The organism is Paenibacillus sp. W2I17, from assembly GCF_030815985.1.
Taxonomy (GTDB): domain Bacteria; phylum Bacillota; class Bacilli; order Paenibacillales; family Paenibacillaceae; genus Paenibacillus.
On sequence record NZ_JAUSXM010000001.1, the window covers coordinates 6,858,746 to 6,916,416 of the forward strand.

Consider the following 57,671-nt stretch of genomic DNA (forward strand, 5'->3'; position numbering starts at 1 on the left):
GGCAAAATGAGCCGGTTCTATTTTTTAACGAACTCAGAAGGCCCTATTTCAATAATTCGCAGCGAGATGTCGAGGTTTTGACGGTGATTTTTTGAAATAAGTTTACTGAGATTCGTTAGAAGTTTATCTGCGCCTATTTTACGTAAATAAGCTCATTGCTGTTCGTTAAGTTACTAGTTGGTCACTGATTGAAAACGTTTGGGGGCTCAAAACTGCTTAAGGGTGATCTGCCGTAGGCTTAGATGCCGGGAGTTACTTAATCTGTCTTGGAAGTACTTGCGGATGGTCGAAAGGAAGTCGGTTAGGAGATGGTCTTTCCCAGTCTGCAGGGCTGTGTTATGATAGGACAAAAGTGCTCACGAATTGCTTGAATTAAAGGAGTGTACACCTTGAGCAAGTCTAACAATATTATTCTCATTGGTATGATGGGAACCGGCAAATCAACCGTCGCTGACATGCTTGCACGCGAGCTTGGTTATCGATTGATTGATGTAGACGCCGCGGTGGAAAAAGAGGAAGGCTGTACGATTCCAGAATTGTTCACTGGCAAGGGAGAGACGTATTTCCGTGATGCCGAGAGCCGTATGTTATGCTCGGTGCTGGAGAAGAAGTCACAGGTCATAGCGACCGGAGGTGGCGTGGTGCTGCGTTCGGATAATTGTGACGTGATGTTGAAAAATGGTTGGGTTGTTGCCTTGACTGCTGATCCGGCAGTGATTGTAGAGCGTGTTAGTGGCTGTGACAATCGCCCACTCCTCGCAGGTAATGCAGAGGAACGCATTCAGGCAATTATGGAAGAACGGAAAGACGCATACCGGTTCGCACATTATACGGTGGATACAACCGAGTTATCCGCTGCTGAAGTGACTCGTTTAATTTTAGTGCATTACCGCGTCTAAGCTTGTTATCATCGAAGTTTGATGGTTGATAGGTGGTGGCAGATATAACAAAACGGGCCATATAGGCCCGTTTCTAGAAGTGGAGCAGAGCTGAGGTCACAAGGTTACAAATGACTTCGCTTCTCTCCGGGTTTCTCTAGTCTTCCTGTTGCCACTGAAGCATACCGCCGACCATGTTTGTACAGCCTTCATATCCCAGTTGCTGCAGATATTCACATGCACGCTCACTGCGGTAACCGCTACGACAGATGATCACGATCTCGCCTGATTTCTCAATCTCAGACAGTCGGTCCGGAATCTGTCCAAGCGGAATATGCTTGGCTCCTTCGATCATGCCTTGCGCGACTTCATCGTCCTCGCGGACGTCTATCATCTGCAGCTTCTCTCCCGCCTGTAAACGGCGGCGCAGCTCAGACGTTTCAATTTCAGCTATTTGTGTCATATTCAGGTCCTCTTTTCTGTATGGACTTAACGCTATAATGATACCCAAGCGATGCACGGAATGTCAATTTGGCCACAATATAATCAATGAAGGAGAATTTCATCCATGGACGTTATTGTTAAACCAACCCCCACTCTGAACGGGGAAATCGGGGCTCTGTCCTCCAAAAACTACACTACCCGCTATTTGCTGGCTGCTGCGCTGGCAGAAGGCACAAGTACCATTCATTTCCCGGCACACAGTGAAGACAGTGACGCCATGCGCAGATGTATTCGCGATCTGGGGGCAGTACTTGAAGAAGACGATAGCAAGATTGTGATCCAGGGCTTTGGCAGTCATCCCCGTGATGTGCGTGAGTTGAATGTTGGGAATGCGGGTGCAGTACTTCGTTTCCTTATGGGCGTTACAGCGCTCTGCCCTGACGTTACATTTGTGAATACGTACCCGGATTCACTGGGCAAACGCCCCCATGATGACCTGATCGATGCGCTTGGCCAATTGGGTGTAGATGTACAGCATGAACAAGGACGCCTACCGATTACAATCAAGGGTGGCAATGCCAAGGGTGGACACATTCGTGTATCTGGCTCCGTCAGCTCCCAATATCTGAGTGCATTGTTGTTTGTTACGCCGTTGCTTGCAGAAGACAGCACCATCGAAGTACTGAATGACCTGAAGTCCAAGGTTGTTATCGGACAGACGCTGGAAGTGCTGGAGCAGGCAGGCATCGTTATCCATGCAAGTGATGATTACATGTCCTTCCGTGTACCAGGTGGACAGGCTTACCAGCCGACGACCTACACGGTTCAAGGAGACTACCCGGGCTCGGCAGCCGTTCTTGCCGCAGCAGCGGTTACACAGTCCGATGTGAAAATTCTGCGCCTGATGGAGCAGAGCAAACAGGGTGAACGTGCCATCGTTGACGTGCTGCGCATGATGGAAGTGCCATTGACACATGAGAACGATGTTGTACACGTTCAAGGTAATGGCAGACTGAAAGCGATCGAATTCGACGGGGATGCCGCAACGGACGCCGTTTTGGCTATGGTAGCCGCAGCTGTGTTTGCGGAAGGCACGTCACGGTTCTATAATGTAGAGAACCTGCGTTACAAGGAATGTGACCGAATCACCGATTATTTGAACGAACTCCGGAAGGCAGGAGCGAACGTTGAAGAGCGTCAAGCTGAGATTATCGTACACGGACGTCCGGAAGGCGTTGAAGGCGGCGTTGAGATTAACGCTCATTACGATCATCGCGTAATTATGGCGCTCACTGTCGTTGGTCTGCGTTCCAAGGAGCCGCTTCGTATTCGGGATGCACACCATGTAGCCAAGTCTTATCCGCAATATTTCGATCATTTGCAGGCGCTTGGCGCCTCGGTTCAATGGGTAAAAGAGTAAATAACTGAAAACCTGTTTTTTTGAACACGCACTTTAATTCAGAAAAGGATGGTGCTTGAACATGGAATTTAACAACCCTACTCGTGAAGAAATTGGACAACTTTTGCGCAAGGCAGGCAACATCGCAGTCGTCGGCTTATCAGACAAATCAGATCGCACTTCCTATATGGTGGCAGAAGCCATGCAGAGCAGAGGCTATCGCATTATCCCGGTTAATCCACAGGTGCAAGGTGAAATCCTGGGCGAGACGGTATATGCCACACTCGCGGATATTCCAGAGCCGGTAGACATTGTCAATGTGTTTCGTCGCGAAGAGTTTTGCGCGGATGTCGCTCGTGACGCCGCTGCCATCAAAGCAAATGTGCTGTGGCTGCAGCTTGGCATCCATAGTGATGAAGCGGTCCAGATTGCTGCAGAGAACGGCATGACAGCGGTAACGAATCGTTGTATCAAGGTAGAGGATTCCATCGTTCTGCGCGGCGCTGGACGCGGCTGAGAGGCTCGTTCACCTGTGATCGGATGATCTCCTGATCTGTCCCAATTGAATGAACATAGGATGAATCCCGTTAACTTGAAGTTGACGGGATTTTTTCTGTTCTATTTTTGCCGTTATTAATTACCAATTGGTTACTGTTTTGCTTTGACAAAACGTTGCGTAAAGCTTACCATCTAGGATAGAAAGGAGAGGTCGCCATGAATTGGCTCGGATCCTTGCAGCAGCTCGGACGAGCGGTAATGCTGCCTACAATGGTCCTGCCCGCCGCCGCAATTTTGCTCAGTGTTGGCAGTCTGCCTTGGGACGCCTGGGGATTGGATATTGTCGGTGAAGTGTCTACCGTGGCCGGACACGGTATTTTTTATTTCTTACCGTATTTGTTCGCTGTCGGTGTAGCACTGGGACTCTCCAACCAGGCCGGACAAGCGGGACTTGCTGCTCTGGCTGGTATCGTGATATATGATCAGGTGACTCGGAACTTCGGGGATGGCACCGTTCAGCCGGCTTCCTTAATCGGAATCATACTCGGCGCGCTTGCCGGTGGGATGCATAATCGGTTTAAAAGCATTAAACTGCCTGAAATTTTACAATTTTTTGGAGGTTCAAGGTTTGTTTTGCTCATCGTCGGACTCTGTTCGGCATTGTTCTCCTGTTTTATGTTATGGCTCGCTCCGATCCTACAGCATGGATTGAACGGCATTGCTACCTGGGAATACAGTCTCGGGGGGTTTGGACTGTTCATCTACGGAGTGTTATACAGGGTGCTGGTTGCTTTTGGGCTTCATCACCTGCTTAACAATGTGTTTTGGTTCCAGTTAGGGACGTTTGAAACGCCTGATGGTAACATTGTGCAAGGGGATTTGCCCCGATTTTTTGCAGGTGATCCAACAGCAGGATTCTTTATGGCGGGTTTGTTTCCCATCATGATGTTTGCCATTCCGGCAATAGCCTTTGCTATTATTCAGGAAGCCAGGGAAGATCTGAAACCAAAAATCAAGAAAACTTTTCTGACATCGGCACTCGTTTGTTTTCTAACCGGGGTATCGGAACAGATTGAGTTTGCTTTTTTGTTCGCGGCACCTTATCTGTTCATCGTGCATGCAGTGATGTCCGGCGTTGCCATGTGGATTAGTTACTGGCTTGATATCCGGCATGGATTTTCTTACTCCGCAGGTATTATTGATTACATACTCAATTTCCATCTATCGGAGAATGCTTGGAAGCTCATTCCGATTGGCATACTATATGGGCTGGTTTACTACTTCCTGTTCCGATGGGCGATTCGTACGTTCAAGATTCCAACACCAGGACGAGAAGAGGGCTCCATGCTGGAAGATTGGGTAGGTAACATTCCTTATCAGGCACCTTTAATCCTCGAGGCATTGGGTGGGAAGAGTAACATTGTACAGGTTGAAGCATGTATTACACGTCTTCGCCTCACTGTGCATGATGACCGGCTGATCGACACGGGTGCCATGAAGAGTATGGGGTCCGCTGGACTGATCAAGCTGGGTGGCGGTAACGTACAGGTGGTATTCGGGACCTACTCGGAATTGATTCGGGAAGAAATCGCGAAGCTGCTGGAAAGAGATCTGCAACAGGTTCTGTTCTGTGCCCCCGTTCAGGGCAAAATGCTTCCGATTGAAGAGGTGCCGGATCAGATTTTTGCAGCCAAGCTTGTCGGTGATGGTGTAGCCTTTGTTCCGGAAAAGGGAGAGCTGGTCTCACCCGTGTACGGAACGATTATGCACCTGTACCCGACCATGCATGCCTTGGGTATTTCTACCCGTGAGGGGCTTGAGGTGTTACTGCATATCGGCATCGATACCTCACAGTTGAAAGGCCATTTTGAAGCTTTTGTTCAGGAGGGCGATACGGTGGAGCCAGGGCAGTTGTTGATCAAGTTTGATCTGGCAGTACTCCGCGAGCAAGCGGCATCACTAACAACACCAATGGTAATTACGAATCCGGATCGTGTAAAATCATGGAGTTTTGCTCCATTTAAGCAAGTTAAGAAAGGTCAGGCATCCGTTATGTCCGTGGTGCTCTATGACAGGAACGTTGGAGGGGTAGAATGAAGATACAAGGCATCAACGGAGCTGCAGGCATAGCCATCGGCAAAGCATTTGTCCTGCCCAGTTGGGAATGGGATCTGCCGGATCAGAAGATGGATTCGGTGGATCTCGCCCAAGAGTTCGAACGGCTGTATGAGGGCATACGGACATCAAAGGATGAGATCGAATATATCAAAAATGAGTTCAAGGAAGTCGTTGGTCCAGAGGAGTCCAGTATCTTTGATGCACATCTGGCAATCCTGGAAGATCCGGTATTCATGAACGAAATTCGCGGTATTATTGAGCGTCAATATAAGGCAGCAGAAGTGGCTGTCAAAGAAGCCATAGACCATTTTGTCACGATGTTTGACTTGCTGGAAGACGAGTATATGAAGGAGCGAGCCATTGACATCAAGGATGTGGGTAACCGTCTGCTCAAGCATTTGCTCGGTGCACCGGAGATTACACTTCCTTCGGATACCCAGCCGTATGTACTCGTTGCCAAAGAACTGTCGCCATCTCAACTGGCGCATCTGAATCCGACCCATGTACTAGGCATTGTAACCTTGATTGGCGGGAAAACATCACATTCTGCGATTATGGCTCGTGCCCTTGGCATTCCTCTCGTTTCCGGTCTGGAAGCGAGTCTTGGCATGCCGGTAGAGACAGGGGATATGCTTGTGGTAGATGGTGACAATGGCTTGGTATTTACGGACCCGGATCGCAAGACGATTGAACGGTATACCATGCTTCGCAGCAAGCAACTGAAGAAAAAGGAACAACTTCAAGTCCTTGCTACAGTGGATGCTGTAACCAAAGATGGGGCTGTTTTGCACTTGGCTTCCAATATCAGTTCGGTGAAGGAATTGGACCTTGCTTTGAAACAAGGAGCCAAAGGTGTGGGCTTGTTCCGAACAGAATTCTTGTACATGGACCGTGCTACTTTCCCGGGTGAGCAAGAACAGTATGAGGTGTACCGTCTTGTGGCAGAGAAAACAGCAGGGCAATCCGTTGTTATTCGTACACTGGATATCGGTGGTGACAAGCAACTTGATTACTTTGAACTGCCGGAGGAAGACAACCCGTTTCTGGGTTACCGAGCTATTCGGATTAGTCTCGACCGCAAGGATCTGTTCAAAACACAGCTTACAGCCATTCTGCGTGCCAGCGCTGCTGGAAATGTCAAAATCATGTACCCGATGATCTCTTCGGTGGAAGAACTTCAGCAGGCCAATGAGATTCTCCGTGAGGCGATGTCTGATCTGGACGAGCGCGGATTATCATACGACCCTCACATTCAGGTGGGAATTATGATTGAAGTTCCTGCAGCGGTGATGATTGCTGATCTGCTCGCAGAGGAAGCTGATTTCTTCAGTATTGGTACGAACGACCTGGTTCAATATGTACTGGCAGTGGATCGAATGAATGAGCAGATCGCTCATATGTATCACCCCTATCATCCGGCTGTTCTGCGGATGCTTCGTGCAACAGCAGATGCGGCTCATACGGCTGGAATTGATGTCAGTGTGTGCGGAGAGATGGCAGGGGACGAACGTGCCATTCCGCTTTGGTTGGAGCTTGGCATTCGCCACTTGAGTATGTCTCCACAATCCCTGTTACGTGTGAAGCACAGAGTGCTGAACACAACAGCATCGGCCGCCAAAGAAGAAGCGCGAAAGTGCTTCGCCCTACGGACCAGCGGAGATATTGAGGAGCGACTGCAAGTTTTTAATGACTCTACGGGAAGTCCGGATGAACAAAGTGGTTCGAATGCATCATAATTGGGCGAACTGGATATAAATACCTTTAAGTTAATATATTTACATTTGTGATAATTATTTATTGGAAAACTTGTTATATAAAACAACCCCACTGTGCATGAGAGCACAATGGGGTTATTTTTATTTGTCAGCGAGTGCATCACAGAATGCCTTGCCATAAGGTGGAAGGTCGGGCGGACGACGTGCTGAGATGATATGTCCATCAACAACAACCGCTTCATCTTTCCAGATAGCACCTGCATTTTCCATGTCATCCCGAATGCCTGGTGTAGAGGTTACTGTAACTCCGTCCAGAATTTTGGCAGAAATCAGCACCCAGCCCGCATGACAGATCTGTCCAATCGGTTTCCGGTCTGCATTCATTTCCTTCACAAGCTCCAGTACTTTGGGATAACGACGCAGCTTGTCTGGCGCCCAGCCGCCTGGCACGAGAATGCCATCGTAATCTGAACTGTCGAGTTCATCGAAACTGTATTCGGCTTCAGCAGGCACACCGTATTTGCCAATATAGGTTTTTCCTTTTTTCTCTCCAGCAAGATGCACTTCCGCACCTTCTTCACGAACCCGATGTACAGGGTACCACAATTCTAAATCCTCGAATTCTTCATCGACCAGAGCGATGACTTTTTTACCGGTTAATCTCATGTCCATCTCTCCTTTTTGCGGTAATTAGGTCTGTTGCGTCTTTAATTGTAACAGATTCTCCAAGGGACTTCATGGAAGTGCATATTCCGTTTGGAGGAAGCGATTACAAGTCAGTAACTGCCTGCATTCGACAACCTTCAACTGGAGGGAGTGGTAATTTGTGCAACCTTTCGTTTATAGCAGGATTTGAGCCGAAATAGGTCGAATGGTACTTATATAGAGTATAGAACGAATGAGGTGATGGTGGTGCGCAAGTCGTGCAGATGTGGACATGTAATGGAATTGGAATTAAGAACAGTGGTATACGCCAAAAAAGTGGAGATTCGAAACGTACCCGTATTTGCGTGTACAGACTGTGTATCATACGAAGTGCTTCCGCCGGTCAAGCCGGACTTAACAGAGTGCATAAGCACATTGGGTGAACAACCCGTGAAGCAAGACGTATCTTTTGGTGAACGTAATGAACTGGCAGACCTGTTTCATGAGCAACTGCTGGCCTGGCCGGATGCGACCGATCGGGAGATGGAATATCGAATGCAGCAAGCAGTGGAGGAGCGTATCAATCTGCTGTTGGACATTATGGGTTACGCAACGAAGTCTAGTGATGCAACGTGGATTGAGACCACGGAGCGCAGATTAAGTCAATTATCCGGATTTGTGTGGCAGGAGTACTTCTCAAATGCTGTCTAATTTTGACGTGTAAAATGCTTGTTTTCATGAAAATTGGCTTTTTCGCGCACTTTTTGTTAAGATATCGAAGAGTGAAAACGCTCAACATAGCGGTATTCCTGGTAAAGGGGGATGTATATCTAATGGCTGACATGACTAAAATGACAAGTATTGAACAGCTAAACTCCGCAGTGGAGGCTACCAAGGATCAACCCTTGCTTCTGTTTAAGCACAGCACGCACTGTCCGATCAGCTCGAACGCTTATCAGGAGATGAACGATTATTTGCTTAACAATGCCAATGAACAAGTAAAATATGGCATCATCTATGTTGTGGAAGATCGCCCGGTATCCAATGAAGCAGCAGACAAGCTGGGTGTTAAGCACGAATCTCCACAGGCAATCCTGATCAAAAAGGGAATTCCTGTATGGCATACTTCCCATTCAGATATTACTAGAACCACACTTACGAATGTTTTGAGTGAGTCCTAAAGCCTATTTTAATTGATTAATGCAAAAATTTGTCGTAATATAAATCTTAATGAAAATGGTATGAAAATTTACTGGTAATGGAGAGAAGTACTGTGACGGTAACCATTTATGATGTGGCACGTGAAGCTGGAGTGTCTATGGCAACGGTATCACGGGTAGTTAATAATAACCCTAATGTCAAACCGCAAACGCGGAAAAAAGTATATGAAGCCATCGAACGGTTGGGATATCGTCCGAATGCGGTAGCCAGAGGTCTGGCAAGCAAGAAGACAACCACGGTCGGGGTTGTTATTCCAGATATTTCGAACTCAACCTTCGCGGAGATTGCCCGCGGAATTGAAGATATTGCGAATATGTATCACTACAATATTATTTTGTGTAATGCAGATAAGAAGAAAGAAAAAGAAATTCGTGTTATTAACACGTTGCTCGAAAAACAAGTAGACGGACTGCTCTTCATGGGCGGAACAGTAACGGACGAACACATTCAGGCGTTCCAGTCTGCGGCTGTGCCGATCGTACTTTGTGCAACGAGTGATGAGAAGGGCACATTCCCTTCGGTGGATATTGACCATGAGGCGGCTGCGTTTGATGCGGTAAACACTCTGATTCGTCATGGACACAAGGAAATTGCGATGATCAGTGGTACACTGCAAGATCCGGCGAATGGATATGCCCGTTTCCAAGGATACAAAAAAGCACTGGAAGCAGCAGGGATTGAATACCAGGAGGATCTTGTTCGAATCGGTAACTATCGATATGAATCCGGTGTGGAAGCAATGAAATATTTCCTTGGACTCAAGAAAAAACCATCAGCTATCTTTGCTGCTACAGATGAAATGGCCATTGGTGCCATTCACAGCATTCAGGATGACGGTCTGAAAGTACCGGATGACTTCTCCATTATTAGTGTGGATAACATCCGTATGGCTTCCATGGTGCGTCCTCAGTTGACAACAGTGGCTCAGCCAATGTATGACCTTGGCGCAGTAGCGATGCGTTTGCTGACCAAGTTGATGAAGAAAGAAAATGTGGAGAACCCACGGGTTATTTTGCCGCATGAAACGATTCTTCGTCTGTCTGTAAGTCACGCGGATGTAGTTTAATCGGGATTATATACAGTAAGGGAGAATTCATTCTCTCTACATAGTGGATATGCGAAAGCTCCGGAGACGGAGCTTTTGTGCTGAATGAAGTTAAAAGTGAAAACAGGAGGTATCAGAAGATGCGTGAAACGATTGGGATTATCGGAGCGATGGATGAGGAAGTCGAGCTTTTGCTGGCAGATATGAAGCAGCTTGAGACGGTCAAACAAACCGGCATTACATACGTTGCAGGCGAGTGGCTGGGCAAGCAAATTGTCGTGTGCAAATCCGGCGTAGGTAAAGTAAATGCAGCAGTTACGACGCAGATCTTGATTGATCGTTTTCAGGTTAATCGTATTATTTTCACAGGTGTTGCGGGTGCAGTTAACCCGGAGCTGAACATCGGAGATATGGTTATTTCGTCTGTATGTGTTCAGCACGATATGGATGTAACGCCACTGGGGTTCGCACGCGGGGTTATTCCTTACCAGGAGACATCTGCATTCCCTGCCGAGGCTTCGCTTATTACACTGGCTGAAGAAGCATGTAAAGCTCAGGGAGCCAATTACCTGATCGGTAAAGTGTTATCTGGAGACCAATTTATTGCGAATAAAGATACGGTTAACATGTTATATACTGAAATGGACGGTGCATGTGCCGAGATGGAAGGGGCTGCAGTCGCTCAGGTCTGTTACATGAATCGAGTACCATTTGTTGTCCTGCGTGGGATGTCAGATAAAGCGGATGGTTCGGCGCATGTTAACTTTGCTGAATTTACCGTGGAATCTTCGCAGCGTTCACATCGCATTGTGGAGCATATGTTAGAAAATATGTAATGGCAGTAACTTGAAAAACCGCCTTTTGATTAGCTGCTCCATGAAGTATGGAGTAGCGCTGCGAGAGGCGGTTTTTGTTATGTATATCGTTTTTCGAACAGATCATCGAATTAGTACATGAACCGATGGCGAAAGCGTACACGATCAAACTGTTCTTCTGATGTGATGGGCACCTGACTTCCGATACGTACCATCAAACAGTTCGCAGGATGTGAACAGATTTCAGGGTCGTCTGTTGCATACCAGGTCATGTCGATCGTTTCCATCAGCCTCTCCATCATTTTGCGATAATCCCATACGTTTAGTCCGCTGCCCTTCAGATCCCAATGCCAATAATATTCTGTGGTGAAAATAATGTAATTCTCCATGTATTTATCTTCCAAAGCGGTAAGCAACATCTCACGTCCAATGCCAAGCGAGCGATAGTCGTCCGCAACCTCGATTGCCCCAAGCTCAATCAGATCAGTCATATTACCCTCGGACCAGCGTTCACAATCATCCGCATAATGAAAGGTTACATAACCGATAATCGTTTCATTTTCGTGTGCAATGATAATTCGCCCTTCAGGTAATGCTGCGATCTCTGCGAGAGCTTCCTGCTGCTCCGTTGGGCGCCGAAAGGCATCCAGATCCGGATGGAAGGCAAGACGAGTTATCTCCTTGGCCTGCACGGGGCCTTCAACAGTAATTCGGTGGCCGGACTTGAAGATGGAACGCATATGATGTTCTTTGATATGTTCCATGATTCATGCTCCTCTCTCTCCTACTTATAGAGGTTGTTCCAAAAGTAAGCTATAGTAAAAATCCAAAAAATTGAAAAGCCATAGACGACAATTGAAAAGATTTGCTATAATTGCGTAGACAAAAAATGTTCACAATTCAATACAGTATAGTTAACATCTGTTTGGCCGAGCAAGTACATGATGAGAAGTTCTCTCTACTAATGTAAGCGCTAACTGGAAGTTCAGTCAACACAAAGGCAATGAGGATTGACCCCTAACGGGAATCGAAATGTCGAGTTGAAGGAGGCTGGCAAGCATGAGTCAAGCACATGGTGAGATGCTGCAAACGGTTGTGTCCGAATCTAACCTGGGCGATTACACGGAGGCGAGAAGCCGGTTCGATTGGGAATCGGTGGAAAGGCACTTTACGTGGCACGCCAGCGGAAAAGTAAACATGGCGCATGAAGCGATTGATCGTCATGTACTAGAAGGAAGGGGCGGAAAAACCGCTTTATTGTATAGCGATGCTTCACGTGAAGAGTCCTATACTTTCGCTGATCTGAGTGAACAGTCGAGTCGGTTCGGGAACGTTCTCCGCAAATATGGCATAGCCAAAGGGGAACGGGTGTTTATTTTTATGCCTCGAAGTCCTGAACTGTATTTTAGTCTTCTGGGCATATTGAAAGCTGGAGCCATCGCGGGTCCGTTGTTCGAAGCTTTTATGGAAACGGCTGTGAAGGATCGGCTGGAGGATAGCGGAGCAGTAGCGCTCGTCACCACTCCGGAATTGCTAAAACGCATCAAACGTTCCGAATTGCCCGAACTCAAACATATATTCATTGTGGGTGGGGGCGTGCAGACTGAAGAAGGACTCATCGATTTTGATGCAGAGATGTCTGCCGCTTCGGATGAGATGGAAGTAGAGTGGCTGAATCGTGAGGATGGTTTGCTTATTCATTATACCTCAGGCTCTACAGGTAAACCCAAAGGGGTGTACCATGTTCAAAATGCCATGATTCAGCACTATTATACAGGTAAGGTTGTTCTGGATTTACGTGAGGATGACGTGTACTGGTGCACTGCTGACCCTGGTTGGGTGACAGGGACCTCTTACGGTATCTTTGCTCCATGGCTCAACGGAGTGACCAATGTGATACGAGGCGGTCGTTTCAGTCCCCAAGATTGGTACAGCACCATCCAGAAGAACAAAGTCACGATCTGGTACAGTGCACCAACGGCCTTTCGTATGCTCATGGGAGCGGGAGAAGAGACCATCGCCCAGTTTGATCTGAGTAGTCTGCGTCATGTCATGTCTGTCGGTGAACCGCTAAATCCGGAGGTTGTTCGTTGGGGATGGAAAGCTTATGGTCAACGAATTCATGATACATGGTGGATGACGGAAACAGGCGCTCAGCTGATCTGTAACTATCCCGGAATGCCGATCAAGCCTGGCTCCATGGGACGTCCGTTGCCTGGAATTGAGGCAGCCATTATTGATGATCGCGGGCAGGAATTGCCGCCGTACAGTATGGGTAATCTGGCCATACGGGCACCTTGGCCATCCATGATGGCGAAGATCTGGAATAACCCTGTGAAATACGAGGAGTATTTTAGGCTTACGGGCTGGTATGTATCCGGTGACTCCGCTTATATGGATGAAGAAGGATATTTCTGGTTCCAGGGACGGATTGATGATGTGATTAATTCGTCAGGGGAGCGTATCGGCCCCTTTGAGGTGGAGAGCAAGCTCGTGGAGCATCCTGCGGTAGCAGAGGCGGGCGTAATCGGTAAGCCGGATGTGACACGTGGGGAGATCATCAAGGCCTTTGTGGCGCTTCGTGAAGGATATGAGGCGACACCGGAGCTGAAAGAAGAGATCTATCGTTTTGTCAAAGAGGGCCTGTCTGCCCACGCTGCTCCGCGTGAGATTGAGTTTAAGGATAAACTGCCCAAGACACGTTCCGGCAAGATCATGCGCCGTGTCTTGAAAGCCTGGGAGCTTGATCTGCCAACAGGAGATCTATCCACCATTGAAGACTAACGCGATAGTGCTAGGAGCATCAATGTGTTGGTATCGATGGTGATACATTGAGTAGTGGGAAGAAGTTAATATTCTGCGGTTCTGAATACAGTGACTCTACCCATTAAAATGGATTGTAAAAGCCTGCTGCACATACAAATAAAAAGCCGCACACTCAGATACAGTCTGAGGATGCGGCTTGTTTTGGAACGTTATGCCTGAATCAGGGTTGAAAATGTAGGGCTGCAGAAGGTTCGGATTCACCCGCACTGTTGCTGGCAGATACCTTGAACCATCCACTGGTCGATGCGGGTACTCCATAATCCATGGTATTTCCCGCTGTTGTTCCAATTTTGGTGTAAGGAGCCGAGCCTGTTTCACTGTAATATACAGTATAAGTATCTGCGTTTGGACTGGACGCCCATTGAATACGCAGTCCTTGAGTGAGGGCAGATACGCTGACTTGACCAGGTGTGCCTGGGGCTGTCGTTGTTGTATTATCGGTCTGCGTTTCTCCCGGCGTAATGACTGTACCTGGAACTTCAATCGGTTCATCAATCTCTTCTTCCACAGGGGGAGCTACACCAGCACTATTTACTGTAGCACTAGGAGCAGACTCTCTGCCGGCAACATCCACTGCCGTTACATAGAAGGCGAAGTTACCGCCTTGAGCTGCATATGCAGAGAATGATCTGGATTCACCAGTCAGGACAACCTGACCCTGGTTCTGGAATCCTCCACCGTTTACAGAACGGTACAGACGATAACCCACGACATCATTTTCAGGTGTGGCATTAAATGTAATGACAGCTCTCTCACCTGAGGTTGAAATGCGTACGTTGCCTGGTGCCTCAGGAGCTTTGCCGTTATCTGTCCTTGGATCAATCTGTGTTGGCATGTCTGCACCAGCATCTTCAGGAAGATAATAAGCAAGTGACTCATGTCGACTCATACGTGAGAACGCATTTTGCAATTCTTTGATGAGATCCGAGATTGGTTTTTTACGCTTGATTACTGTTTTTTCCTTCAACATGTCCGAAGGTGTTCCATCACGCGGAATATAGTTTACACCATTGTAAGTAATGTACCTGGCTTTGGCTACACCGTCATCGCTATCCTTCGGAACAAACTTGCTGTTGAAAATATCCGTAACAAATTTATCAGTCATGGATGTTGGCAACTTGCCACTATATGCAGACACCGTGCGCGTTTCGATGCCAGACGGTTTTTTGAACGAATCCGTAACGAACAGTTCTTTTTGCGTATCGATCACTTCGTTCAGGATTTTCGACCACAGTTGCTGCGCACGTTTTCTCTGTGATTTACTTTCCAGCGTATTCACGGGCTGTTTGTATCCAACCCACACGCCAAGTGTGACATCTGGTGTATAACCTTCAAACCAGACATCTGCGTAGTTTTGAGTGGAACCCGTTTTACCTACGATTGGCACACTCTTGGAATATTTGTAATTTTCACGTACTTTATCTGCCGTTCCTTCTGTAATAACGGTCCGCAGCATATCGGTCATCAGGTATGCTGTCTGCTCCGAGAAGGCTTGGACAGGTTCAGTATCATGTTTGTAAACGATGTTGCCTTTGGAATCTACAATTTTGCTAATCATGTAAGAATCGTTATATACACCCTTATTGGCGATAGCACCATAGGCACTGGTTAATTCTTCAACGGTTACACCGTATTGGAGACCTCCGAGAACACCGGTCTGAGCCTGATAGTCTTCCTTCTGAATGGTGGTAATCCCCAGTTTCTTGGCGAAGGTCCAAGCCTTCTCGATCCCCACTTCTTCATTAAACAACTTCAGAGCCGGTATATTAAGAGAATAATTCAGTGCTCTGCGGGCAGTGACCAGCCCCTGATACCGATTGTTGGCATTCTTGGCGATGTGGTAGCCGCTCGGACCATTTTTGAGAATGATCGGTGAGTCATCAATAATAGAAGCAGGTTGGACAAGACCCTCATCCAGAGCTGGCAGATAAGCTGCAATAGGTTTCATCGTTGAACCTGGCTGACGTATCATCTGCGTTGCATAGTTCATCTGTTCGTCCTGGAAATCCCGGCCCTCAATCATGCCCAGAATAGCACCGGTTTTGTGATTAATCAGCATGGCAGCAGTTTGCTCTTTTCCTTTGACAGGATCATCTGCTGAGAAATTGCTGTCATCTTCCGCAATGGTACGCATCGTTTTGTAAATACTTTTGTTGATGGTCGTGTATATCCGATATCCACCTGTCCGCAGTTGCGTCTGAGCTTCCTCCAATAATGCACTGCTTTCCTTCTGAGGTGTGGCTGCATCCGTAGCTTTGTCTGTAGATTCAGCTGTGTCGGAATTCAACTGTTTCATCAAAATCTGTGCAGCTTGTCGTTCCGTTTCCATCATAAGATATGGATAAGTGTTGTAAGCCTTGATGGTTTTCGGAGCGAGAGAGCTTTTGATATCAAAAGCAAGAGCTTTGTCATACTCGGACTGATTGATTTTGCCCAATTCAAGCATACGGCGCAGTACCAGATGCTGACGGTTGATTGCGCGGTCAAAATTCTCCTCTACAAAATCACCTTTACCGTTAAAAGCGGAGTAAGAGGAGGGGAGTTGTGGCAATCCAGCAAGATAAGCAGCTTGAGCGATGTTGATTTTTTCTAGATCGTTAATATTGAACAATCCTTTGGCGGCCGCTTTGATTCCGTAAACGTTGTATCCGCTGGAACCATTACCAAAAGGAACTTTGTTCAGATAGGCTGTCATGATCTCGTCTTTGGTCAGGAAACGTTCGAGTCGGAGTGAGAGCAAAATTTCTTTCACTTTCCGATCTTCCGTGCGATCCAGATTCAAAAATACACGACGCGCCAATTGCTGAGTCAGTGTACTACCGCCGGTCTGTACTGATTCTTTCAGCACTTTCTGTTTCACGGCACGTAGGGTTCCGCTCATGTCTACACCTTTATGTTCGTAAAAATGATTGTCTTCAATCGAAATGACAGCATCAATAACCTTCTGTGGGATCTGGTCTGTAGTGACCGGACGCCTGTCTTCTTCCGTACGTAATTGACCGATCGGACTGCCGTCGGCAAAGTAAGCAAAGCCTGTGATGGAGTTTTCGCTGACTTTTTGTTCAATCAGGGCCCTTGAACGGACAGGCTCGTCTTTCACAATGGAACTGACGTATCCCATCAAAGCACCGCCTACAAATAGTGCCCCCATAAATCCAAGGACAACCATCCATTTGACGAAACTTCCCAGTCTGCGGGCAAAGCTGCGTTTGCGTGCAGGCTGTTCATCGGGCTTTTTCTTATTAACATCAACCATTCAGTGTCTTCCTCCTTTTAACAGCACTTATTATAGCATAAAAAGGCGGGTTTGCATGCCTGAGAAATACAAGTAATGGTCGAAATTTGCCATTCTGCCATGCATTATGCTATATATCATGCGATATTGAAGCACATTTCATGAGTTGTAAGCCAAAATAAGCAGGCCACCTCCATGCTGAGGTGCATAGGGTGACCTGAATGATTAGTCGTATTGGAGCTTCTACATTAGGTTTTGAAGCGTTGAATCAGCTCTAATAATTCCTGGGTAAGATTAGCCAGTGAGGCAGACGCCGCCGTAATCTCTTCCATGGATGCGAGTTGTTCCTCAGAGGCAGAGGCAACACGAGTTGCATGATCTGCTGTCTCATGACCAATGGTTTTGAGTTGCACTAACGTGGCATCAACCTGTTGTGATCCAGCTGACATCTGCTGCGCAATGGCTGAGACATGTTCAATCTGCTCATTAACATCTGTAATCTGTGATGAAATGGAGAGGAATAGTTCACCACTTTCATGGATCACTTCCGCTATATGGCTCACCTCGGCATTCCCCTGTTCCATATTTTCAACGAGAGAAAGGACCTCTTGCTGAACGTTATGAATCAACGCTGCAATCTGCGCTGCTGATATTCTGGATTGTTCAGCCAGATTACGAATCTCGGAAGCAACAACACCAAACCCGCGCCCGTGTTCACCTGCTCGTGATGCTTCAATGGAAGCATTAAGGGCAAGTAGATTGGTTTGACGGCTAACTTCCGTGATCATGCCTGTAATATGTCCAATCTCTTCCGAACGTTGACGGAAATTCTCCAGTGCGGTCATGGACGTCTGCACAGAAGAGGTGGCGCTATCGACCATACGCATAGCGGACTGAATCTTATCAGTTCCGATGGTTGTTCGTTCGGCCACAGTTCGCGATGAATCGGATACATCGGATGCGGCCTTTGCAATTCTTCCGATCCCTGCAGATATTTCATTCATGGAACGGGAGGACTCTTGCAGCTCCTGCACCTGTTTACCTGATTTATCTGCAAGTTCGACTCCTGTTAATGCAATCAGTTCGGCGGCTTTACCTGTTTCTTCGGCACCTGCGGTCAACTGTTGGGAGGTGGAGCCGACAGATAAAGCATGTTCGGATATAACCGATATGGTATGTCGCAGGGTATCCATCATCTGATTCATATGACCCGCCATGATGCCAAATTCATCTTTGGATCGTACAGGTAACTTTTGTGTCAAATCCCCGCCAGCCAGCTGTCCAGCGACGATATTAACTTGATTCAATTGCCTTACAATGGAGACGATGGTGTAGGTAACCACACCTGCAAGCAGAAGTACTGCCAGTGCGGCAATCAGTATGGACCAGTTCAAACTGTCATAGAAGGGTTGAAGGATATGGCTCTTTGGCAGCGCCGATACAAGGTACCAGTTTGAATCTGTTCCTTGTAACTTGGCAGGCTCGGCAATAAACAGTTCTTCCCCTACTTGAGGGTCTGTAGCGTAAAACTGAGACTCGCCAGACTGTATACGCTGAATGACTGTCTTCATTTCAGATGGAATTACGGCACCTTCATTAGCCAGTTCCGGTTTGGAGCCGTGTGCAGCAATCTGTCCTTCACTAGTAATAAGCATGGCATAACCCTGATCCGGATTAAGTGATGCTATATTTTGTTGAAAACGATCAATGGCAAAGTCGGCCCCAACAATGCCTAGAAAATTTTTATTTTCATCTAATAGAGGGAGGACAATCGAAACGAGCAGTGTTTCTTTTCCGCCAACCGTGTAGGTAACAGGTTCGGACCAATAGATGGATTTGGTTTTCTTTGGCTGCTGATAGTAAGTACTAGTTTCACCGCTTCCCTCATAAGTAGGCATAGGCTCAAAATGCAGGGAGTTGCCATCACGTATAACGTATGGAACGAATCGACCCGTAGCATCATCATATTCTTTTTTGTTGATGTGCTCCGCATCTTTTCCATCAAAGGCATTTGGTTCCCAGCCCGTATAAAAGCCAAAAACTTTCTCGTCCTTCTTCAGATATTGTTCAAGGAGTCTGACGACTTCTTCACGGTTGAGTGATCCGTTCTGAGCGGCATCCAATAACGTGGTACTCATGGTGTCCAACGTGTTTTTCACCTGATTAATGTCAGTCATAAACTCATTTGTAGCCCGGTTTGCTGCCTGTCCAGCAACGGTTTCGCCGTACTGGAGGCTTTTGTCGTAAATGGATTTGGTATTAAATGCAATCAGGGCTCCAATACAACAGAGTAAAACGATCCCGAGTAAAAGTCCAAGCTTAACAGCGAGCTTGCGATTGCGAAAAAAATGCATGTTTTAATCCCCCTCGATGTCATTCTTGTGATGTATATATGGATGTGTGCTTCTCCTGAAGGGAGTCTATATTTTATATCGTTATTTACGTTCCTATAATGAAGATAATTAAAAAAAAGCATAGAAAAACAGCTGCCGAGAAAATCTCGACAGCTGTTTGGAGTGAAACTTTAATGTGATTGCAACGATTAACGGTTGTAGAACTCGACGATTTGTTTTTCATCGATGTCTTGGGACAATTCAGCACGCTCAGGCAAGCGGATGAATTTACCTTCTACAGCTGCTTCGTTGTATTCAACGTATGCTGGAAGATGCGAACGGCCTTCCAAAGCTTCTTTAATGGAAGAAAGAGCGCGGCTCTTCTCACGCAAGCCGATTACATCGCCAGTGCTTACTTGGTAAGAAGCGATATCGACTTTTTTGCCGTTTACAGTTACGTGACCGTGTGATACCAACTGACGCGCTCCAGCGCGGGAGTTAGCAAACCCAAGGCGGTAAACGAGGTTGTCAAGGCGGCACTCAAGCAAGAACATGAAGTTCTCACCGGCAATACCTTGCATTTTTTGAGCTTTAGAGAACAGTGTGCGGAATTGCTTCTCGCCCAAACCGTACATGTGGCGCAATTTTTGTTTTTCTTGCAATTGCATACCGTAGTTGCTCATTTTTCTGCGTTGGTTAGCTCCGTGCTGACCTGGAGGGAAAGGGCGTTTCAATTCTTTGCCTGTTCCGCTAAGGGAAATGCCGAGGCGACGGCTCAATTTAAATTTAGGACCAGTGTAACGTGCCATGTTTAAAGTAGCTCCTTTTTAGTTAAAGTTCATATTAGGGCTCTGTTTGCGCTCCAATTTGTTGATGCGGGCTTGGCCTCGCATAGAACGATCAGGAAAGTTCAGCCGCTGTCCTGAAAGCAACAAAAAGAATGAGGGTGACACAACCGGTAATGCCCAAATTTAAAGACCCATTAGTAGTCTTCATCAACAATTTATATTACAGTTTAAGAGAAACAAAGTCAAGCGTAGAATAAAAGCAAAAAAACGTCTAAATTTGTCGATAGGTCATTGGGCCTAAAATAATGGGACAATTTTCTGAAATATGGATGCAAAAAAGCTTTAAACAGAGTAAAATAGATTGTATCTTAACTTTAAATCATCTTTATGTAACAAGGTTATCGCAACGAATTTGCAGGTTTGCGATAACGTCTGCAGATTAATGCATCCTGGTGGATGCAAAAACGGTGCAAAGGAGCGCCTGACATGTTAGAACATCTAAGAAGTTTACCTGCCAGCTTGAATTCACGAAGTTCGGGCGATTCCGCATCTTTTGCCGCTCCTCATTCTCATGAAGAGCATGTGTTGTGGATGCAAAAAATGGATATCACACCTTTTGATTTTTCATATTTAGGTAGCTTGCTAGAGCAGGCATACAGTGACTGGAACTCCAAAGTGGGTTCAAGGCTGGCCAGAACATCAACCTTTTACAGCGTGTGGAACACGGAAGGTGATTGCATAGGATACGATAGCTATCATGAAGCTGATCCGGGCGTAAATGCACGCAGGCTGGTATTGGAATGTTTGGATAAGAGACAGGTCCTGTCCCTTAAAGGGACAAGCGAACACGGACAATATCTTATAATAACACATCCCTTATTCTCCAGAACTAACAAGGATATGTTTGCCGTATTCACCGCTGTGATCTATGAATCCAATGGATATGAAACGTCTGAAGCTGTGGTTCAATCTGAGGCATTGCATTATCACACCTGCTTTTACCGAAGATTCGAATACATATTTATGACGGACCTGTTACATGCTCATGAACAAACAGCTCGTGAGGAACACCGGAGGTCCATTCTCTTTCAGATTGTTCAGCGAATGCATGACAAAATGGATGTCGAGGCCATATTGGATGAGGTATTTGACAGTATGGACTACTTGTACCCGGCCACTTATATCAAATTGTATATGTCTCAGGATCAGAACAACTCTGATCCACGGATTAAACCGTTGCTTGTCCACGAACGAGGAGAAGATATTTGTGTGCGTTCATTTATGGAAGGTAAGCTGATCGTTGCTCGCTCACATGATGCAGAGAACCGCATTGTAGATGTAGGGATTCCCCTGAAAGGCAAACAAGGCATATACGGTGTGTTCCATATCGAAATGAATGAAGAGATTATGGAAGAATCGGACTTGCAATTGATTACGATGATGGTAGACACTGCAGGGACGGCCTTTGAGAACGCCAAGTTGCATGAACAATCCAATATGTTAATTCAGGAACTTCGTTTAATTAATGATCTTACACAGCGGTTAAACAAGAGTCTGCATCTTTCGGAGATTTATCAACTTTCCGAGCAAGAGTTAAAGGAAATATTCCAGGCTGAAACGTGTTGCATCCTTCAACTCAATGACAGTACCAATGACTTCGAAGTCATGTCATCTAACGTGAAAGATGTTTTTCACCAATCTTTTTCTGTAGACTACGGTATCGCAGGTTTGGTGTATCGAACAGAGGAACCACTTATTATAGCCAATTATGCGCAATTTGATAAAGTGTCCTCCTTTTTCATGGAAGATACGGGATCCATGTCACTGATTGCATCACCGATCAGAGTTAATGGTGAAGTGAAGGGTGCCATTTTGCTGGGACACAGTAGAGAGCACTACTTTTCATATGATAACTATAGGCTCTTGCAGATGTTATCCATTCATATCGGGCTTGCCCTGTCAAATGCCACGCTGCATGCCGAGGTTCGGCGCTTGGCTAATCTGGATATGTTGACAGGTCTGTACGTGAGGCATTATCTGGACAGTGTGATTCACGAGCGACAGGCTCATGAATTCTGTGGCTCCCTCATTGTGGTGGATATTGATCAGTTCAAACAGGTGAATGATACATTCGGACACCAGACGGGGGATCAAGTATTGAAGCAAGTGAGTGAGATCGTCACCAGCTCTGTTCGCTCGGAGGATGTCTGCGCCAGATGGGGTGGAGAAGAACTGGCGATCTATATGCCACAGGTGAGTGTAAGGCAGGCGTTAGATTATGCGGAAGTGATTCGAAAGAGAGTCGCAGAAGAGACCCGACCGCCCGTTACGGTATCCAGTGGCATCGCAGAGTGGAATTGGATGGATGAAAAGGTCAGTGTAGAGTCCTTGTTTTATCGGGCTGATATGGCTTTGTACAGCGCCAAGAATGGTGGTCGGAACAGAATCGTTGTAGAGGAACAGGATGTAACACGTTAAGAGAGAACAATTCCAATTGCGGAGTCGTTCTCTTTTTTTTTGTGCATCGCAGATCAAGATGTGTATAGAAGGAAGTATAAGCATATACGGGCGGGGCAATCTATGGAGAAAGTTCACGGAAGGGTGAAGATAGACATGTTTAATCGCCATTCGGTACGTACATTATGGTTATTTGTGAGCATCGTGATTATTGGTGTTCCGGGTTGTGGATTAATGCAGCGAGATCAAACGCCTGAGGAGGTTTTTTCCTTGGCTTTATCGGGGATAGCGGGAAAAGAGACGTTGAGTTTTGAAGGAGAGGCAGGACTTCGACGGGAGAATAGTGGGCTGTTCGAGAATCAGTTCAAGTTTGAAGGCAAGCTGGAGAATCATGATCGTCTGACCCTTCAGACCCGATTACCTGGAGAAGTAACTGCTGTGGGGACAGGCATTCAAACAACTGCCGTAAAAAATAATGGACAGCCCAGTGGGTTTAGCGCCTCTTTCGAGCGGAAACAAGGGCAATGGATGGCATTGTCAGCGCAGCATGAGCCGTTGCGCGGATCACTTTCTCGTTTTAATCCAATTGCCCAATTGGAGAAGATTGATGGGATGCACAAAACCATTCAATCGGAGTATGGCGCTGGTCGTCGAACCAGAACATTACGGATTGAACTTGCACCGGAAGACGCCAAATCATGGGCTGTAACCCAGCTAAACGACGAGATGAACGCCATTCGGGCAGAATATATGCATAAGGCAGCTACGGTGAAAGGGGCGCGTAAGGAGAAGCTTGAGAAGGATCTGGAGAAAGTTTGGAAACAGGGCGAAACAACGATGCAACAGATGATGAAACAAGCGAGCGTGCAGACGGTATATCATCTCACGGTAGATCGGAAGAGCAGTCTGCCTCTTCGTTTATCCTCTGAAAGTCAGATGAGTTACACGGACAACAACCGTAAAAGTAACAAAGAAGCCCTTGTCACCGATGTGAACTTCAAGTCATATCAATAAACGAAGTGAGGGACTGCCTACTGACGGGATGACTGTTCGCGTGCTACAATAGTATCGTAATTTACCGTTGTTCAATTCAAGTATGGCAGATGACAGGAGGATTTTACCAAGATGAAAGACCCAAGAATTCAAAAGCTTGCAGCAAACCTGGTGGGCTATTCAGTAGATGTACAGCCTGGTGAAAATGTATTGGTTGAGATGATTGGATCGGAACGTGATCTGATTAACGCCATTATTGAAGAGGTAGGAAAAAAAGGTGGTAACGTCTTTGTACAGTTGACCGATAAAACCGTACAGCGTGCGATGCTGAAAAATGCCACAGAAGAAATGATGAAAACATGGGCAGAGATTGATCTGAACCGTATGAAACAGATGGATTGTTATATCGGTATTCGTGCGGGAGAAAATGTGAATGATCTGTCCGATGTGCCGGAAGAAAAAATGAAAATGTACAATTCATTGTACTCCCACCCGGTACATAGTGAACAACGTGTCAAACATACGAAATGGGTTGTACTGCGTTACCCTAACGCAAGTATGGCGCAACTCGCCAATACAAGTACAGAAGCGTTCGAAGATTTCTACTTCGACGTATGTAACCTGGATTACGCCAAAATGGACAAAGCGCAGGACTCGCTTGCTAACCTGATGAAGCGGACGGATAAAGTTCGTATCACCGGACCAGGAACAGAGCTGAGCTTCTCCATTAAAGATATCGGTGCAGAGAAATGTTCTGGCCAAAAAAATATCCCGGATGGCGAAGTGTACAGTGCCCCTGTGCGTAATTCCGTGAACGGAACGATTAGTTATAACTCGCCAACCCTGTACAATGGAGTGACTTTTGAAAATATCAAGTTCACGTTCAAGGATGGCAAAATTGTTGAAGCGACAAGTAACGATACAGAGCGTTTGAATGAAATCCTGAATTCGGATGAGGGTGCTCGTCATATCGGTGAATTCGCGATTGGATTTAACCCGCATATTCTTCATCCGATGAAAGATATCCTGTTTGATGAAAAAATCGCAGGCAGCTTACACTTTACGCCAGGTCAGGCGTATGAAGAAACCGACAATGGCAACCGCTCGTCTATCCACTGGGATCTCGTATTGATCCAGCGTCCGGATTATGGCGGCGGAGAGATTTATTTTGACGATGTGCTGATTCGTAAAGACGGTATCTTTGTCATTCCTGAGCTGGAATGCTTGAATCCGGACCGTTTGAAGTAGGAACAGGATTTTGCTGTTGCTAGGAAAGCGGATTCACGGTATCATGTAGTGGTAATTAATAGATGATACCAATAGTAAAAAGACGGAGGGATTCCTATGTCGAGTAATAACGCGGCTGTAGTAGAAATTGCTCAAACAGCAGGCAAGTTTACTTCTTCAATCGTGCTTCATTCGGAGAACAAGTATATCGATGTGAAAAGTATTCTCGGATTGTTTACAACGCTGATCAGCACGCACAGCTATGAACTGCATGTTCATGGTCCAGATGCAGTTGAAGCGAAAGCAGCCATGTCAGAAGTATTTGCCAAGCATGGACTGAATGTAAGCATCGCATCTGAGTAATAGCTCTCAAGAAGCACCTTTGCCTTTTTTGGCAGGGGTGTTTTTTGGCATGGAATGATCTGAATACTCGTCTGGACGTGACTGAAACAGGTGGATTAAGCTTCAACAAAAGGCTTAACTTTGCGGTCTTATTTTGGTCAGGTTCTTGTATTAGCTCTTCATTTCGTCTAATATTAGAGGTAGAACGTCTTTACGCGATTTTTGGGACATAGGGGGGAAAAATGCATGACTTCATCTGATCTGCAGGACCAGCTGAATTTGAAAGCGATCAGTCTTCTTCAAGAAGATGCAGATAAAATACAGAAGCTTATTGAAGTACAGATGGAGAATCTGGCTACCCGCTACTGCCCTCTCTATGAGGAAGTATTGGATACACAGATGTATGGGTTCTCCAAAGAAGTTGATTTTGCTGTTCGTGCAGGGCTCCTTCCAGAAGGTGCAGGTAAGCAGCTGGTTAGCGCGCTTGAGCGGAATTTAGCAATTCTATATGAAGCCTTGAACAAGAAGAATGAGCAATAGCCTGCAGATGCGCGGGTCAGAATAGAAGGCATGCAGGCGTTTATGCATGCTTTTTTTGTGCGTCTGAACGGGATGGGGATGCAAGCCAGCCGGAAGGCTTATACAAGCAAAGAGACAGCACCGAATGTAAATTCGGGCTGCCTCTTTTGTTATATAAATTAAACTAAACATTTACACAAAACGGAGAGGACAGAAATAACCTGAAGAAGCGGAGCGTTCGCCTTTATCCCCGGATTTACCCCTTTATAAAAGGAATCAAAAAATCTGGGGATAACAGCGATCGGAAGGTTGTTCTGTCATCGGAGTGTCCAGTGTAAATATTCTTTAGTTCAACTTATATAGCTTGGTGAGGGCCTGGTTACACCAGGAAGAAGGATACACCGAGTATGATATATACCACGAGCAGGAGTAAACCTTCGTACCAATTCGTTGAACCATCTTGGGTAATGGACTTTGCAATAAATACGGATACGCCGATGGCGACCAGTTCAATCGTTGTAAATACGATATCCATGGTTCTGCCTGTGAAGTAGCTGACAAAAATCAGTACAGGAGCAACGAAGAGTGCGATCTGCAAACTGCTGCCGACTGCAATTTCAACGGCGGCTCCAATTTTATTTTTCATGGCAAGCATGATCGCTGCACTGTGTTCGGCCGCATTACCGATGATGGCGACAAGGAATGCACCGACAAACAGTTCGCTAAGTCCAAATTCCGAAGTGAAGACTTCGAGCGTGCCAACCAGCCATTCACTGACAAAGGCAACCATGACTGTTGCGAGCACCAGGTAGAGAATAGATTTTTTCTTGGACCACGCCGGAGCATGCTCATGAGGTAGCTCTTCATCGCGATCTTCAGTAACGTCTGCAAGGTAGTTCTTATGCGTCACCATGGAGAATAGCAACCAGGCAATATACGCGAGAATGAGCAATCCGGCCACGATGAGACTAAGTGTATTGGTGTCTTTCTGTGTAATGGAATGTGTATTGAGAAAGACTGCCGGAATAAACAGGGCAATGATGGCAACAATCATCAGGGAACCATTCAGACCTGCGAGTGAAACATTATAATTCTGAATTTTGAACTTGAGTCCCCCGGCAAAAATACTTAACCCGAGCACTAACAGCAGATTTCCGATGATGGAACCTGTCAGACTTGCTTTGACCATGTCGAACAGTCCCTCTTTGACGAGGAAAATGGCGATGATCAATTCGGCAGCATTGCCGAAGGTGGCATTCAAGAATCCACCTAGCCGCTGTCCGGCGTAGTGGGCCACATTTTCGGTGGCTTTGCCTAAAAAACCGGCCACAAAAATAACCGAAATGGCTGATATCACGAACTGTAGAATCGAATCCCATTTCAAGTAGTGGGCGATGGCACTGAGTGCAAAGAATGCAATCAGCAAAATGGATGAAATCCGGTTTCTCACAACAAACACCTCGGTTATAAATTATTTTGTTTTGAATTACATTGTAAATCGCTTATGAGATTATTTTCATATTTCAATATAACCAAATGGTGGTAGGTTGTAAACGCATCTTTTTGAGTTTAATTTGCTTTTTGGGGTGGAAAGGATTTAAAATACGAGTAACGAAGTGAAGGAGGATGTGGCATGGCAGAACAACTTCAACTGGAGAGCGGAAACATCCGGATTGCCGATGACGTGGTTGCAAAAATTGCCGGAATGGCTGCAATGGAAACACCCGGAATTGCCGCAATGTCTGGAGGATTGTCAGAGGGCTGGGCGAAGCGACTCAGCGGTAAAAACGTACAGAAAGGCGTGAGCGTTGAGGTCGGCCAGCTGGAAGCAGCCATTGACCTGCGCATCATCGTCCTGTACGAAACCCCGATTCATGAAGTTTCCCGTATGCTTCAGCAGAATGTAAGAGAAGCGGTAGAGACCATGACCGGATTACGCGTGGTTGAAGTCAATGTAAAGGTAGAAGGCGTATCTTTCAAAGGCGACGATCTGTAGAATTCGCAATCCGCAATGGAGGACAGAGCGATATTGACCTGTTCTTCATCTTGATAGACAGAATTGTACCGAGTACACAGAAAAAGGCTGCGCATCCATTGGGTGCACAGCCTTTTTTGAGTTGTTTTTTTATCGAATCCGACGGATGGACTCCCGTGAACGAAGAGCAGGAGAGGTACGAGTCTGTGTCTGTACAGTTACGGACTTGGTTTTCTCTTCCTTGATCACGTCCAGATTGTTGGTGCGTGAGATACTGAGCAGAATGCCCATGGCAACCATCATTACAAAGAGTGAGGTACCCCCATAACTGATAAACGGAAGCGTGACCCCCGTCACCGGAATGGTCTGAGTTACACCACCAATGTTGATAAATGCTTGAATCGCAATCAGTCCCATGATACCTATGCCGACCAATGTTCCGAATGGATCGGGACAGCGGAGAGAGACAATAATTCCGCGCCAGATGAAGTACAGGTAAACAAGCAGGAATAATGCACTTCCGATGAATCCGAGTTCTTCCCCAATTACGGAGAAAATAAAGTCATTATACGCATTTGGCAAATAGTGCAGCTTCATCGTACCTTGTCCAATCCCGGAACCTGTCATGCCGCCATCACCAATGGCAACAAGAGAACGGTAGAGGTTAAGACTTCCACCATTAATATCGGATAATGGATCAAGAAAAGCCTGAATACGTCCGATCTTGTAGTTCTGCTCCGCAGTCACTGCTGTTGTAGCAGTCGTTGTGTCGGAAGGAGACATGGAAGAAAACAGGGAATTCGCTCCAAACGCCAGTGCCCCACCGAGTACAACCAGGAGAATCGAACCCAGGATATGTTTCATACTGGCTCCACCGGCATAGATCAAGAGACCACAGGTGGACACCAGAATGAAGGTGGTACCGAAGTCTGGTTGCAGCATAATCAGCCCTGCGATGAATCCAACGATGAACAAGACGGGAACATAACCTGTCTTGAAAACCCTGAATTTCTCACCTTTTTTGGTAATAAGAGCAGAGAGATAGAGAATGATAGCAATTTTTGCGAATTCCGCAGGCTGAAGACTGAAACCAAAAATGTGAATCCAGCTTCGTGCGCCGTTTAATACCGCGCCTGTGACCAACACAATTACCAGCATGACCGTAGTAAGCAGGAAAAAGGGTGCATAGAGCTTTTTGTACTTGTTGAAGCGGATATTCATGGCAAAAAACATGCCAAATAGACCGATAATCGCCCACATAAGTTGTTTTTTCGTGAAGTAAAGGGCATCATTGTTAAATCTTTCGCTTGCGATTGCAATGCTGGAACTGGAGCTGAATACCATCACCAGTCCAAAGCCCACCAACAATAAAGTGAGGATTAGCAGTTGAAAATCCGGCGTGCCTCTCTTCGTTTTCGTTTGGGCCGTTTGTTGTTTCATCGTTTGGCCCAGCCTATGCTTCCAGCAGTTCTTTAAGCTGCTGTAATTTTTCGGCTGCCAGCTTCACGACTGGTTGCGGAACGGAAGAGTCATAATCCAGGCCGTGAGGGAAAGTGGCTTTGCCAAGGTACACTGCTTCAACAGCAAGAACGGTATCCGGTTTTTCCAATTTTCCTTCCACTGCGCGGGTATTAATGCGTACAAAGTATTCTGAGTTGGTTTGTTCATCTTCAATTTTGTAGTCATATGTAGCACGGTAATATTCCCATTGCCACCGGACAAATCCGACTTTCTCGGCGCTCTCATCCAGGTATGCCAAGTCGCTCTTCAAGCCATCCAAGCCTGTATTCTCAAAAATCATAAGCGTTTGATCCTCCTCATAAGCTTCCGAGTATAAATTCTCGAGTATTTCTCTAGTTCATGATAGTATGTTTCCCCTTCCCGTGCAAGCTTTCCCAAGGCGTTTCGTATCGGTTTTCTTCCAATTCTGCTACAATATATAGCAATAGGTTTGAAGAGGAAGGCTCGGGCTTGATATAAGTCCCGTTTCAAGATTGAAAGGGTGGAGAGACATGACTAATAATATATGGTGGGAAGATCTGCAGATCCACATGGTGGAATGGCGGCGTCACCTTCATCGCAATCCAGAGGTTTCCTTTCATGAGGAGAAGACATCCTCTTTTGTAGCGGATATGTTGGAGAGTTTTGGCGTTGAAGTGAGGCGTCATGTTGGTGGTCACGGGGTCATTGGTACAATCCGTGGGGACAAGCCGGGTCCTGTCGTCATGCTGCGAGCCGATATGGACGCACTGCCAATTCAGGATGAGAAGAATATCGAGTATGCTTCACAACAAGCAGGAGCGATGCATGCATGCGGTCACGATGGTCATATCTCAACCCTGCTCGGTACGGCATTGTATTTCAGCCGTCATAAGCAGGAGATCCGAGGCGAGATTCGCTTTTTGTTCCAGCCAGCAGAAGAATTGCTTCCGGGCGGTGCAGTCCAGGTCATTGAGGACGGTGCGCTTGAAGGTGTGGATGTCATATATGGCATTCATCTGTGGACCCCGCTGCCTGTAGGTGTTGTTGCCAGTAAAGCAGGACCGATGATGGCTGCGGCGGACGATTTTTACATTGAGATCAAAGGCAAAGGTGGACATGGCGGGATGCCACAATCCACGATAGATAGTCTTATCGCGGGTTCTGCGCTTGTGATGCAGCTTCAGACCGTTGTCAGTCGTTCGGTGGATCCATTACAACCGGCGGTGCTGACCATTGGTACAATGCAGGCAGGCTCGGCTCAGAATGTAATTGCAGAGCAATGCAAAATGAGCGGTACGGTAAGAACATTTGATGAAGAGACCCGAAACGGGATGAAAGAGCGCGTGCTTACCATGGTAGCCCAGACAGGGGCAGCCTATGGGGCAGAGACGCAAGTGAAATATATTATGGGATATCCGCCTGTGGTGAATGATGAACAAGAGACAGCACGTTTCTTCAGAGAGGCTACAGAATTATTTGGGGCAGAACGAGTGCAAGCATCCCCGATGCTGATGCCAGCGGAAGATTTCGCGTATTATCTGCAGAAGGTTCCAGGGTGCTTTATGTTTGTTGGAGCAGGCAACCCGGATAAAAATGCGATCTATCCGCATCATCATCCGATGTTTGATTTTGATGAAGACGCGATGCAGACGGCCGTGAAATTATTTATCGCCATGGCCAAAGGTTACACAGCAGAATGACTTTAGATGCAGTTGGGCATCCTGTTCATACCAAGGTATGGGCAGGATGTTTTTTTTGTGGATTTTATTAGAGGTTGTTCCAAAAGTCCACTTTTCGGTACTGAAAATCAGACTTTTTGAACTCGAAATTGTAGCGGTTCATTTTCGGAAGCTGCCGGAACTGGACTTTTTTGTGATAGGAGGAAGGCTCCAAATGGAAGGAACAGAACGTATGGTAAGAACGGATGCTTGTATCGTTCAGCGAGATTTTACAGTTTTGCTGGAAGTTGGCCACCCCGGATTCGAAAGAGCAAGAGAGCAGCTTGGGATGTATTCAGAACTGGTTAAGACACCAGCAGCGTTTCATACCTATCGAATCACTCCGTTATCGCTCTGGAATGCGGCTGCGCTGGGATGGAATGCAGATCAAGTCATCGCAAGTCTGGAGCTGGTATCCCGCTGGAACGTGCCTGCTGCACTCATACAGGATGTTCGGAGAATCATGGATCAGTATGGCAAATTAAAGCTGCATTCCGAAGCAGATCACACCAGAATGCGTCTTTACAGTGAGGATGAGCGGTTACTGGATGAATTAAGTGGATTGAAATCGATAGCTGCCTTTCGTATGGAACGTAAGGACGCTCATGAACTTTTGCTCCCAGGAGAACAGCGAGGGTTATTAAAAAGGGAATTAACACGTTTGGGATACCCCGTACTTGATTACGTGGGGTATCGAGAGGGGACCAAGCTTTCATTTGATTGGCGCTCTAATGATCCAGGGGACCACTCTGAGCGATTTGCGCTGCGTTCTTACCAGAGAGAGGCTGTGGATGCATTCGAAGGCAGTGAGGGCATGGGAGGAAGTGGTTTACTCGTACTTCCTTGTGGGGCAGGCAAAACGGTCATTGGCATGGCCGTTCTGGAGCGGCTTCAATGTGAATGCTTGATTTTGACGTCCAATACAACGTCTGTGCGACAGTGGATTCAGGAAATTCAAGACAAAACCACGATTACCAGCGAACAGATTGGTGAGTATTCAGGTCAGAAAAAACAGGTGAAACCTGTGACTGTAGCTACATATCAGATTCTTACACACCGGAAATCAAAGGATGCTGATTTTACACATATCAAACTGCTCAGTGAGCGGCAATGGGGGCTGATCATATATGATGAAGTACATTTGCTGCCAGCACCAGTGTTTCGTGCAACTGCGGATATTCAAGCTACGCGAAGGCTGGGATTAACCGCCACATTGGTTCGAGAGGATGGCTGTGAACAGGATGTGTTTTCGTTGATTGGTCCAAAGCTCTATGATATGCCGTGGAAACAACTGGAGCAGCAAGGGTGGATTGCCGATGTACAATGTCAGGAGATACGTATCCCGTTTTCCCCGGAACTAAGATCAAATTATCTGCAAGCCGAGGTTAAACATCAATTTCGATTGGCTGCCGAGAATCCGGCGAAGGTACATGTAGTTAAGCGTTTGCTGGAACGTCATCGGGATTTGCCTGCGCTAGTGATTGGACAATATCTGGATCAGTTAGAGTTGATTGCCCGGGAAATTGAAGCACCTCTGATCTCGGGAACCATGTCACAGCAAGAGCGAATCAAATGGTTTGCCGCTTTTCGACGAGGGGAGATTAAAACGATTGTTGTATCCAAAGTTGCCAATTTTGCTGTGGATCTGCCCGATGCTGCTGTTGCACTTGAGATATCCGGAAGTTTCGGGTCAAGACAGGAAGAGGCACAGCGTTTGGGGAGAATTCTGAGACCAAAAGCTGGAGAAAACAAAGCATATTTCTATGCACTGGTATCAGAGGACAGTAAGGAACAGGAGTTTGCATTAAATCGTCAGATGTTCTTGGTGGAGCAGGGATATGAATATGCCATCGTGCATGAGAACGAATAGTTCATTTATACTCGCGAAAAGAGGAGGGATTGGGATATGTCTTCATTTCAACCAATAGATGAGCCTGTGGTACTGAACCTTGATTCATGGTCAAAGCTTACTTTGGTGGAGCAAAAAGTGCTTGGTGCAATTTTTCACAAACATGCCGGTCAGCCTTTTTCCTCCCTCCTGCCCCGAGAACAGTGGGCCATCGAAGGACTAAGTGTCGCAGAAGCCAAATCTTCATTTTCCAACCTTAGGCAGCAAAGATGGATTGAATCTGTATATAAGAGTTGGGGAGAGCGACTATTCTATATTCCTGCTTCGTTGATGGACACATTGACGCTTGCTTACGCACAAAGAGTGGGTATAACCGTTAAACAGATGGCACAGCATGCTTATGTATTACAGGAAGGAAAGCCGGATATTGCTGCAGAGCTGCTTCATCTGATCGCGTGGATCGAAAGAGAAGGACTTCCTTTGACAGGGAAGGGCACTATACATAAGAAAAGTGTTCAAAAATTAAGTGTGATCACGGTGTTATCTTCGACAGACTTTGATGGTTTGGGCATCCGATATGAACATTCGGATTTATATCCGACCCACGTAGCAATCCTTCTGGATCTACTGCTCAGTCTGAATCTGGTCCAGAAGTCAGAAGGCCAAATTCAGATTGTAGATCATCGATTACAAACATGGTTGAAGCTCTCGTGGAGACAGATGCAGCGGGAAATATATCAAGCGTGTATGGAAAGATACGGAGAAGCTGAACCCGCGTTGCAGCATTTCCGTTATCAATTGGCATTGTTTGCTCCAGAAAAAAACATATGGTGCCATATAGAGAATTCGGAATTGAAACCACGGGTCAGGGGCTGGCTCTACGCACTGGCTGGCTGGGGTTATGGTGAAGTAGGAGAAGATCAGTCGGGAGCGCTGGCATTCCGTTGGCTGATTGAACCGCAGACCCTGTTATATCCAGAACGCGAGATTGTAAGTGAGTCGGAGCCATGTGGATTTTACATGCAGCCTGATTTCGAAATGTTGGTGCCGCCGGAAGCAGGGCCTGATGTAATCTGGATGCTGGAGCAATACGCAGAACGGGTGACGCGTGATCGAATGTCCATCTACCGTATGACAAGAGAACGATTCATTTCGGCCATAGCCAGTGGGTATGGACTACATGAAGTGATGGAGTTTCTGGATCAATATGCGCTGACAGGTATACCGGAGAATGTACGGATTGCGTTAGCAGATTGGGGCAAGGAGACGGATGCTGCACCATTGACTGTAGATAGAAGTATGGAGGTAATGGAGGAAAGTACAGGCTCCGCAGATGATCCGAAGTTATTAGAAAAGGATATGTTGAGCGGTGTATATTCTTCTTTCTACACTCCCGATAATCAAGGTCTGGTTGATGTTCCTGCATCTCTGCATGGGTTGGAGCGTGATCATTCTGTCATTGAGAAGAAGTTCTCTCTGTTGGGATTTGAGGAGATACCGGAGACCTGGTACAAGGAGTGGCGTCGATATCATAGTTCAACAGCCCGACAGATTGCTGCCAAAGCTATTGAGTGGCAGACCAAGCTGGGGATACAACAGGAAAATCGTACGCAATACCTCATTCCACATCAGGTAGAGGGTCATGAACAATGGACTTTAAGCGGTTGGTGCATGTTGGATTCAAGTGAAAATACATTAGAGACGGAATGGCGTACATTCTCCCCGTCAGAGTGGGATACAATGCGTCTTATCCTGCCAGATGATGTCATAACCTGACTATTTCACGTGAATATCAGGTTGAAAGGCGAATTTTCAAGTTCCCCCTATTTCTAATTGCAGGAAAAACTCTTCTTAACTATTCATGGATATGCTATGATGAGGTAGTCTACGTTAAGTAGAACTTTATATATAGATAGGATGAATATTTCATGAGCGTAGCGGAAATGAACACGGTCGATATGGCCCAAGTGTTAACGGGCGCATATGAACTGGGCGACATGATTAACCAATCTGCCGAAGTATCGGATTATTTATATTGGAAGCAGCAAGTCGAGACTACCCCTGAGATTCAGATGGGGATTCGGAAGCTGAATGCCAAGAAGGAATTGTTTGAAGAAACACAGCGTTTCGGTCATTTTCACCCGGATTATCATGCAGCAAAAGACCAGGTGAAGGCTCTGGAACAGGAGTTGGAAAATTTCGAGGCGGTAATCCGCTTCAAACAGGCAGAGAAGTCCCTGGATGATATGTTATTCCAGATGTCAGAGACCATTGCATTTGCAGTGTCAACGACCATTAAAGTACCGAGCAATGACCCGAATCCGAAGGGCGGCTGCGGTAGTGGCGGCAAGTGTGGTTGCAGTTAAGTAATCATTATAGAAGGGCGGGGAACGATGATGTTTGCGGAAAGGACAGGATTCATTATTTGGGTCAGTGATTTGAAGGCTGCCCGTAATCTCGAAAAATATGGCACCGTGCATTATATCTCCCGCCGTATGCATTATGTGGTCATGTATGTTAATGCAGAACGGGCAGATGATACGATGAAAAATGTGAAGCGACTTTCCTATGTGCGCAAGATCGAACGCTCGTATCGTAATGAGATCAAAACCGAGTATGCCAGCAAAACGATGGACAAAACGAGCTTTTACGGAATATAGACGAGAAACTGGAGGGACCCTTTGGGGTCGCTCTTTTCTTGAATTATACACAAATTGGCTATTGTGAAAAAAAGTTAAACTTACGCCTTGAGGTTGCGGGACTAATGTTGTAATATATTTGGTAATAAATAGATAGAAAGTCCTATCTGGTGGAGAGTGATTCCCATGCGTGATAAGGTGATGCAACGTTGGAGCACCTACGAGCCGTTTTTCGTGGCTCTTGGAGACAAGAAAGTGGCCGACATCGTCATTACCCATCATGCCAAGATGCGGTATGCAGACCGTATTGAGCCTGCACGTAGTGATGATGACCATATTGCGGCGTGGTTATGGGAGTGTCTGAAGCAGGACCGTATAACACCATACTACCGTAATGAACAGGACGTCTACCTGATTGATGAGGATCTGGTGGTGGTCGCCGAATTTTCCGAACTTGAAGGAGAATATGATATTGCGGGCAACCCGTTGCACAAAATGATTGTAGTTACGTTTCTGGGACGCATGTCGGAGACCATTGAGTTGAGGGACCTGAAATCATATTATTCATGGTTAAGACATTCAAGAAGGATGACTTTGGTCAAAAATAGCCGCAAGCATAAGTAAGTTGAGTAGATTCAATATGTTGAAATCATAGATTCAAGTATTATCGCATGCAGACAAGCTGCATGCTTTTTTTGTTGCCAAGCGGGAAATCGGCTACAATGTAGAGAGTGTAATCGAAGAGGGGCGAAGATATGAATTTTCACCAATTGCATATTTTTTATACGGTAGCAGAGAAGGGGAGTTTCTCGGCGGCTGCACAAGCATTACATATGACTCAACCGGCAGTAACGATGCAGATTCAATCATTGGAGGACTATTTTGGGACCAAATTATTGCATCGTTCCACCAAAAAAATAGAATTATCCGAGGCTGGCCGGACTTTATTACCTCATGCGAAACGGAGTGTAGAGCTGGTCAGACAGACGGACGAAGCGATGTCGGCGTTTACCCAGATGTTACAGGGCCGACTCCAGCTGGGAGCCAGCTTAACGATCGGGGAATATGTGCTTCCACGCATGCTCGGACCATTTGCACTTCAGTATCCCGATATTTCAATTGTCATGAAAGTGATGAATACAACGCAAATTATGGATGATATATTGAAGCACCAGCTTAATTTTGGTCTGATTGAAGCGCCAGTGCACCACCCGGACATGATTGTGGAGCCTGTCATGCAGGACGAGCTGAAACTGATTGTACCTGCCGGACATGATTTGGCTAAGCGTAGCAAAGTGAATATTGAGGATGTAATGAATTATCCTTTTGTGCTGCGTGAGAAGGGTTCGGGTACTCGTCAGGTGATGGAAGACCAATTGCAAAAGAAAAAGATTGATCCACAGGATATGAATGTTGTGATGGAACTTGGCAGTACAGGAGCGGTAAAATCGGCCGTAGAGGCAGGGGTAGGCATTACGATGTTATCTCCTTCTTCGGTGCAGCATGAACTGGCTCTGGGACTCGTTCATATTGTGGATATCCGCGGACTCGAATTCAAAAGGCAGTTCTATGCTATCCATCTAAAATCGTCCTTGTTGCCCCTGTCAGCAGTCGCTTTCCTGAATTATCTGCGCCAGCAGGAGCAGCCTAAGTCGGTACACAAGACAGGGAAGTCATAATAGCCGGAAACTCAATGATAGATGAGATTTAATCCAAAGGACTTACACAAAGGAGCTGTTGTACATGGATCAACGCCAAGGACGCTGTGATCTTCATACCCATAGTCAGGCCTCCGATGGAATGCAGCCACCTGCTGATAATGTGAAGCTTGCCAAACAAAAAGGGCTATCTGCGGTTGCCCTAACGGACCATGATACAGTAGCTGGTGTAGCGGAAGCACAGCAAGCGGGAAAAGAGTACGATATTGATGTTGTTGCCGGAGTGGAGATCAGCACTCGATCTGGTGGGAAAGATATTCATGTGCTCGGGTATTATGTGAATACAGAGGATGAGCTATTCCTGCAACGGTTGCGCGGATTACGAGAAGCGCGAGATGAGCGGAATCATCTGATTATCGCAAAGCTCCAAGAACTCGGGCTTGATATAAGCTGGCAGGAGGTACTGGATGAGCTAGGACGACCGTTAGAGCCGGATGAGAGTATTGGAAGACCTCATATGGCCGATGTGCTGGTGAAGAAGGGATACGTTGTTGACATGCGGGATGCATTCGATCGGTATCTTGCTGAGGGCAAGCCAGGCTTCGTATCTGTACCCCGCGTTGCACCAGAGGATGCGTGCGAGTGGATCAGAGCCGCAGGTGGAGCCGCTGTAATTGCCCATCCGGGTCTCTATAACGATGATGAATTGGTGCGACGTATCATCGAAGACTCTCATCCAGATGGCATTGAGGTGTTTCATTCGGACCATGGCCCGGAAGAGGAACGCAGGTATGGTGAGCTGGCCAAGGAATACGACCTCATTGAAACAGGTGGGTCTGATTATCATGGCAAACGGCAAGGTGTTGTTTTCCACGGAGATCTTGGTAGCAAGACCGTAATGGTTGATGTGTTGGAAAGGCTGAAGGCAGCTGCTTCACAGCAAAAGGGAGTATAACTAGACAGGTTAACATTTTATCTGGCTTTGAGGGTTTTTCTGCTTATTGAGTACATTTTAAGATTGTAGAAGTAAAGGACAGGGAAACAAGGTAGGGCTAGCCTTACCATGTTTCCCTGTCCTTTTTTTGTGTTAAAAAGAGTCTATGTAATCGAATAGTTTACCCAAGCGCCACGTGTAGCCCCAAGACGTTCGAATAATTGCTGTGCCCGCTCATTGGTCACTGCTGTGATCCAAGACATGTATGCACATCCATGGTCCCGCGTATATTGCTGACAGTGTGCAAATAATTTAGCTTCTGCTTCGCCCTCTCTGAACGTCTCCGTAACAAATAGGTCATTCATGATGGCGACACGTTCTGCTTTCATCGTGCTGTATGTAAAGAACAGGGTGGAAAATCCGATAAGCTTCCCGTCCTCTACTGCCACAAATTGAGCACCGATCTGCTGATTAAGCAGGTTGTTGATCAGAAGCTGGATGGATTGATCACCAGGCCAGGGGTTGTTGTAGAATCCCACCACATAGTCATGCATTAATGCCATCAGGGGTTTCAGATCATCAGGTTGAGTTTCTCTGATATGTATGGTCATGATACACTTCCTTTAACTATAAATTTTATTCATCACAATCGAATTATTATACATATAAATGAATTAATATTCAATGAGAAAGCTAAATAAGCTGAGCTTCACATATCATTCAAACAAGTAATGCAACCACAAAAATCCCCTGAACCGTTAATGGTCAGGGGATTCTGTCTTTGTTGCTTTTACATCTATATAAGTTGAACTAATCATTTACACGATAACGGAGAGGACAGAAAAAACCTGAAAAAGCGGAGCGTTCGCCTTTATCCCCGGATTTTCCCTTGAAAAAGGGGATCAAAAAAATCTGGGGATAACAGCGATTGGAAGGTTGTTCTGTCATCGTAGTGTCAGTGTAAATAATCTTTAGTTCAACTTATATAGCCTTATCCATTTTTAATGGTGGATGGCAGACTTTTGATCAATTCATCATTTGGCGTGACAAACAAGGTCTTCTGATGATCATAGATCACAAAACCTGGCTTCGCACCACTTGGTTTGCGCACATGACGGATAAACGTGTAATCCACAGGCACACTGCTGGACTCCTTGGCTTGGCTGAAATAGGCAGCAAGCTGAGCCGCTTCTTCCAATGTAGCTTCACCAAAGTCCGTACTGCGAATGACAACATGTGAACCTGGAATGTCTTTGGTATGCAGCCAGGTGTCGTTGGAAGAAGCGAGACGGTTGGTCACGTACTCATTCTGCAGGTTGTTTTTGCCCACAAGAATATCAATTCCCTCGGAGGAGGTGAACTGGTGTACAGTTGGACGGTCACTTTTCTTCTTCTTTTTACCCTTTTTATTGCGGTCACGAAGGTATCCTTGCTGCACAAGCTCGTCCCGTATTTCCTCAATATCGTTCATGGATGCAATGGACAGCTGCTGCAACAGGTTATCGAGATAGTCAATCTCGTCTTTGGTTTTACCAAGCTGTTCATGAATGACAGCCAGACTGTTCTTGTATTTGTTATACCGCTTGAAATAACGTTGTGCGTTGTCAGACGGTGTGAGCAGTGGATCAAGCTGAATGGTGATGCTGGCCTGGTCTTCATCGTAAAAGTTCACAAGTTCCACGCTCTTGTCCCCTTTGTGGACCTGATGCAGGGAGGCAAACAGCAACTCACCCCATAGTCTGAACTTGTCTGCATCGTCAGCTTCCAGCAGGTCCTTGTTCAGGTTGTCCAGCTTTTTGATATTTTTGCTTCGCTCATTCTGCAGAAAACGGAGCAGATCACTTACTCTCTGTTTTACCGTGTCCCGTTCAGCCTTGTCTCCGTAATAATCTTCCATGCACTTGCTCATCGTGTCATAGGTTTTCTCCAAATCCTGAATGCTCTGAAGATGAACGGCCGAGAAAATCATTTTGCCTTTGGCGTTTGTTCCGGTTACAGGCGTGTAGATATGATCTCTGACAGGTCCCATCACGGCTTCAAAAGCGTTCCAGAGTGCACCAGACTCAACTCGGCTTTCACCCTCAACCACATCTGGAGTGCTCACGGTGCCTTCAGCAGCAATCCCACGAGCAGCAATCTCTCCCGCAATTAACGGGCTAAGACCGCTAAAGGAGTTCACAAGCCAGCGTGATGCATCTTCTTCAGCTGCATGATAGCTGTCCTCGAATGCTGTACGACTCACTTCGAGCGGATTACTTTTATGTTGCTCGGGTGGGGCAGTATACGCGAATCCAGGCATGATTACCCGGTAGCTACTGATGGAAGGAGTCACATGATGAATGCCATCCAGAATCGTTCCTGTAACGGGATCAAGCAAAATAATGTTACTGTGACGCCCCATCAATTCAATAATGATCCGTTTAACGGATACATCCCCCAGTTCGTCACGCTGGCGCACATTGATGTGGATGATACGTTCCATGCCAATCTGACGGATCTCCTCGATGATTGCACCTTCACAGTGCTTGCGGAGCAGCATGCAGAACATGGGTGCTTCCGTAGGGTTAAGGAATGTCTTTTCCGTAAAATGCACACGGGGATAGGTTGGGCTTGCCGAAACAAGCAATTTACTATTTCCGCGCTGAGCACGCAGGGTCAGAACTACGTCATGGCCATTCGGCTGATGGATTTTGCTGATACGTCCACCAATGCAGCCTTGCAGTTCATGAACAATGGCCCGTGTTACAATGCCGTCCAATGCCATTTTTTCCACTTCCTCTCTCTATCGAGCATCTGCATTTATCATGCCAAATGCTTCATCTATATAACTGAAACGTGCAACCAGGTATGTAAAAAAACAAGGACTGGCTACAGATTCTTCGTTGCTTGCCTGTTGAACGCTGGAATTGGTACTGCGCAGAACATCGCAGACTTTTATTTTAGCCTATTCTGTCCATCAGGGAAAGGATTCACCTTCCGGGTGCTAATCACAGACCTGTCCGAATACATATAGAGCAGGTAGTTTGTCCGGCATAGTGTACAGCCTGTCGACCAGCGCGCCGGTGAGTCATGTGAGCTTATTTTGCAGATGAAATACAGACTGGGAGGGAAACTTGAAGCATGGAACATACCAAGTGGCATCAACTTAGTGATGAAGAGCTTCGTAACACTCTTGGCGTCAGCCCGCAGGAAGGATTGACGGATGAAGCTGTAGCAGAGAAGAGGAAAGTGGTCGGTTCGAATGAGCTGAGCGAGGGGAAACGCATTTCTCCAATTACATTGCTCTTGAATCAGTTCAAGGATTTTATGGTGCTGGTGTTGATGGGAGCAACGTTGGTATCCGGATTGCTGGGTGAGTATCTGGATGCGGTAACGATTGTGGCTATTATCGTACTGAATGCGATTCTGGGGTTTGTACAGGAATTCCGGGCTGAACGATCTCTTCGTGCTTTGAAACAGTTGTCTGCACCTCTTGCCAAAGTGCTTCGTTCAGGCCAAGAAGTACACCTTGCCGCCAAACAACTTGTCCCCGGGGATATTATCATGGTGGAGAGTGGGGACCGCATACCCGCTGATGTGCGCTGGCTGCAAACGAACAGTCTGGATGTCGAGGAGTCGGCCCTTACCGGGGAATCGGTTCCTGTAAGCAAACATTGCCTTCCGATTGCGGACGAGGACGTTCCGCTGGGTGATCAGAAGAATATTGGTTTTATGGGTACCATGGTCACTCGTGGCACAGCCAAAGGTGTGGTGATCCGTACGGGGATGGAAACCGAGATGGGCAAAATCGCCGATCTGATCCAAAATACGGAGGAGCAAGAAACACCTTTACAGCACAGGCTGGAGCAATTGGGCAAAATTCTGATTTTTGTCGCATTGGGATTAACCATTATGGTTGTCGTCGCAGGGATATTGCACGGACAACCAGCCGTTGGCATGTTTCTGGCTGGGGTCAGCCTCGCGGTGGCTGCCATACCAGAGGGTCTGCCGGCCATTGTAACCATTGCACTCGCACTAGGCGTACAGCGTATGATCAAACGTAAAGCCATTGTACGCAAACTGCCTTCTGTCGAAACTCTTGGTTGTGCATCTGTAATCTGTTCGGATAAGACAGGTACGCTCACCCAGAACAAGATGACGGTAACGGATGTGTGGTTGGAGGGACGTAACATCAAGGTTACCGGGGATGGTTATGCACCTGAAGGGCAGATGCTGGAGAACGGTCGCATGGTGGAACTGAAGAGTGACCAGTCCCTGCGCAGAATGCTTCAGATTAGTGCACTTTGCAACAATGCGAGTATTGTGGAAAGTGCTGCAAGCGAGGTGGGGAGCAAGAAAAAGGGCAAGGATACCAAAAAGGAAAGCAAGAAAAACACGAAAAAAGGTGACCTCCAAGAAGAAACCGTTCAACGAGATAATGTATTCTGGGAGCTGAAAGGCGATCCGACGGAAGGGGCACTCGTCACACTGGCCTCCAAAATGGGGCTTACTCCTGCCGGACTCAAAGAGTTGTATGCCCGCCAGCAGGAATTCCCGTTTGATTCGGAGCGAAAACGCATGTCGGTCCTGGTTCATCATCAGGGGGGCCGAATGATCTATACCAAAGGTGCACCGGATGTGTTGATCGGACACTGTAGTTATATTTTGTGGGAAGGCAAGGTTGTACCTTTCACTGGAACACTGCGCCAGAAAGTGATGGCAGCTAACGAGAGCATGGCCGGAGCGGCACTACGTGTCCTTGGAATGGCCTACCGTGAAGTGCGGCCGGAAGAAAAAGTGGCTGACGAACACGCCGCCGAAAGTCAACTTGTCTTCGTAGGACTTGCGGGTATGATTGATCCGCCGCGTCGTGAAGTGCGAGATGCGATTGCGACATGCCGCAAGGCGGGGATACGAACTGTCATGATCACAGGTGATCATGGAACAACGGCAGAAGCCATTGCTCATCAGTTGGGGATTCTTCCACGTGGAGGTGCCTCTTTAAGTGGTCAGCAACTGGCAGGCATGACAGACGAGCAACTGGATAAACAGGTAGAGGGCATATATGTGTTCTCAAGAGTGTCTCCTGAACACAAGCTTCGCATCGTAAAATCGTTACAGCGCAAAGGGCATGTCGTCGCCATGACGGGGGATGGAGTCAATGATGCTCCAGCCATTAAAGCCGCAGACATCGGAATCGCGATGGGCATTACAGGTACAGATGTCACGAAGGAGGCTTCGGCGCTCATTCTGAGTGATGATAACTTCTCAACCATTGTGGCTGCCATTGAAGAAGGCCGTAATATTTATGAGAACATTCGCAAGTTTATCCGTTATTTGCTGGCATCAAACGTGGGCGAAATATTGACAATGTTCTTTGCGATGATGATGGGCCTGCCGCTACCACTCGTACCTATTCAGATTCTGTGGGTTAACCTCGTAACAGATGGTTTGCCTGCAATGGCGCTCGGGGTAGATCAGCCGGAAAAAGATTTGATGGAACACAAACCCCGTGGAGCCAAGGAAAACATTTTTGCCCGCAGACTGGGTTGGAAAATCGTCAGCCGGGGTGTATTGATTGGATTATGTACACTTGGAGCGTTCTGGCTCACCCTTCAGGCTGCACCGGATAATCCGGGGCAACTGATCAAGGCACAGTCTGTGGCTTTTGCTACACTCGTTTTGGCACAGCTTATTCATGTCTTTGACTGCCGTAGTTCGCGGTCGATCTTCCACCGTAATCCGCTACAGAACAAATATCTGGTTCTTGCGGTTATTTCATCGGTTGTACTGATGCTGGTTGTGATGTACGTTGAACCGTTGCAGCCGATCTTCAAAACCGTACCGCTTGGTTTGCGTGAATGGGCGATCTGTATCGTTGCTGCGGGCATTCCAACGTTCCTTATGGGCGCAGGCAGTGTCTGGGGTGGTCGTCGTAACCGCCGTCGTATGGGTGGTTCTGGCCGCTTCGTACCGAAAAGTACAAAGTTTTCGGCATAAAATCAATACCTTTTCCTCACCTATTTCGTTATGCTATCCTCAAAATGATTCAAAGCGGCAGCTTTGGCATTTTGCAGGATAGCTTTTTTGTGTAAATGTTGAATATGAATTTCTATGGTAATCCTGTAGAAGAGCAAGAATATAGCTTTGGCAGCAGACTGCCAAAAGGAGTGGGCAAGATTATGGAATTTACGAAAATGCATGGACTTGGTAACGATTTTATCGTTGTATTTGGTGAAAAGGAGCTTCCGGCAGATGCAGCAGAACTGGCTGTGAAATGGTGCAACCGTTTCTTTGGCATCGGTGCGGACGGCCTGGTTTATATACTGCCTTCGGAGAAGGCAGACTTTCAGATGCGTATCATGAATTCGGACGGTTCGGAAGCAGAGCAGTGCGGTAATGCCATTCGCTGTGTATCCAAATATGTATACGATCACGGTCACGTGAACCAGGAGCAGATCACCATTGAAACGATTGGTGCAGGGGTACAACCTGTGAGTCTCAACATTCGTGATGGTAAAGTGGAAACGGTACGTGTCGACATGGGTGAGCCGATCCTGAACGGTCTTCAAGTGCCTACAACGGTGGATGCCAACCCAGTGGTTGATCACTACATTGAAGCAAATGGACATGCGTTCAAATTCACTGCTGTATCCATGGGTAACCCGCATGCGGTTATCTATGTAGATGACGCTGTGAATTTTGACCTCACAACTTGGGGCCCACTTCTTGAAGTACATCCGATGTTCCCGAAAAAAATCAATGTGGAATTCGCCACAGTTCGTGACCGTGGATATGTGGACATGCGTGTATGGGAACGCGGAGCGGGTCCAACACTTGCCTGCGGAACCGGAGCTTGTGCAACACTAGTATCCTCTGTCCTGAATGGACATACAGATCGTACAGCAGTCATCAGCCTCAAGGGTGGGGATCTCCACATTGAGTGGAATGAAGCTGACAATCATGTGTACATGACTGGACCTGCTGAAGTTGTTTTTAAAGGAATCACTTCATAAAAAGTGGAAGGTTTAACCAAAGGGGCCTGCGGGCCTCTTTTTTTGTCAAAAAGGACAGGGCGTGTCTCCTGTACAGAGACATATTGGGGGCTGTATGGCAAGAAAGTCCATATGAGCTGGATACTCATCAAAAACCTGTGTTTTTCTTCGTTTTTTAGCGTTTTTTGTGTTACATTAGTATGTAAATGATCACAGCTAGGCGGGGGGAAATGGGATGAAGGCGGATTTGCGCAAAGTTATGCAGGAACGGGTTCTCGTTGGAGATGGGGCCATGGGAACATTTCTGTACCAAATGGGGTTCCCAGTGGGGATTTCATATGAAGAATTGAACTTGATTTCACCTGAAGTAGTGGCGGATGTACATCGCCGTTATCGGGATGCAGGTACAGAAATATTTGAAACAAATACGTATTCTGCCAATTACGACAAGTTGTCCAAGTTCGGTCTGGAGTCCAAGGTGGAGGAAGTGAACCGTGCCGGCGTACGCATTGCCAAAGAGGTAGCTGGGGATACCGGTTATGTGCTTGGTGCAGTTGGTTCCATTCGAGGTGGCAAGCGGACGAACGTGTCAACGAGTGAACTGAAGCGCTTTTATCAACAACAGATCTCTGCACTGCTAGATGAAGGCGTGGATGGCATTTTGCTTGAGACCTTTTATGATATCGAGGAAATGGATATTGCCCTTTTGCAAGCGCGCAAGCTGAGTGATTTGCCTGTAATTGGACAGTTCGCTGTAGAGGATGTAGGACATACACTGGACGGATATACGATGCCTGAAGCCTTCCGGATTATGCGTGAGCAGGGCGCGGACGTCATTGGTTTTAACTGTCGCTCAGGTCCAAACGGGATTATGCGTGCCATGGAAACCGTCTCCGGACGTATTGGTATTCCAATGTCTGTTTATCCAAATGCGGGTGCAGCAGATTATGTAGATGGTCAGTTCCGTTATGGTGCGACTCCGGAGTACTTTGGTCAGACGGCAGTGCAATTTGCCGAACTGGGTGCTCGTATTATCGGCGGTTGCTGTGGTACGACACCTGATCATATTACCGCCATGAAAGAGGCGCTTGCTGACTATATACCTTCGCCTATTTTGGAGCCTGATCCGTCAGAATCCAAACCGCGTATTGTGTTGCATGAACATGTGGATGAGCGTTCCGGACGTGGAGGACAGCCTACAATCGTTGATCTGGTCAAGCAACGTCACACGGTCATTGTTGAACTTGACCCGCCGCGTGACTTGGACATTGCCAAGTTCATGAAAGGTGCCGAGACATTAAAAGCAGCAGGAGCCGATGCCCTGACACTAGCCGATAATTCACTCGCGGTTACACGGATGAGCAACATGGCGCTGGGTCACCTCGTTCAGGATCGCACGGGCCTTCGTCCACTTGTGCACATTGCCTGCCGTGACCGGAATCTGATTGGAACACAGTCCCACATGATGGGTTTTGATGCTCTGGGCATTAATCATGTATTGGCTGTAACAGGAGATCCTGCAAGATTTGGTGATCTGCCGGGTTCAAGCTCGGTATACGATCTGACTTCTTTCGAAATCATACGCATGATCAAACAGTTGAACGATGGAGTGGCTTTCTCAGGTAAACCGCTGAAGCAAAAAGCTGGTTTTGTCATCGGAGCAGCATTTAATCCCAATGTGAAATATTTGGAGAAAGCTGTACAACGTCTGGAGAAGAAAATTGCCTCTGGTGCAGATTACATCATGACACAACCGATCTATGATCCTGAGTTGATTGTAGCAATGCATGAAGCCACCAAACATCTGGATGTGCCCATTTTTGTAGGTGTAATGCCGCTGGCGAGTGGACGGAATGCAGAGTATCTGCACAACGAGGTTCCCGGAATTCAGCTTTCGGATGAAGTGCGTTCCCGTATGGCAGGTCTGGAAGGCGAAGAAGGCCGTGCAATGGGGGTAAAAATTGCCAAAGAATTGCTGGACGTAGCAACAGCGCATTTCAAAGGCATCTATCTTATGACACCGTTTATGTTCTATGGCATGACGGCCGAACTGACTCAATACGTATGGGAGAAGTCGGAGCATCAATGTCCTACTTGTTTCAACCCTAATAATCAATTACAATAGTAAAACGGATGTGATGCCGATGTCATTCAGTATGACCGGATACGGTCAATCCGCCTTTCATTTTGGCGGCTATAAGGTACAATTAGAGATCAAATCTGTTAATCATCGTTATTGCGAAGTGATGATGCGTCTGCCAAGAGAGTGGACGTATTATGAAGACGGTTTGAGGAAAATCGTACAGAGTCGTTTGAAACGTGGGCGGATTGATGTTTATGTAATGAAAGAAAAAGAGGAAGACCAGGCTCTTCCCGCTGTTCTGAATGAACAGACGGTCAGGGCCTATCTGCAGGCTGCAGAGCAACTGGAGACCCAATATGGAATGCAGGGCAAACCAAGTATTGTGGATATGCTTGGTCTGCCGGACGTCATGGTTCATTCGGATGGGACAAGTTCCATTCCCGAAGAGCAGAAGGACGAATGGGAGCGAGTTCTGCAGGAAGGATTGAAAGAGGCTCTGTCCAGCCTTGAACAGATGCGCGCTCGCGAGGGTCTTCATCTGGCCAGTGATCTGGAACGGCGGATTACCCGTCTGGAGTCACTGCATACCGAGATGCTTGATCTTGCACCGACTGTGGTAAGTGATTATCGCAACAAGCTAAGACAAAGGCTTACGGAAATGCAGGAAGAAGGCTCTTTCCCTTTTGATGAGCATAAATTGGGTATGGAAATTGCAATGTTTGCCGATCGTTCTAACATAGAAGAGGAGCTTACGCGTCTACAGAGTCACTTTGGACAGAGCAGGGAACTGCTGAAGAGTGATGAGCCCGTAGGTCGTAAGTTGGACTTTCTAATTCAAGAGATGAATCGGGAAGTCAATACGATTGGATCAAAAGCCAACCATTTGGCTCTGGTGAATCGTGTTGTCGAGATGAAGGCGGAGCTGGAGAAGATTCGTGAGCAAGCTGCGAATATCGAATGAACGGCCAAATTTCGGCAAAAGAGTCGCATGTATAGGGGGAAGAACCTGATTATGGCAATCAAACTCATTAACATTGGATTCGGTAACATCGTATCGGCGAACCGGATTATATCCATCGTGAGTCCGGAATCGGCGCCGATCAAGAGAATTATACAAGAGGCAAGAGATCGTCACATGCTGATTGATGCAACGTACGGAAGACGTACTCGTGCCGTAATTATTACGGATAGCGATCATGTCATTTTGTCTGCAGTTCAGCCTGAGACGGTCGCCCATCGTCTTTCTTCGAAAGATGATGATAACGACGAATAAAATGGAGTGTAATATGTCTAAGGGATTACTGGTAGTGTTGTCCGGCCCATCTGGGGTCGGGAAGGGTACTGTATGCAGCGCTTTGCGCAAACGGGTGCCGGAATTGATCTATTCCGTATCGGCAACAACCCGTCAGCCTCGTCTTGGTGAAGAACATGGTGTGAACTATTTCTTCAGAAGTCATGAAGAGTTCCAGAACATGATTGCTGAAGATCAATTGTTGGAACATGCGGAGTATGTTGGTAATTATTACGGAACACCGCGTGATTTTGTGGAGAAAACGATTAACGAAGGCCGCGACATCATTCTGGAGATTGAGGTTCAAGGCGCGTTAAAAGTGAAAGAGAAATTCCCGGAAGGGATCTTTGTTTTCCTGCTTCCTCCTTCATTGGACGAGCTGAAAGATCGCATTCAGGGCCGTGGTACCGAAAGCCAAGCGACCATTGATCACCGGATGTCTGTGGCGGTTGATGAGATCAGTCTGCTGGAGCAGTATGATTACGCTGTTGTTAATGATGAAATTGATTTGGCGTGCAAGAGAATAGAAAGCATCATAATCGCCGAACATTGTAAGATCAATAAATAATCCCTTTTGCCGCTGCAGAATGCGATATAAGTGGGGCAGTTGTCATATCATATACTGAAGCACTCCTTCTCGGAATGCCCGGGTGTGAAGACATGCCACATCAGTTCTGTCAGGCGGCAACTTGTGATTATACTAATGCGAAGAGGTGTTTGTTAATATGCTGTATCCTTCTATTGATGAAATGATGAACAAAGTCGACAGCAAGTATTCCCTTGTTGTTGCTGCTTCCCGCCGGGCTAGACAGCTACGTGAAGGTGAAAAATCGGATTTAAGAGGTGCGAGATCCCATAAACAAGTTGGCGTTGCACTGGAAGAAATCTATGGAGACCTGCTCGTTGTCATCAAAGGACAGGACGAAGAAGAAGAGTAAGCCGCCTGCGGCTGCTCTTCAACTGCATACGGCGCAAGCCGGATTAATTGACAACCGCGAGGTTGTTATTTTTTTACGAATAAGCATATTTTAACGGAATCTTACTTAGACGTCGTATAAATATCGGGGGAAATAAACATGTTGAACGGTAAAAAAATCGTGCTTGGTGTGACTGGCGGCATAGCCGCTTACAAAGCGGCAACATTATGCAGCAGACTGGTGCAAAAGGGAGCGGATGTTCATGTGATCATGACAGCTTCCGCTACACAGTTTATTACCGAATTGACGCTGCAAACGTTGACCCGAAACACCGTATATACCGATACATTTGATGAGCGTGAACCAGCAGTCGTATCTCATATTCATCTGGCCGATCTGGCTGATCTTGTTCTGGTTGCTCCGGCTACAGCCAATGTAATTGCCAAGATGGCGCATGGCATGGCAGACGATATGCTCTCAACAACTCTTCTTGCCACGACAGCCCCTGTCATGATTGCTCCAGCGATGAATGTACATATGTATGATCATCCAGCTGTAAAGCATAATATGAACCTGCTTGTTGAACGAGGCGCCATGATGATTGAACCGGGTGAAGGTCTGCTTGCGTGTGGATATGTGGGCAAGGGACGTCTGGAAGAACCGGAGAGCATTGTGGATGTGGTGGAACGTTTCTTTGAACAGCGGGAGTCTGCAGACATTAGCCGGCAGGGACAAGCTTCATTGTTACAAGGCAAGAAGGTTGTTGTTACGGCTGGAGGTACGATTGAGCGCATTGACCCAGTACGATACATTACGAACGATTCATCTGGCAAAATGGGATTTGCGATCGCCGCTGCTGCGCGTGATCTAGGGGCCAATGTTAAATTGGTTATGGGCAATACCCAAGCCAAGCCACCGGAGAACGTTGAGTTGATCCCTGTACAGTCTGCACAGGATATGTATGAAGCAGTAACACGCGAGTGGGACGATGCTGATATCGTGGTTAAGGCGGCAGCTGTTGCCGATTATCGTCCAAAGGAAGTTTACACCGAGAAGATCAAGAAGAAAGGCGACACGTTGTCGCTCGAACTTGTTAAAAATATAGATATTCTTGAAACGCTGGGCAAACAGAAGACCCATCAGTTTTTGATTGGTTTTGCTGCAGAGACTCAGTCGGTTGAGATGTATGCACGTGAGAAATTGGAACGGAAAAACTGTGATCTGATCGTAGCCAATGATGTAACCCATACGGGTGCAGGATTTGGAACAGACACCAACGCGGTACATATCTATGACCGGGAAGGTTTGGTGGAGGAGCTTCCAGTGATGGCCAAGGACGATGTGGCTCATCGGTTGCTCCGGATTGCGGCGGAGCGCATTGCCGGGAGGAATTAGGATATGGAGATTGCCAAGGTCATAGTCGATGTTCCCGTGAAGGAAACAGACCGGCCGTTTGATTACCTGGTACCTGAATCGATGAGGGAATGGATCGAGATTGGCAGCCGGGTGGGTGTACCTTTTGGTCATCGGACGGTGCAGGGATTCGTGATTGATCTTGTGCCGCGTACCGGAGAGGAATCATTCAAGCTTAAGCAGATTCAGGAGTTGCTGGACATTGTTCCCCCGTTGTCAAAGGATTTGGTTGAGTTGGCCGAATGGATGAGTGGACGTTACGCCAGTAACCGGATTTTGTCATTGCAGGTCATGGTGCCGACGGCATTGAAAGGGAAAGCAGAGCGATACATCTCGCTGGGAGATGCACTTGATGGACAGATGGCGGGTGCACAACCGGATGATGAGGTGTTATTTGTTTGGGGAGAAGAGTCTACGACCGAGAAAGTACAGCAGGATATCATCCGTTTTGTCAAAAGTCGGGGTCAGGTACCGCTGCAACAACTGAGTCGAAAATATCCCAATCATGCTGCACTAATTAAGAAATTATTGCTTGGTGGCGTGCTGCTGGAAAGTCAGGCCATCAAGGACAAGTTGAATAAAAAAACGATGAAGTCCGTTGATCTGGCTGTAGATATTGCTGCTGCTCAGGAAGCACTTGCTTCATTCCCGGCGAAAGCACAGCGTCAGAAGGAGATTCTGGCTTTTTTGCTGGAAATGAAAGAACTGCTACCCATGCCGATGAAAGAAGTGTTATCTACACTACAGGTATCGGCCGCAACGATTAAAGGGCTTGAGGAAAAGGGATTGATTGTCACTGAGGACGTTGAGGTCTTTCGTGACCCTTATCAAGGCAGGAAGTTCAAAGCGACTGAACCGTTGGTTCTGACCGATGAGCAAAAACTTGTATACGACAATATCAATGGCCGATTGCAGGAACAACGCCATGGGGTATTTTTGCTTCATGGTGTTACGGGAAGTGGAAAGACGGAAGTCTATCTTCAAACCATTCAACAATGCATCGAACAGGATCGGCAGGCTATCGTACTGGTGCCCGAGATTGCACTCACACCACAGATGGTAGAACGTTTTAAAGGGCGATTTGGGGACCAAGTTGCTGTTATGCACAGTCGTCTGTCTGGCGGTGAACGTTATGATGAATGGCGCAAGATTCGTGAGGGTCAGGTGAAGGTTGCGATTGGGGCGCGCTCAGCCGTATTTGCTCCATTCAGTCGGCTTGGGCTGATCATTATGGATGAAGAACACGAGACTTCCTACAAACAGGAGGAAACTCCGAAATATCATGCTCGTGATGTAGCGGTAAAAAGAGCACAGCAGCATCAGGCCGTGGTTGTTCTGGGTTCAGCGACACCTTCGCTGGAAAGTTATTATGCGGCACGCTCGCAGAGTAATGAGGATTTTGCACCACTCTTGCTGGAGATGCCAACACGAGCACTGGGTAACAAACTGCCTGAAGTGCGGATCGTAGATATGCGTGAAGAGTTGAAGGATGGTAACCGCTCCATGTTCAGCAGGGCTTTGCACAAAGGGTTGGAGGAGCGCTTGGAACGTGGTGAACAGACGGTGCTTCTGTTGAATCGCCGTGGATATTCGACCTTTGTCATGTGCCGAAGTTGTGGATATGTGGCAGGTTGTCCCGAATGTGATATTTCATTGACGTACCATCAGCGCTCGAATAATCTCCGTTGTCATTACTGCGGGTATGCGGAAGCGGCTCCGGAAGTGTGTCCGGACTGTGGAAGTGAGCATATTCGATACTTTGGTACAGGTACACAGCGAGTCGAGGAAGAGCTTGCCAAGCTCTTTCCGGGTATTCGGGTCATTCGGATGGATGTGGATACAACAACGGAAAAAGGGGCGCACGAGAAGCTGTTGAAACAGTTTCGTGAGAAAAAGGCGGATGTATTGCTAGGAACCCAGATGGTTGCGAAGGGACTTGATTTCCCGGATGTAACCCTGGTTGGCGTGATAACAGCGGATTCAGCGTTGAATTTACCTGATTTCCGTGCTGCGGAAAAAACGTTTCAGTTGCTAACACAGGTAGCTGGCCGAGCTGGTCGGCACCAATTGCCTGGTGAGGTGTTTGTTCAGTCCTATACGCCGGAACACTACTCCATTGGCCATGCGAGTCAGCATGACTACGTGTCGTTTGTACGTGAGGAATTGCTGCACCGTCGCAATTTGCAATATCCGCCATACTGTCGCCTGATTCTGGTGACCTTTTCGCATGAGCAACTTCCGGTATTGATTCGTCTTGCCGAGAACTATACGCGAATACTGAAAGAGAAGGCTAATGCGGCTGGATGGCTCGGCAGTCTGGATCGATTCAGCAATGATGCCTTTGATGTACTGGGGCCGGTAGCGTCTCCGATTCCTCGGATCAAGAATAGATACAGATTCCAATGTATGATAAAATGGCGGGGGGATGTAGACGCCATAGGACTCGCTCTGGCTACGGCCCGGCGCATGGACGATGATGTTCAGGCGCAAAAATTGCTTATTAGTCTGGATGTAGACCCGCAAATGTTAATGTAAGCATTTTGCAGCAATGCGGATGTAAACAAGCGGTATAAACATAGATTAAAATGAATACCCCAAAAATACAGATATCGTCCTGAAATTATGATGAGGATTAGGAAGGTGCTTACAACATGTCGATTCGCATTATCGTGCAAGAACCAGATGAGGTGCTCCACAAGAGAGCCAAAGAAGTAACCAAAATTACACCAAATGTACAAAAATTGCTGGATGATATGGCTGATACCATGTACGATGCAGAAGGTGTGGGGCTTGCTGCGCCGCAGGTTGGTATTTTGAAACGTCTGATTGTTATCGACGCCGGTGATGAGCAAGGGCTGATCAAGATGATTAACCCGGAGATCATTGCAAGTGAGGGAGAACAATTTGGACCGGAAGGTTGTCTGAGTATCCCTGGAATTAATGGTGATGTTCGCCGTTTCGAGACCGTTACGGTTAAAGGTCTGGATCGTGAAGGCAAAGAGCTGATTATTACGGGTAGTGGCTTGCTGTCCCGTGCATTCCAGCATGAGATTGATCATCTGGATGGCGTACTATTTACGGATGTCGCCGAGAAAGTGTACGAAATTGCAGCCGATCAAACGGGACCGCGTCGTAATTAAGGAGTGATCGATTTGAATATTGTTTTTATGGGAACACCTGAATTTGCAGTTCCTTCTCTCGATATGCTGATGGCAGAGGGATACAATGTGGTGGGTGTGGTGACTCAGCCTGATAAACCACAGGGACGCAAAAAAGTACTTACGCCAACACCGGTTAAGGCCGCGGCAGAACGCCACGGTCTGCCGGTGTTTCAACCTGTTAAATTGCGTGATCCGGAAGCCGTAGCCCGCTTGGCTGAATGGAAGCCGGATCTGATCGTGACCGCGGCCTTTGGACAGATTCTGCCCAAAGCCGTGCTGGATATGCCAGTTCGCGGTTGTGTGAACGTGCACGGCTCTCTTTTGCCGAAATATCGCGGAGGAGCCCCGATCCAACGTTCCATTATTAATGGGGAATCCGTGACAGGAGTCACATTGATGTATATGGCTGAAGGCCTGGATACCGGAGATATGATCTCTCGTGTGGAACTGCCAATTACGGATGAAGATACATCAGGATCGATGTTTGATAAATTAAGTGAGGCTGGTTCCAAACTGCTTCAGGCAGAAATGCCACGATTGATTGCAGGCGAGACAACGGCGGTCCCTCAAGATGATGCCGAAGCTTCGTATGCTCGCAATCTGACTCGGGATGACGAGAAAATGGACTGGAGTCGTACTTCACGCGAACTGTTCAATCAGATTCGTGGTCTTGTGCCGTTCTCTGGTGCATTTACGATGTGGGATGATCAGGTCTTCAAAGTCTGGGCAACGGCTAATCCCGATCAGATGGATCTGGCAACTTCTTCGGATGCTAGACAAGCAGAGCCGGGAACCGTGCTGCAATTGAACAAGGCAGGGATTGAAGTTCGCACTGGGGATGGGTCTCTGTGGTTGACTGAAGTGCAGCCTGCAGGCAAAAAGGTGATGCAGGCCGCTGACTTTGCTCGCGGTGGTACACTGAAACCTGGAACGGTGCTGCGATGAGTGGTAACATACCAGGTCGTTCGTCAGGAAAAGGCCAGAAAGCTGCTGGAAATTCATCCGGACGTGAAGGAAACCGTCGTCCGAATTCGGGTAAATCGGGTGGTGCATCTCGCTCCCAGAAACCCAAAACATCTGCTCGTGCATTGGCAGTCAAGGTTCTGAGTGCTGTGGAGCAAGATGGAGCATACAGTAATCTGGAGTTGAACCGTCGTCTGAAAGAGGCGGATCTAAGCCCCGCAGATGCTGGACTAGCTACCGAACTGGTGTATGGAACAATTGCCAGATTGAATACACTTGATTATTTTCTGGAACGTTACGTCGCCAAAGGAGTATCCAAACTGCAACCATGGGTTCGTAGCCTGCTGCGAATCAGCGTATATCAGATGATATACCTGGATCGTATTCCGGAGCATGCCGTGGTGAGCGAAGCGGTTAATCTGGCGAAGAAACTGGGCCATCAGGGGATCTCGGGCATGGTGAATGGTGTACTTCGCAACATGATCCGTAATCGGGATGAGCTTCGTATTCCAGAACATCTTCCTGTTGCCGAACGTATTTCACTGGAGCATTCCCACCCGTTATGGATGGTTAAACGCTGGATTGCCCAGTACGGCGAAGAGACGACGGAAGCGATCTGTCGTGCGAATAATGAGCCGCCAGCGGTGAGTGTTCGGGTCAACATAACAATGACCACACGGGAGAAACTGATGCATGATATGGCCAGCACAGGTGCAGTCGTTGAAGCTTCTCGCCTGAGTTCCGATGGTATTCTTGTACGTAGTGGCGGAAATATGGCTCTAACGTCCTGGTATCGGGATGGCCTGTTCTCTGTACAAGACGAAAGTTCCATGCTCGTCGCTGAAGCGGTTGCGCCGGAAGAAGACCAGCTTGTATTGGATTGCTGCGCAGCTCCAGGTGGTAAAACAGCTCACATGGCTGAGAAAATGCAGGATCGCGGTCGTATTGTCGCGAATGATGTACATGCTCACAAGCGCCAGCTGATCCTGGATCAGGCGGAGCGTCTCGGTCTGAGCTGTATCGATGCTGTAACTGGAGATGCGCTAGATCTAAACGAGCGGTATCCGGAAGCGTCGTTTGACCGCATTTTGCTGGATGCACCATGTTCAGGTCTCGGTGTTATTCGCCGCAAGCCAGATGTGAAATGGACCAAAACCGTAGAAGATATCGAAGATATCTCCAACCTGCAGCGTGAACTGCTTGATCGAGTTGCGCCGTTGTTAAAACCAGGCGGTATTCTGGTTTATAGCACGTGTACGATTGAGCCTGCTGAGAATGAGGATATGGTTGCAGACTTTTTGAATCGACATCCGGAATATAGTCCAGCAGAAGCATCTGTCTGGTCCGAATCGGAGACAGTGAATTTGAAGGCCGTGAACGGTGGTATTCAGATTTTGCCACAATACGCTCACAGCGACGGATTTTTCATCGCACGGTTGACAAAAACAGCGGAATAACAGTTTAATAGAGCACGGAAGCATGACCGCCGAGGGGAACTTCGGCGGATTTCTTTGTGATGGGACTTCGATATAATTGTCAGAGAAAAGTGATGACAGGGTGCGATGGCGGCATTGAGGTGTTATAATGCATGAAGTACAGATATCAAGGGTATACATGGATGTAACGTGGTCTTTGTGATAGAATAGGACGAATGGAACGAAAAGAAGGAAGCCAACGAAAAGAAAAGAAGGAATAGGTGTTGACAACAAAATGAAACCTTTTATATATGATTATTCTCTGGAACAACTGCAGCAATGGGCTGTGGAGAATGGGGAGCCGGCGTTTCGCGGTGGCCAAATCTTTGACTGGATTTATGTAAAACGCGTGAATGATTTCAGTGAAATGACCAATCTTTCCAAGCCATTGCGTGAAAAACTAACAGAGCAATTTGAATTCGTAACGCTTAAGGAAATTACCAAGTTTGAATCCAAGGATGGAACGGTTAAATTCCTCTTTGGTCTTCATGATGATCATGCCATTGAGACAGTAATCATGAAGCATAACTACGGGAACAGCATCTGTGTAACCACACAGGTTGGTTGTCGTATTGGTTGTACGTTCTGTGCATCCACATTGGGTGGACTCAAGCGTAACCTTACGGCTGGGGAGATTGTTGCCCAGGTTGTGCAGGCTCAGAAAATTTTGGATGAACGCGGCGAGCGTGTCAGCAGCATTGTAATCATGGGTTCAGGTGAACCTTTCGAAAACTATGAAGCTACGATGACTTTCCTGCGCATTATGATTCATGAAAAAGGGCTGAACATCGGTCAGCGTCACATCACGGTATCCACGAGCGGAATCGTTCCGAACATCTACAAGTTTGCAGATGAAGATACACAGATTAACCTCGCCATTTCGATCCATGCACCAAATGATGCACTGCGTTCGAAATTGATGCCGGTTAACCGTCGTTTTCCTTTTGAAGACGTGATGGAGTCCCTTCGTTATTATCTGGCCAAAACAGGTCGGAGAATTACGTTTGAGTATGCACTTATTGGTGGGGTAAACGATCAGCCAGAGCATGCAGCAGAACTGGCAAGTGTGCTTAAGAACATGTTGTGCCACGTGAACCTGATTCCGGTTAACCATGTACCTGAACGCAAATACGTAAGAACATCGAGAAGCGACATTTTCAATTTTCAGAAGATTCTCTCGGAACAGGGTGTTAATGTAACCATTCGTCGTGAACAGGGACATGATATTGCTGCCGCTTGCGGTCAGCTTCGTGCAAAGCATATGGAGTTGAGGTGAGAACGTTTTGATCAAAACAGTTCATGTGAGCCATATCGGACGAGTGCGTTCGGTGAATGAAGATTCAGCCTGGATTCGTAATCTCGATACAGGATATATTCTGGGTATTGTTGCCGATGGCATGGGTGGACATCTTGCAGGGGATACGGCAAGCCGCTTGGCAGTAGAGACGTTGGTGAAAGATCTGGGAACACTGGAACCAGGTCTGTCACATGCGTCTCTGTCTGCGGCTCTCAGCGATGCTATTTTGCATGCCAACGAAGTTATCTTCCGCACGGCATCCACAGATGACAAGTATCACAACATGGGAACAACGGTGGTTGCGGCTTTATTGAACGATACGGAAGGTGTTATTGGACACATCG

Annotated in this window: 49 protein-coding genes (1 of these 49 cut by a window edge); 38 read left to right on the forward strand and 11 right to left on the reverse strand. The window is 47.0% G+C overall.

Annotation, left to right across the window (positions count from 1 at the left end):
* The first annotated feature begins 389 nt into the window (after positions 1-389).
* The gene (locus tag QF041_RS30545) at positions 390-899 is read left to right on the forward strand and encodes a shikimate kinase (protein ID WP_282320798.1); all 510 of its coding nucleotides are present in this window, start codon (positions 390-392) and stop codon (positions 897-899) included.
* Positions 900-1,035: 136 nt separating this feature from the next.
* On the opposite strand, the gene QF041_RS30550 is transcribed toward QF041_RS30545, so the two are convergent.
* On the reverse strand, positions 1,036-1,341 hold the full coding sequence (locus tag QF041_RS30550; RefSeq protein ID WP_017687407.1) for a rhodanese-like domain-containing protein: 306 nt from the start codon (positions 1,339-1,341) through the stop codon (positions 1,036-1,038).
* Positions 1,342-1,446: 105 nt separating this feature from the next.
* Between QF041_RS30550 and aroA the strand changes: the two genes are divergently transcribed.
* The 4 genes from aroA (at position 1,447) to ptsP (ending at position 7,073) form a co-directional block, all read left to right on the forward strand.
* The gene (gene aroA, locus QF041_RS30555; protein ID WP_047843705.1) at positions 1,447-2,742 is read left to right on the forward strand and encodes a 3-phosphoshikimate 1-carboxyvinyltransferase; all 1,296 of its coding nucleotides are present in this window, start codon (positions 1,447-1,449) and stop codon (positions 2,740-2,742) included.
* Between the two features lie 61 nt (positions 2,743-2,803).
* A complete protein-coding gene (locus tag QF041_RS30560; RefSeq protein ID WP_017687409.1) occupies positions 2,804-3,238 on the forward strand; it encodes a CoA-binding protein in 435 nt (144 codons plus the stop codon).
* 197 nt (positions 3,239-3,435) lie between these two features.
* Positions 3,436-5,316 (forward strand): glucose PTS transporter subunit IIA, encoded by a 1,881-nt coding sequence (locus QF041_RS30565; protein WP_036674872.1) that lies wholly within the window; start codon positions 3,436-3,438, stop codon positions 5,314-5,316.
* Positions 5,313-7,073: a phosphoenolpyruvate--protein phosphotransferase gene (ptsP, locus tag QF041_RS30570; RefSeq protein WP_036614699.1), complete on the forward strand. Its 1,761-nt coding sequence runs from the start codon at positions 5,313-5,315 to the stop codon at positions 7,071-7,073. The genes QF041_RS30565 and ptsP overlap by 4 nt, the downstream gene beginning before the upstream one ends.
* A 120-nt stretch (positions 7,074-7,193) precedes the next feature.
* Here ptsP and QF041_RS30575 read toward each other — a convergent pair whose 3' ends face one another.
* The gene (locus tag QF041_RS30575; protein ID WP_036674874.1) at positions 7,194-7,718 is read right to left on the reverse strand and encodes a type 1 glutamine amidotransferase domain-containing protein; all 525 of its coding nucleotides are present in this window, start codon (positions 7,716-7,718) and stop codon (positions 7,194-7,196) included.
* A gap of 276 nt (positions 7,719-7,994) precedes the next feature.
* On the opposite strand from QF041_RS30575, the gene QF041_RS30580 reads away from it, so the two are divergent.
* From QF041_RS30580 to QF041_RS30595, 4 genes are all read left to right on the forward strand, one after another.
* The gene (locus QF041_RS30580; RefSeq protein WP_307416786.1) at positions 7,995-8,408 is read left to right on the forward strand and encodes a hypothetical protein; all 414 of its coding nucleotides are present in this window, start codon (positions 7,995-7,997) and stop codon (positions 8,406-8,408) included.
* Between the two features lie 122 nt (positions 8,409-8,530).
* Positions 8,531-8,878 (forward strand): bacillithiol system redox-active protein YtxJ, encoded by a 348-nt coding sequence (gene ytxJ / locus QF041_RS30585; RefSeq protein ID WP_307416787.1) that lies wholly within the window; start codon positions 8,531-8,533, stop codon positions 8,876-8,878.
* 92 nt (positions 8,879-8,970) lie between these two features.
* A complete protein-coding gene (ccpA, locus tag QF041_RS30590; RefSeq protein ID WP_036614690.1) occupies positions 8,971-9,984 on the forward strand; it encodes a catabolite control protein A in 1,014 nt (337 codons plus the stop codon).
* A gap of 119 nt (positions 9,985-10,103) precedes the next feature.
* Positions 10,104-10,799, forward strand: coding sequence for a 5'-methylthioadenosine/adenosylhomocysteine nucleosidase (locus QF041_RS30595; RefSeq protein WP_307416788.1), 696 nt, complete (start codon positions 10,104-10,106; stop codon positions 10,797-10,799).
* A 110-nt stretch (positions 10,800-10,909) separates the two neighbouring features.
* Here QF041_RS30595 and QF041_RS30600 read toward each other — a convergent pair whose 3' ends face one another.
* The gene (locus tag QF041_RS30600) at positions 10,910-11,542 is read right to left on the reverse strand and encodes a GNAT family N-acetyltransferase (RefSeq protein WP_307416789.1); all 633 of its coding nucleotides are present in this window, start codon (positions 11,540-11,542) and stop codon (positions 10,910-10,912) included.
* 295 nt (positions 11,543-11,837) lie between these two features.
* Between QF041_RS30600 and acsA the strand changes: the two genes are divergently transcribed.
* The gene (acsA, locus tag QF041_RS30605; RefSeq protein WP_091028608.1) at positions 11,838-13,562 is read left to right on the forward strand and encodes an acetate--CoA ligase; all 1,725 of its coding nucleotides are present in this window, start codon (positions 11,838-11,840) and stop codon (positions 13,560-13,562) included.
* A 202-nt stretch (positions 13,563-13,764) separates the two neighbouring features.
* Here the strand turns inward: acsA and QF041_RS30610 are convergent, their stop codons facing one another.
* From QF041_RS30610 to rpsD, 3 genes are all read right to left on the reverse strand, one after another.
* Positions 13,765-16,860 (reverse strand): transglycosylase domain-containing protein, encoded by a 3,096-nt coding sequence (locus QF041_RS30610; protein ID WP_307416790.1) that lies wholly within the window; start codon positions 16,858-16,860, stop codon positions 13,765-13,767.
* Positions 16,861-17,087: 227 nt separating this feature from the next.
* Positions 17,088-19,193 carry a methyl-accepting chemotaxis protein gene (locus QF041_RS30615; RefSeq protein WP_307416791.1) on the reverse strand — a complete coding sequence of 702 codons (2,106 nt, stop codon included), beginning with the start codon at positions 19,191-19,193 and terminating at the stop codon, positions 17,088-17,090.
* A 188-nt stretch (positions 19,194-19,381) separates the two neighbouring features.
* On the reverse strand, positions 19,382-19,981 hold the full coding sequence (gene rpsD / locus QF041_RS30620; protein ID WP_307416792.1) for a 30S ribosomal protein S4: 600 nt from the start codon (positions 19,979-19,981) through the stop codon (positions 19,382-19,384).
* Positions 19,982-20,446: 465 nt separating this feature from the next.
* On the opposite strand from rpsD, the gene QF041_RS30625 reads away from it, so the two are divergent.
* From QF041_RS30625 to QF041_RS30645, 5 genes are all read left to right on the forward strand, one after another.
* Positions 20,447-22,438 carry a sensor domain-containing diguanylate cyclase gene (locus tag QF041_RS30625; protein ID WP_307416793.1) on the forward strand — a complete coding sequence of 664 codons (1,992 nt, stop codon included), beginning with the start codon at positions 20,447-20,449 and terminating at the stop codon, positions 22,436-22,438.
* A gap of 102 nt (positions 22,439-22,540) precedes the next feature.
* Entirely contained in the window at positions 22,541-23,431 is an 891-nt protein-coding gene (locus QF041_RS30630; protein ID WP_133120418.1) for a hypothetical protein, read from the forward strand.
* A 111-nt stretch (positions 23,432-23,542) separates the two neighbouring features.
* Positions 23,543-24,658, forward strand: coding sequence for an aminopeptidase (locus QF041_RS30635; protein ID WP_076328038.1), 1,116 nt, complete (start codon positions 23,543-23,545; stop codon positions 24,656-24,658).
* Positions 24,659-24,754: 96 nt separating this feature from the next.
* The gene (locus QF041_RS30640; protein WP_036614658.1) at positions 24,755-25,000 is read left to right on the forward strand and encodes an HPr family phosphocarrier protein; all 246 of its coding nucleotides are present in this window, start codon (positions 24,755-24,757) and stop codon (positions 24,998-25,000) included.
* A 225-nt stretch (positions 25,001-25,225) separates the two neighbouring features.
* Positions 25,226-25,519 (forward strand): Fpa/YlaN family protein, encoded by a 294-nt coding sequence (locus QF041_RS30645; protein WP_017687426.1) that lies wholly within the window; start codon positions 25,226-25,228, stop codon positions 25,517-25,519.
* A 358-nt stretch (positions 25,520-25,877) separates the two neighbouring features.
* Here the strand turns inward: QF041_RS30645 and cax are convergent, their stop codons facing one another.
* A complete protein-coding gene (gene cax / locus QF041_RS30650) occupies positions 25,878-26,948 on the reverse strand; it encodes a calcium/proton exchanger (RefSeq protein ID WP_036674882.1) in 1,071 nt (356 codons plus the stop codon).
* Positions 26,949-27,131: 183 nt separating this feature from the next.
* Here cax and QF041_RS30655 point away from each other — a divergent pair, with 183 nt between their 5' ends.
* Complete coding sequence (locus tag QF041_RS30655; protein ID WP_017687428.1) at positions 27,132-27,494, forward strand: Asp23/Gls24 family envelope stress response protein; 363 nt, start codon at positions 27,132-27,134, stop codon at positions 27,492-27,494.
* 129 nt (positions 27,495-27,623) lie between these two features.
* On the opposite strand, the gene ftsW is transcribed toward QF041_RS30655, so the two are convergent.
* A complete protein-coding gene (gene ftsW / locus QF041_RS30660) occupies positions 27,624-28,913 on the reverse strand; it encodes a putative lipid II flippase FtsW (RefSeq protein WP_307416794.1) in 1,290 nt (429 codons plus the stop codon).
* 13 nt (positions 28,914-28,926) lie between these two features.
* Positions 28,927-29,274, reverse strand: coding sequence for a YugN family protein (locus QF041_RS30665; RefSeq protein ID WP_074095774.1), 348 nt, complete (start codon positions 29,272-29,274; stop codon positions 28,927-28,929).
* Positions 29,275-29,485: 211 nt separating this feature from the next.
* On the opposite strand from QF041_RS30665, the gene QF041_RS30670 reads away from it, so the two are divergent.
* From QF041_RS30670 to QF041_RS30705, 8 genes are all read left to right on the forward strand, one after another.
* Complete coding sequence (locus tag QF041_RS30670) at positions 29,486-30,655, forward strand: M20 family metallopeptidase (protein WP_307416795.1); 1,170 nt, start codon at positions 29,486-29,488, stop codon at positions 30,653-30,655.
* A gap of 193 nt (positions 30,656-30,848) precedes the next feature.
* Positions 30,849-32,543, forward strand: a complete 1,695-nt coding sequence (locus QF041_RS30675) for a DNA repair helicase XPB (protein ID WP_307416796.1) — start codon at positions 30,849-30,851, stop codon at positions 32,541-32,543.
* 36 nt (positions 32,544-32,579) lie between these two features.
* A complete protein-coding gene (locus QF041_RS30680; protein WP_307416797.1) occupies positions 32,580-34,298 on the forward strand; it encodes a helicase-associated domain-containing protein in 1,719 nt (572 codons plus the stop codon).
* 152 nt (positions 34,299-34,450) lie between these two features.
* Positions 34,451-34,888, forward strand: coding sequence for a YlbF/YmcA family competence regulator (locus QF041_RS30685; RefSeq protein ID WP_036614642.1), 438 nt, complete (start codon positions 34,451-34,453; stop codon positions 34,886-34,888).
* Positions 34,889-34,918: 30 nt separating this feature from the next.
* Complete coding sequence (locus tag QF041_RS30690; protein ID WP_026080981.1) at positions 34,919-35,182, forward strand: YlbG family protein; 264 nt, start codon at positions 34,919-34,921, stop codon at positions 35,180-35,182.
* Positions 35,183-35,347: 165 nt separating this feature from the next.
* Complete coding sequence (locus tag QF041_RS30695) at positions 35,348-35,785, forward strand: hypothetical protein (protein ID WP_017687436.1); 438 nt, start codon at positions 35,348-35,350, stop codon at positions 35,783-35,785.
* Between the two features lie 131 nt (positions 35,786-35,916).
* A complete protein-coding gene (locus QF041_RS30700) occupies positions 35,917-36,840 on the forward strand; it encodes a selenium metabolism-associated LysR family transcriptional regulator (RefSeq protein ID WP_307416798.1) in 924 nt (307 codons plus the stop codon).
* A gap of 64 nt (positions 36,841-36,904) precedes the next feature.
* The gene (locus tag QF041_RS30705) at positions 36,905-37,774 is read left to right on the forward strand and encodes a PHP domain-containing protein (RefSeq protein ID WP_307416799.1); all 870 of its coding nucleotides are present in this window, start codon (positions 36,905-36,907) and stop codon (positions 37,772-37,774) included.
* Between the two features lie 143 nt (positions 37,775-37,917).
* Here QF041_RS30705 and QF041_RS30710 read toward each other — a convergent pair whose 3' ends face one another.
* Together QF041_RS30710 and QF041_RS30715 are read right to left on the reverse strand one after the other, a co-directional pair.
* Complete coding sequence (locus QF041_RS30710) at positions 37,918-38,364, reverse strand: GNAT family N-acetyltransferase (protein ID WP_264927966.1); 447 nt, start codon at positions 38,362-38,364, stop codon at positions 37,918-37,920.
* Positions 38,365-38,744: 380 nt separating this feature from the next.
* Positions 38,745-40,517 carry an Rqc2 family fibronectin-binding protein gene (locus tag QF041_RS30715; protein WP_307416800.1) on the reverse strand — a complete coding sequence of 591 codons (1,773 nt, stop codon included), beginning with the start codon at positions 40,515-40,517 and terminating at the stop codon, positions 38,745-38,747.
* A gap of 356 nt (positions 40,518-40,873) precedes the next feature.
* Here QF041_RS30715 and QF041_RS30720 point away from each other — a divergent pair, with 356 nt between their 5' ends.
* The 14 genes from QF041_RS30720 to QF041_RS30785 all read left to right on the forward strand — a co-directional run.
* Complete coding sequence (locus QF041_RS30720) at positions 40,874-43,732, forward strand: cation-translocating P-type ATPase (RefSeq protein ID WP_307416801.1); 2,859 nt, start codon at positions 40,874-40,876, stop codon at positions 43,730-43,732.
* 182 nt (positions 43,733-43,914) lie between these two features.
* A complete protein-coding gene (gene dapF, locus QF041_RS30725) occupies positions 43,915-44,748 on the forward strand; it encodes a diaminopimelate epimerase (RefSeq protein WP_036614947.1) in 834 nt (277 codons plus the stop codon).
* A gap of 214 nt (positions 44,749-44,962) precedes the next feature.
* Complete coding sequence (locus QF041_RS30730) at positions 44,963-46,852, forward strand: bifunctional homocysteine S-methyltransferase/methylenetetrahydrofolate reductase (RefSeq protein WP_307416802.1); 1,890 nt, start codon at positions 44,963-44,965, stop codon at positions 46,850-46,852.
* Positions 46,853-46,871: 19 nt separating this feature from the next.
* Positions 46,872-47,771, forward strand: coding sequence for a YicC/YloC family endoribonuclease (locus tag QF041_RS30735; protein ID WP_076211386.1), 900 nt, complete (start codon positions 46,872-46,874; stop codon positions 47,769-47,771).
* Positions 47,772-47,822: 51 nt separating this feature from the next.
* Positions 47,823-48,083 (forward strand): extracellular matrix/biofilm regulator RemA, encoded by a 261-nt coding sequence (gene remA / locus QF041_RS30740; protein WP_006209218.1) that lies wholly within the window; start codon positions 47,823-47,825, stop codon positions 48,081-48,083.
* Positions 48,084-48,096: 13 nt separating this feature from the next.
* Positions 48,097-48,669 carry a guanylate kinase gene (gmk, locus tag QF041_RS30745; RefSeq protein WP_017687445.1) on the forward strand — a complete coding sequence of 191 codons (573 nt, stop codon included), beginning with the start codon at positions 48,097-48,099 and terminating at the stop codon, positions 48,667-48,669.
* A gap of 157 nt (positions 48,670-48,826) precedes the next feature.
* Positions 48,827-49,039: a DNA-directed RNA polymerase subunit omega gene (gene rpoZ, locus QF041_RS30750; RefSeq protein ID WP_091028645.1), complete on the forward strand. Its 213-nt coding sequence runs from the start codon at positions 48,827-48,829 to the stop codon at positions 49,037-49,039.
* A 138-nt stretch (positions 49,040-49,177) separates the two neighbouring features.
* The gene (coaBC, locus tag QF041_RS30755; protein ID WP_307416803.1) at positions 49,178-50,413 is read left to right on the forward strand and encodes a bifunctional phosphopantothenoylcysteine decarboxylase/phosphopantothenate--cysteine ligase CoaBC; all 1,236 of its coding nucleotides are present in this window, start codon (positions 49,178-49,180) and stop codon (positions 50,411-50,413) included.
* A 3-nt stretch (positions 50,414-50,416) separates the two neighbouring features.
* Positions 50,417-52,966 (forward strand): primosomal protein N', encoded by a 2,550-nt coding sequence (gene priA, locus QF041_RS30760; RefSeq protein WP_307416804.1) that lies wholly within the window; start codon positions 50,417-50,419, stop codon positions 52,964-52,966.
* Between the two features lie 116 nt (positions 52,967-53,082).
* On the forward strand, positions 53,083-53,571 hold the full coding sequence (gene def, locus QF041_RS30765; RefSeq protein WP_017687449.1) for a peptide deformylase: 489 nt from the start codon (positions 53,083-53,085) through the stop codon (positions 53,569-53,571).
* Between the two features lie 12 nt (positions 53,572-53,583).
* Complete coding sequence (fmt, locus tag QF041_RS30770) at positions 53,584-54,537, forward strand: methionyl-tRNA formyltransferase (protein WP_307416805.1); 954 nt, start codon at positions 53,584-53,586, stop codon at positions 54,535-54,537.
* Positions 54,534-56,012 (forward strand): 16S rRNA (cytosine(967)-C(5))-methyltransferase RsmB, encoded by a 1,479-nt coding sequence (rsmB, locus tag QF041_RS30775; RefSeq protein WP_307416806.1) that lies wholly within the window; start codon positions 54,534-54,536, stop codon positions 56,010-56,012. The genes fmt and rsmB overlap by 4 nt, the downstream gene beginning before the upstream one ends.
* Positions 56,013-56,265: 253 nt before the next feature.
* Positions 56,266-57,306 (forward strand): dual-specificity RNA methyltransferase RlmN, encoded by a 1,041-nt coding sequence (gene rlmN / locus QF041_RS30780; RefSeq protein ID WP_036614609.1) that lies wholly within the window; start codon positions 56,266-56,268, stop codon positions 57,304-57,306.
* 7 nt (positions 57,307-57,313) lie between these two features.
* Positions 57,314-57,671, forward strand: the 5' portion of a protein-coding gene (locus QF041_RS30785) for a Stp1/IreP family PP2C-type Ser/Thr phosphatase (protein WP_036614606.1). Its footprint extends 419 nt past the window's final position; 358 of the gene's 777 nt are visible here — the first part of the coding sequence; its start codon is at positions 57,314-57,316; its stop codon lies beyond the right edge, outside the window.

What these genes read in the sequence shown, in the direction of transcription:
- QF041_RS30550 (WP_017687407.1), bottom strand. Translation starts at nt 1,341, where the DNA reads ATGACACAAATAGCTGAAATTGAAACGTCTGAGCTGCGCCGCCGTTTA.
- aroA (WP_047843705.1), top strand. Translation starts at nt 1,447, where the DNA reads ATGGACGTTATTGTTAAACCAACCCCCACTCTGAACGGGGAAATCGGG.
- QF041_RS30560 (WP_017687409.1), top strand. Translation starts at nt 2,804, where the DNA reads ATGGAATTTAACAACCCTACTCGTGAAGAAATTGGACAACTTTTGCGC.
- QF041_RS30565 (WP_036674872.1), top strand. Translation starts at nt 3,436, where the DNA reads ATGAATTGGCTCGGATCCTTGCAGCAGCTCGGACGAGCGGTAATGCTG.
- ptsP (WP_036614699.1), top strand. Translation starts at nt 5,313, where the DNA reads ATGAAGATACAAGGCATCAACGGAGCTGCAGGCATAGCCATCGGCAAA.
- QF041_RS30575 (WP_036674874.1), bottom strand. Translation starts at nt 7,718, where the DNA reads ATGAGATTAACCGGTAAAAAAGTCATCGCTCTGGTCGATGAAGAATTC.
- QF041_RS30580 (WP_307416786.1), top strand. Translation starts at nt 7,995, where the DNA reads ATGGAATTGGAATTAAGAACAGTGGTATACGCCAAAAAAGTGGAGATT.
- ytxJ (WP_307416787.1), top strand. Translation starts at nt 8,531, where the DNA reads ATGGCTGACATGACTAAAATGACAAGTATTGAACAGCTAAACTCCGCA.
- QF041_RS30595 (WP_307416788.1), top strand. Translation starts at nt 10,104, where the DNA reads ATGCGTGAAACGATTGGGATTATCGGAGCGATGGATGAGGAAGTCGAG.
- QF041_RS30600 (WP_307416789.1), bottom strand. Translation starts at nt 11,542, where the DNA reads ATGGAACATATCAAAGAACATCATATGCGTTCCATCTTCAAGTCCGGC.
- acsA (WP_091028608.1), top strand. Translation starts at nt 11,838, where the DNA reads ATGAGTCAAGCACATGGTGAGATGCTGCAAACGGTTGTGTCCGAATCT.
- QF041_RS30610 (WP_307416790.1), bottom strand. Translation starts at nt 16,860, where the DNA reads ATGGTTGATGTTAATAAGAAAAAGCCCGATGAACAGCCTGCACGCAAA.
- QF041_RS30615 (WP_307416791.1), bottom strand. Translation starts at nt 19,193, where the DNA reads ATGCATTTTTTTCGCAATCGCAAGCTCGCTGTTAAGCTTGGACTTTTA.
- rpsD (WP_307416792.1), bottom strand. Translation starts at nt 19,981, where the DNA reads ATGGCACGTTACACTGGTCCTAAATTTAAATTGAGCCGTCGCCTCGGC.
- QF041_RS30625 (WP_307416793.1), top strand. Translation starts at nt 20,447, where the DNA reads ATGTTAGAACATCTAAGAAGTTTACCTGCCAGCTTGAATTCACGAAGT.
- QF041_RS30630 (WP_133120418.1), top strand. Translation starts at nt 22,541, where the DNA reads ATGGAGAAAGTTCACGGAAGGGTGAAGATAGACATGTTTAATCGCCAT.
- QF041_RS30635 (WP_076328038.1), top strand. Translation starts at nt 23,543, where the DNA reads ATGAAAGACCCAAGAATTCAAAAGCTTGCAGCAAACCTGGTGGGCTAT.
- QF041_RS30640 (WP_036614658.1), top strand. Translation starts at nt 24,755, where the DNA reads ATGTCGAGTAATAACGCGGCTGTAGTAGAAATTGCTCAAACAGCAGGC.
- QF041_RS30645 (WP_017687426.1), top strand. Translation starts at nt 25,226, where the DNA reads ATGACTTCATCTGATCTGCAGGACCAGCTGAATTTGAAAGCGATCAGT.
- QF041_RS30655 (WP_017687428.1), top strand. Translation starts at nt 27,132, where the DNA reads ATGGCAGAACAACTTCAACTGGAGAGCGGAAACATCCGGATTGCCGAT.
- ftsW (WP_307416794.1), bottom strand. Translation starts at nt 28,913, where the DNA reads ATGAAACAACAAACGGCCCAAACGAAAACGAAGAGAGGCACGCCGGAT.
- QF041_RS30665 (WP_074095774.1), bottom strand. Translation starts at nt 29,274, where the DNA reads ATGATTTTTGAGAATACAGGCTTGGATGGCTTGAAGAGCGACTTGGCA.
- QF041_RS30670 (WP_307416795.1), top strand. Translation starts at nt 29,486, where the DNA reads ATGACTAATAATATATGGTGGGAAGATCTGCAGATCCACATGGTGGAA.
- QF041_RS30675 (WP_307416796.1), top strand. Translation starts at nt 30,849, where the DNA reads ATGGAAGGAACAGAACGTATGGTAAGAACGGATGCTTGTATCGTTCAG.
- QF041_RS30680 (WP_307416797.1), top strand. Translation starts at nt 32,580, where the DNA reads ATGTCTTCATTTCAACCAATAGATGAGCCTGTGGTACTGAACCTTGAT.
- QF041_RS30685 (WP_036614642.1), top strand. Translation starts at nt 34,451, where the DNA reads ATGAGCGTAGCGGAAATGAACACGGTCGATATGGCCCAAGTGTTAACG.
- QF041_RS30690 (WP_026080981.1), top strand. Translation starts at nt 34,919, where the DNA reads ATGTTTGCGGAAAGGACAGGATTCATTATTTGGGTCAGTGATTTGAAG.
- QF041_RS30695 (WP_017687436.1), top strand. Translation starts at nt 35,348, where the DNA reads ATGCGTGATAAGGTGATGCAACGTTGGAGCACCTACGAGCCGTTTTTC.
- QF041_RS30700 (WP_307416798.1), top strand. Translation starts at nt 35,917, where the DNA reads ATGAATTTTCACCAATTGCATATTTTTTATACGGTAGCAGAGAAGGGG.
- QF041_RS30705 (WP_307416799.1), top strand. Translation starts at nt 36,905, where the DNA reads ATGGATCAACGCCAAGGACGCTGTGATCTTCATACCCATAGTCAGGCC.
- QF041_RS30710 (WP_264927966.1), bottom strand. Translation starts at nt 38,364, where the DNA reads ATGACCATACATATCAGAGAAACTCAACCTGATGATCTGAAACCCCTG.
- QF041_RS30715 (WP_307416800.1), bottom strand. Translation starts at nt 40,517, where the DNA reads ATGGCATTGGACGGCATTGTAACACGGGCCATTGTTCATGAACTGCAA.
- QF041_RS30720 (WP_307416801.1), top strand. Translation starts at nt 40,874, where the DNA reads ATGGAACATACCAAGTGGCATCAACTTAGTGATGAAGAGCTTCGTAAC.
- dapF (WP_036614947.1), top strand. Translation starts at nt 43,915, where the DNA reads ATGGAATTTACGAAAATGCATGGACTTGGTAACGATTTTATCGTTGTA.
- QF041_RS30730 (WP_307416802.1), top strand. Translation starts at nt 44,963, where the DNA reads ATGAAGGCGGATTTGCGCAAAGTTATGCAGGAACGGGTTCTCGTTGGA.
- QF041_RS30735 (WP_076211386.1), top strand. Translation starts at nt 46,872, where the DNA reads ATGTCATTCAGTATGACCGGATACGGTCAATCCGCCTTTCATTTTGGC.
- remA (WP_006209218.1), top strand. Translation starts at nt 47,823, where the DNA reads ATGGCAATCAAACTCATTAACATTGGATTCGGTAACATCGTATCGGCG.
- gmk (WP_017687445.1), top strand. Translation starts at nt 48,097, where the DNA reads ATGTCTAAGGGATTACTGGTAGTGTTGTCCGGCCCATCTGGGGTCGGG.
- rpoZ (WP_091028645.1), top strand. Translation starts at nt 48,827, where the DNA reads ATGCTGTATCCTTCTATTGATGAAATGATGAACAAAGTCGACAGCAAG.
- coaBC (WP_307416803.1), top strand. Translation starts at nt 49,178, where the DNA reads ATGTTGAACGGTAAAAAAATCGTGCTTGGTGTGACTGGCGGCATAGCC.
- priA (WP_307416804.1), top strand. Translation starts at nt 50,417, where the DNA reads ATGGAGATTGCCAAGGTCATAGTCGATGTTCCCGTGAAGGAAACAGAC.
- def (WP_017687449.1), top strand. Translation starts at nt 53,083, where the DNA reads ATGTCGATTCGCATTATCGTGCAAGAACCAGATGAGGTGCTCCACAAG.
- rsmB (WP_307416806.1), top strand. Translation starts at nt 54,534, where the DNA reads ATGAGTGGTAACATACCAGGTCGTTCGTCAGGAAAAGGCCAGAAAGCT.
- rlmN (WP_036614609.1), top strand. Translation starts at nt 56,266, where the DNA reads ATGAAACCTTTTATATATGATTATTCTCTGGAACAACTGCAGCAATGG.